The 56,850-nt window shown below is 64.1% G+C and carries 53 protein-coding genes (1 of these 53 only partly in view); 33 read left to right on the forward strand and 20 right to left on the reverse strand.

The genetic code is table 11. The features are described 5' to 3' along the window. Positions 1-57 precede the first annotated feature (57 nt). The 6 genes from JQ624_RS16125 (at position 58) to JQ624_RS16150 (ending at position 9,077) form a co-directional block, all read left to right on the forward strand. A complete protein-coding gene (locus tag JQ624_RS16125; RefSeq protein WP_212419880.1) occupies positions 58-1,674 on the forward strand; it encodes a bifunctional 3-(3-hydroxy-phenyl)propionate/3-hydroxycinnamic acid hydroxylase in 1,617 nt (538 codons plus the stop codon). A 15-nt stretch (positions 1,675-1,689) separates the two neighbouring features. Then, complete coding sequence (locus JQ624_RS16130) at positions 1,690-2,802, forward strand: VOC family protein (RefSeq protein WP_212419881.1); 1,113 nt, start codon at positions 1,690-1,692, stop codon at positions 2,800-2,802. A 47-nt stretch (positions 2,803-2,849) separates the two neighbouring features. Further along, positions 2,850-4,745, forward strand: a complete 1,896-nt coding sequence (locus JQ624_RS16135) for an acyl-CoA synthetase (protein WP_212419882.1) — start codon at positions 2,850-2,852, stop codon at positions 4,743-4,745. A gap of 71 nt (positions 4,746-4,816) precedes the next feature. Beyond that, on the forward strand, positions 4,817-5,842 hold the full coding sequence (locus JQ624_RS16140) for an alcohol dehydrogenase catalytic domain-containing protein (protein ID WP_212419883.1): 1,026 nt from the start codon (positions 4,817-4,819) through the stop codon (positions 5,840-5,842). Positions 5,843-5,978: 136 nt separating this feature from the next. After that, complete coding sequence (locus JQ624_RS38600; protein WP_249129843.1) at positions 5,979-6,287, forward strand: hypothetical protein; 309 nt, start codon at positions 5,979-5,981, stop codon at positions 6,285-6,287. A 3-nt stretch (positions 6,288-6,290) separates the two neighbouring features. Continuing rightward, entirely contained in the window at positions 6,291-9,077 is a 2,787-nt protein-coding gene (locus JQ624_RS16150) for a UPF0182 family protein (protein WP_212419884.1), read from the forward strand. 154 nt (positions 9,078-9,231) lie between these two features. Here the strand turns inward: JQ624_RS16150 and JQ624_RS16155 are convergent, their stop codons facing one another. After that, on the reverse strand, positions 9,232-10,410 hold the full coding sequence (locus tag JQ624_RS16155) for a hypothetical protein (RefSeq protein WP_212419885.1): 1,179 nt from the start codon (positions 10,408-10,410) through the stop codon (positions 9,232-9,234). 637 nt (positions 10,411-11,047) lie between these two features. Here JQ624_RS16155 and JQ624_RS38605 point away from each other — a divergent pair. Together JQ624_RS38605 and JQ624_RS16165 are read left to right on the forward strand one after the other, a co-directional pair. Continuing rightward, positions 11,048-11,203, forward strand: coding sequence for a type II toxin-antitoxin system RelE/ParE family toxin (locus JQ624_RS38605; RefSeq protein WP_249129844.1), 156 nt, complete (start codon positions 11,048-11,050; stop codon positions 11,201-11,203). Beyond that, a complete protein-coding gene (locus JQ624_RS16165) occupies positions 11,200-11,607 on the forward strand; it encodes an addiction module antidote protein (RefSeq protein ID WP_212419886.1) in 408 nt (135 codons plus the stop codon). Before JQ624_RS38605 ends, JQ624_RS16165 begins: the two co-directional genes overlap by 4 nt. Before the next feature lie 26 nt (positions 11,608-11,633). Here the strand turns inward: JQ624_RS16165 and JQ624_RS16170 are convergent, their stop codons facing one another. Together JQ624_RS16170 and JQ624_RS16175 are read right to left on the reverse strand one after the other, a co-directional pair. Continuing rightward, complete coding sequence (locus tag JQ624_RS16170) at positions 11,634-11,900, reverse strand: HGGxSTG domain-containing protein (protein WP_212419887.1); 267 nt, start codon at positions 11,898-11,900, stop codon at positions 11,634-11,636. Further along, positions 11,897-12,559, reverse strand: coding sequence for a hypothetical protein (locus JQ624_RS16175; protein ID WP_212419888.1), 663 nt, complete (start codon positions 12,557-12,559; stop codon positions 11,897-11,899). The genes JQ624_RS16170 and JQ624_RS16175 overlap by 4 nt, the downstream gene beginning before the upstream one ends. Before the next feature lie 398 nt (positions 12,560-12,957). On the opposite strand from JQ624_RS16175, the gene JQ624_RS16180 reads away from it, so the two are divergent. Next, entirely contained in the window at positions 12,958-14,448 is a 1,491-nt protein-coding gene (locus JQ624_RS16180) for an amidohydrolase family protein (RefSeq protein ID WP_212419889.1), read from the forward strand. 2 nt (positions 14,449-14,450) lie between these two features. After that, the gene (locus JQ624_RS16185; RefSeq protein WP_212419890.1) at positions 14,451-15,380 is read left to right on the forward strand and encodes a GTP-binding protein; all 930 of its coding nucleotides are present in this window, start codon (positions 14,451-14,453) and stop codon (positions 15,378-15,380) included. A gap of 82 nt (positions 15,381-15,462) precedes the next feature. On the opposite strand, the gene JQ624_RS16190 is transcribed toward JQ624_RS16185, so the two are convergent. The 4 genes from JQ624_RS16190 to JQ624_RS16205 form a co-directional block, all read right to left on the reverse strand. Further along, complete coding sequence (locus JQ624_RS16190; RefSeq protein ID WP_249129845.1) at positions 15,463-16,437, reverse strand: TRAP transporter substrate-binding protein; 975 nt, start codon at positions 16,435-16,437, stop codon at positions 15,463-15,465. Positions 16,438-16,451: 14 nt separating this feature from the next. Next, a complete protein-coding gene (locus JQ624_RS16195; protein ID WP_212419891.1) occupies positions 16,452-17,759 on the reverse strand; it encodes a TRAP transporter large permease in 1,308 nt (435 codons plus the stop codon). Between the two features lies 1 nt (position 17,760). Beyond that, positions 17,761-18,306: a TRAP transporter small permease gene (locus JQ624_RS16200; protein WP_212419892.1), complete on the reverse strand. Its 546-nt coding sequence runs from the start codon at positions 18,304-18,306 to the stop codon at positions 17,761-17,763. A gap of 208 nt (positions 18,307-18,514) precedes the next feature. Next, on the reverse strand, positions 18,515-19,294 hold the full coding sequence (locus JQ624_RS16205) for a DNA-binding transcriptional regulator (RefSeq protein WP_212419893.1): 780 nt from the start codon (positions 19,292-19,294) through the stop codon (positions 18,515-18,517). A gap of 135 nt (positions 19,295-19,429) precedes the next feature. On the opposite strand from JQ624_RS16205, the gene JQ624_RS16210 reads away from it, so the two are divergent. The 7 genes from JQ624_RS16210 to JQ624_RS16240 are packed head-to-tail and all read left to right on the forward strand — an operon-like array spanning position 19,430 to position 26,546. Next, complete coding sequence (locus JQ624_RS16210; RefSeq protein ID WP_212419894.1) at positions 19,430-20,248, forward strand: aldolase/citrate lyase family protein; 819 nt, start codon at positions 19,430-19,432, stop codon at positions 20,246-20,248. After that, complete coding sequence (locus JQ624_RS16215; protein ID WP_212419895.1) at positions 20,232-21,164, forward strand: hypothetical protein; 933 nt, start codon at positions 20,232-20,234, stop codon at positions 21,162-21,164. Before JQ624_RS16210 ends, JQ624_RS16215 begins: the two co-directional genes overlap by 17 nt. A 24-nt stretch (positions 21,165-21,188) precedes the next feature. Continuing rightward, positions 21,189-22,160 carry a DUF6282 family protein gene (locus JQ624_RS16220; protein WP_249129846.1) on the forward strand — a complete coding sequence of 324 codons (972 nt, stop codon included), beginning with the start codon at positions 21,189-21,191 and terminating at the stop codon, positions 22,158-22,160. A 55-nt stretch (positions 22,161-22,215) separates the two neighbouring features. Continuing rightward, a complete protein-coding gene (locus JQ624_RS16225) occupies positions 22,216-23,295 on the forward strand; it encodes an alpha/beta fold hydrolase (protein WP_212419896.1) in 1,080 nt (359 codons plus the stop codon). A 40-nt stretch (positions 23,296-23,335) separates the two neighbouring features. Further along, positions 23,336-24,304 carry a tripartite tricarboxylate transporter substrate binding protein gene (locus JQ624_RS16230; RefSeq protein ID WP_212419897.1) on the forward strand — a complete coding sequence of 323 codons (969 nt, stop codon included), beginning with the start codon at positions 23,336-23,338 and terminating at the stop codon, positions 24,302-24,304. Between the two features lie 13 nt (positions 24,305-24,317). Further along, positions 24,318-25,079 (forward strand): SDR family NAD(P)-dependent oxidoreductase, encoded by a 762-nt coding sequence (locus JQ624_RS16235; protein WP_212419898.1) that lies wholly within the window; start codon positions 24,318-24,320, stop codon positions 25,077-25,079. Positions 25,080-25,127: 48 nt separating this feature from the next. Beyond that, on the forward strand, positions 25,128-26,546 hold the full coding sequence (locus tag JQ624_RS16240) for an aldehyde dehydrogenase family protein (RefSeq protein ID WP_212419899.1): 1,419 nt from the start codon (positions 25,128-25,130) through the stop codon (positions 26,544-26,546). Positions 26,547-26,559: 13 nt separating this feature from the next. Here the strand turns inward: JQ624_RS16240 and JQ624_RS16245 are convergent, their stop codons facing one another. Then, positions 26,560-27,489 (reverse strand): GlxA family transcriptional regulator, encoded by a 930-nt coding sequence (locus tag JQ624_RS16245; RefSeq protein ID WP_212419900.1) that lies wholly within the window; start codon positions 27,487-27,489, stop codon positions 26,560-26,562. Between the two features lie 113 nt (positions 27,490-27,602). Between JQ624_RS16245 and JQ624_RS16250 the strand changes: the two genes are divergently transcribed. Further along, complete coding sequence (locus JQ624_RS16250; RefSeq protein WP_249129847.1) at positions 27,603-28,409, forward strand: dienelactone hydrolase family protein; 807 nt, start codon at positions 27,603-27,605, stop codon at positions 28,407-28,409. An 18-nt stretch (positions 28,410-28,427) separates the two neighbouring features. Here JQ624_RS16250 and JQ624_RS16255 read toward each other — a convergent pair whose 3' ends face one another. The 7 genes from JQ624_RS16255 to JQ624_RS16285 are packed head-to-tail and all read right to left on the reverse strand — an operon-like array spanning position 28,428 to position 36,224. Beyond that, positions 28,428-28,955 carry a MarR family winged helix-turn-helix transcriptional regulator gene (locus JQ624_RS16255; RefSeq protein ID WP_212419902.1) on the reverse strand — a complete coding sequence of 176 codons (528 nt, stop codon included), beginning with the start codon at positions 28,953-28,955 and terminating at the stop codon, positions 28,428-28,430. A 17-nt stretch (positions 28,956-28,972) separates the two neighbouring features. Further along, positions 28,973-29,701 (reverse strand): SDR family oxidoreductase, encoded by a 729-nt coding sequence (locus JQ624_RS16260; protein ID WP_212419903.1) that lies wholly within the window; start codon positions 29,699-29,701, stop codon positions 28,973-28,975. A 12-nt stretch (positions 29,702-29,713) separates the two neighbouring features. Beyond that, complete coding sequence (locus tag JQ624_RS16265) at positions 29,714-30,226, reverse strand: aromatic-ring-hydroxylating dioxygenase subunit beta (RefSeq protein ID WP_249129848.1); 513 nt, start codon at positions 30,224-30,226, stop codon at positions 29,714-29,716. Between the two features lies 1 nt (position 30,227). Then, positions 30,228-31,541 carry an aromatic ring-hydroxylating dioxygenase subunit alpha gene (locus JQ624_RS16270; protein ID WP_212419904.1) on the reverse strand — a complete coding sequence of 438 codons (1,314 nt, stop codon included), beginning with the start codon at positions 31,539-31,541 and terminating at the stop codon, positions 30,228-30,230. An 11-nt stretch (positions 31,542-31,552) separates the two neighbouring features. Next, positions 31,553-32,518 (reverse strand): PDR/VanB family oxidoreductase, encoded by a 966-nt coding sequence (locus JQ624_RS16275; protein ID WP_212419905.1) that lies wholly within the window; start codon positions 32,516-32,518, stop codon positions 31,553-31,555. A gap of 2 nt (positions 32,519-32,520) precedes the next feature. Beyond that, positions 32,521-34,065 (reverse strand): indolepyruvate oxidoreductase subunit beta family protein, encoded by a 1,545-nt coding sequence (locus tag JQ624_RS16280; RefSeq protein WP_212419906.1) that lies wholly within the window; start codon positions 34,063-34,065, stop codon positions 32,521-32,523. Then, complete coding sequence (locus tag JQ624_RS16285; RefSeq protein ID WP_212419907.1) at positions 34,062-36,224, reverse strand: indolepyruvate ferredoxin oxidoreductase subunit alpha; 2,163 nt, start codon at positions 36,222-36,224, stop codon at positions 34,062-34,064. The genes JQ624_RS16280 and JQ624_RS16285 overlap by 4 nt, the downstream gene beginning before the upstream one ends. Positions 36,225-36,501: 277 nt before the next feature. Between JQ624_RS16285 and JQ624_RS16290 the strand changes: the two genes are divergently transcribed. The 7 genes from JQ624_RS16290 to JQ624_RS16320 all read left to right on the forward strand — a co-directional run bounded on the left by JQ624_RS16290 (position 36,502) and on the right by JQ624_RS16320 (position 43,057). Next, entirely contained in the window at positions 36,502-37,677 is a 1,176-nt protein-coding gene (locus JQ624_RS16290; protein ID WP_212419908.1) for an acyl-CoA dehydrogenase family protein, read from the forward strand. Between the two features lie 41 nt (positions 37,678-37,718). Beyond that, on the forward strand, positions 37,719-38,123 hold the full coding sequence (locus tag JQ624_RS16295; RefSeq protein ID WP_212419909.1) for a RidA family protein: 405 nt from the start codon (positions 37,719-37,721) through the stop codon (positions 38,121-38,123). A 39-nt stretch (positions 38,124-38,162) separates the two neighbouring features. Then, the gene (locus JQ624_RS16300) at positions 38,163-39,290 is read left to right on the forward strand and encodes a cupin domain-containing protein (RefSeq protein ID WP_212419910.1); all 1,128 of its coding nucleotides are present in this window, start codon (positions 38,163-38,165) and stop codon (positions 39,288-39,290) included. Positions 39,291-39,399: 109 nt separating this feature from the next. Then, positions 39,400-40,311: a fumarylacetoacetate hydrolase family protein gene (locus JQ624_RS16305; protein WP_212419911.1), complete on the forward strand. Its 912-nt coding sequence runs from the start codon at positions 39,400-39,402 to the stop codon at positions 40,309-40,311. Positions 40,312-40,320: 9 nt separating this feature from the next. Continuing rightward, complete coding sequence (locus JQ624_RS16310; protein WP_212419912.1) at positions 40,321-40,968, forward strand: flavin reductase family protein; 648 nt, start codon at positions 40,321-40,323, stop codon at positions 40,966-40,968. Between the two features lie 23 nt (positions 40,969-40,991). Continuing rightward, positions 40,992-42,083, forward strand: coding sequence for an NAD/NADP octopine/nopaline dehydrogenase family protein (locus tag JQ624_RS16315; protein WP_212419913.1), 1,092 nt, complete (start codon positions 40,992-40,994; stop codon positions 42,081-42,083). Further along, positions 42,080-43,057: a 3-hydroxybutyryl-CoA dehydrogenase gene (locus JQ624_RS16320; protein WP_212419914.1), complete on the forward strand. Its 978-nt coding sequence runs from the start codon at positions 42,080-42,082 to the stop codon at positions 43,055-43,057. Before JQ624_RS16315 ends, JQ624_RS16320 begins: the two co-directional genes overlap by 4 nt. 21 nt (positions 43,058-43,078) lie before the next feature. Here the strand turns inward: JQ624_RS16320 and JQ624_RS16325 are convergent, their stop codons facing one another. Genes JQ624_RS16325 through JQ624_RS16340 form a run of 4 tightly spaced genes read right to left on the reverse strand, consistent with a single transcriptional unit; the run spans position 43,079 to position 47,785 of the window. Next, on the reverse strand, positions 43,079-43,783 hold the full coding sequence (locus JQ624_RS16325; RefSeq protein ID WP_249129860.1) for an ABC transporter ATP-binding protein: 705 nt from the start codon (positions 43,781-43,783) through the stop codon (positions 43,079-43,081). A 5-nt stretch (positions 43,784-43,788) separates the two neighbouring features. After that, entirely contained in the window at positions 43,789-45,558 is a 1,770-nt protein-coding gene (locus JQ624_RS16330) for an ABC transporter permease subunit (protein WP_212419916.1), read from the reverse strand. Next, positions 45,555-46,598 (reverse strand): branched-chain amino acid ABC transporter permease, encoded by a 1,044-nt coding sequence (locus JQ624_RS16335; protein WP_212419917.1) that lies wholly within the window; start codon positions 46,596-46,598, stop codon positions 45,555-45,557. The genes JQ624_RS16330 and JQ624_RS16335 overlap by 4 nt, the downstream gene beginning before the upstream one ends. Positions 46,599-46,636: 38 nt before the next feature. After that, on the reverse strand, positions 46,637-47,785 hold the full coding sequence (locus JQ624_RS16340; RefSeq protein ID WP_212419918.1) for an ABC transporter substrate-binding protein: 1,149 nt from the start codon (positions 47,783-47,785) through the stop codon (positions 46,637-46,639). A 139-nt stretch (positions 47,786-47,924) separates the two neighbouring features. On the opposite strand from JQ624_RS16340, the gene JQ624_RS16345 reads away from it, so the two are divergent. From JQ624_RS16345 to JQ624_RS16375, 7 genes are all read left to right on the forward strand, one after another. Continuing rightward, a complete protein-coding gene (locus JQ624_RS16345; protein ID WP_212419919.1) occupies positions 47,925-48,749 on the forward strand; it encodes an alpha/beta fold hydrolase in 825 nt (274 codons plus the stop codon). Between the two features lie 494 nt (positions 48,750-49,243). Then, complete coding sequence (locus JQ624_RS16350; protein ID WP_212419920.1) at positions 49,244-50,044, forward strand: aspartate/glutamate racemase family protein; 801 nt, start codon at positions 49,244-49,246, stop codon at positions 50,042-50,044. 9 nt (positions 50,045-50,053) lie between these two features. Continuing rightward, the gene (locus JQ624_RS16355) at positions 50,054-50,482 is read left to right on the forward strand and encodes an organic hydroperoxide resistance protein (protein ID WP_283816925.1); all 429 of its coding nucleotides are present in this window, start codon (positions 50,054-50,056) and stop codon (positions 50,480-50,482) included. 26 nt (positions 50,483-50,508) lie between these two features. Then, positions 50,509-51,687, forward strand: coding sequence for a thiolase family protein (locus JQ624_RS16360; RefSeq protein WP_212419921.1), 1,179 nt, complete (start codon positions 50,509-50,511; stop codon positions 51,685-51,687). Next, positions 51,684-52,925, forward strand: a complete 1,242-nt coding sequence (locus JQ624_RS16365) for an SDR family NAD(P)-dependent oxidoreductase (protein WP_212419922.1) — start codon at positions 51,684-51,686, stop codon at positions 52,923-52,925. The genes JQ624_RS16360 and JQ624_RS16365 overlap by 4 nt, the downstream gene beginning before the upstream one ends. Positions 52,926-52,954: 29 nt before the next feature. After that, positions 52,955-53,740 carry a cyclase family protein gene (locus tag JQ624_RS16370; RefSeq protein WP_212419923.1) on the forward strand — a complete coding sequence of 262 codons (786 nt, stop codon included), beginning with the start codon at positions 52,955-52,957 and terminating at the stop codon, positions 53,738-53,740. 27 nt (positions 53,741-53,767) lie between these two features. Beyond that, a complete protein-coding gene (locus JQ624_RS16375; RefSeq protein WP_212419924.1) occupies positions 53,768-54,925 on the forward strand; it encodes an ABC transporter substrate-binding protein in 1,158 nt (385 codons plus the stop codon). Between the two features lie 23 nt (positions 54,926-54,948). Here the strand turns inward: JQ624_RS16375 and JQ624_RS16380 are convergent, their stop codons facing one another. Continuing rightward, positions 54,949-56,571, reverse strand: coding sequence for an AMP-binding protein (locus tag JQ624_RS16380; protein WP_212419925.1), 1,623 nt, complete (start codon positions 56,569-56,571; stop codon positions 54,949-54,951). 172 nt (positions 56,572-56,743) lie between these two features. Here JQ624_RS16380 and JQ624_RS16385 point away from each other — a divergent pair, with 172 nt between their 5' ends. Continuing rightward, positions 56,744-56,850, forward strand: the beginning of a protein-coding gene (locus JQ624_RS16385; protein ID WP_212419926.1) for an ATP-dependent acyl-CoA ligase. 1,537 nt of this gene lie beyond the right edge of the window; 107 of the gene's 1,644 nt are visible here — the first part of the coding sequence; its start codon is at positions 56,744-56,746; its stop codon lies beyond the right edge, outside the window.

Consider the following 56,850-nt stretch of genomic DNA (forward strand, 5'->3'; position numbering starts at 1 on the left):
GACTATCATGTTCAAAAATATTTGTCGACCCGGTCGACGGTCAGGCGAGGAAGTCTCATGGTTGTGGAAAGCATCGCGGCGCGGGCGCCGCTCCGTGAAGTCGAGGTTGCCGTCGTCGGCGCCGGGCCGGTTGGGCTTATGGTGGCGAACCTGCTCGGCATCGCCGGGGTGCAGGTCGCGGTGCTGGAGGCCAACGAGGGGCTGCTCGGTCTGCCGCGGGCCATCGCCTACGATGCGGAAACCCTCCGCCTCTTCGCACAGATTGGACTGCTCAACGAGATCAAGCCCGGACTCATTCAGAACCCCCATGTCCGCCATCTCAATCCGCGCGGTCGCGTGCTGATGCAGGCGGACCCTCCGGCCTGCGGGCCGTATGGCCACTCGTCGCTGGGCACGTTCTACCAGCCGGAATTTGAGCGGGTTCTGCTCAGGGGGCTGGCGCGGTTCGACAATGTCAGGGTGCTGTTTGGGCACACCGTCACTAATCTGGTGCAGAGTCGCGACGAGGCCGTGCTGTCGATCGCCACCCGCCAGGGCGCGAGCACGCTGCGGGCGAAATTCGTCGCTGGCTGCGACGGCGGCACGAGTCGGGTCCGCGATCTGCTCGGCGCGAGACTCGTCGGCTCCACCTATACGCAGCGCTGGCTGGTGGTCGACGCCATCGTCAAGGGTCACGACGTCAAGCAGATCAGCTTCTACTGCGACCCGGGCCGTCCGCGCGTCGAACTGCCGGCGGTGGGCGATCGCGTGCGCTGGGAATTCATGCAGCTTCCGGGCGAGACCGAGGAGCAGTTGAAGAACGACGGGCGGATCATGGCACTGATCGCCGAGAACACGCGCTATCGCGAGGTTCGGATCGAGCGCAAGGCCGTGTACACCTTCCATGCCCGGGTCGCCGACCGCTGGCGCAACGGCCGCGGATTTCTGGCCGGCGACGCCGCGCACCTGATGCCGCCCTTCGCCGGCCAGGGCATGAACGGCGGCATGAAGGACGCGGCCAATCTGGCCTGGAAGCTTTCGGCCGTGCTCAAGGGACTCGCTGCTGAGACGATCCTCGACAGCTACGAGCCGGAACGCGCGCCGGTGGTGCGCAAGATGGTCGAGGTGTCGCGCCGGCTCGGTGCCGTGATTATGCCGACCAGCCGCGGCGCTGCCGCGCTGCGCGACGGTATCTTCGCCTGCCTAAACATGTCGCGCGCCTTCCGCGACTTCATCGGCCGCGGTGGCGTGGTGCCGCCGCCGGCAATTGGCCGCAGTGCGTTGACCGGGGTGGGGAGCGATGCTGTGATCGGCCAGATGCTGCCGCAGCCCAGCGTCAAGACGCCGGACGGCTCGTTCCCCCTCGATACGTTTCAGGCGTGCCATCAGTGGCTCGTGCTCGGCATCGGCGTCGATCCGGCGGCGCTGCTCTCCGCGCGCGATCTCGCCATCCTCGATAGGCTCGATGCGCGATTCGTCTGCCTGAACGGCCGCCGCGACAAGCCGCGGACGCTCGAATTGCGATGCGACGACTCCGTGTTCGATGCCTGGGCGAAGCGCTACGCGGTTCGCGCGGTGCTCGTGCGGCCCGACCGCTTCATCGCTGACCGGCTCGATCCGCGCGGGCGCGATCTGCCGGTGCTCACCCCGTTTGCGCATGCGTGCGGCGTCACCGCGCCGCCGATCGCAGCCTGAATTCAAGGAGGCCAGATGTCCATCAACCTGTTGCTCAAGAGCGGTCCCGGCAGCGTCGAGTTGCCGCGCAGTTCCTCGCCCGTCGTGAAGGCGAACCAACTCCTGTATGCGCATTTTGAGCGCCCCGATCTCGACGCCGCGGAGCGGTACCTCATCGACTTCGGCCTCGTGCGTGCCGCGCGGACCGAGAAAGAATTGTTGATGCGGGGGACCGGGCCGGCACCGTATATCTACCGCGCCACTCTGGGGAGGAACGCCCGCTTCCTAGGCATCGGCCTTTCGGTCGCGATGGCCGAGAATCTCGATACGCTGGCCCGGAAGTTCGGCGGTCGCGTCGAGCGCGCCGACGGGCCGGGAGGGGGCTCGGTCGTGCACCTGCGCGATCCGGAAGGCGTCGCGGTTCACGTCCACCATGGCTTCACCCCGAGCGAGCCGCTGCCGGTGCGCCCGCAGATCCTTCACAATGCGCCGGGCCAGACCGTTCGCGTCAATGACACCCAGCGGCCGAAGCTCGAGCCGCCGCAGGTCACCAAGCTCGGCCATCTGGTGCTGGAGACGCCCAATTTCAACCGCAGTGTGCGCTGGTACATGGACACGTTTGGGTTCATCCCGTCTGACGTGATGTGCCTAGCTGACGGCACGCCGGTAGGTTCGTTCACACGGCTCGATCGCGGCAACGAGCCGACCGACCACCATACGATCTTCGTCGCCATGGGGATGGAGTCGAACGTCGACCATGTGGCGTTCGAGGTCGTCGATCTCGATGCCGTGGAGATGGGCCAGCAGGTGCTGATGGCGAAACGCTATCGCCACGCCTGGGGAGTGGGCCGTCACCTGCTCGGCAGCCAGATCTTCGACTACTGGCGCGACCCCTGGGGCCAGAAGCACGAGCACTACGCCGACGGCGACCTGTTCGACGCGGCGCAGCCCGCAGGCTACCACCTGATGGACCGCGAGGGTCTCTACCAGTGGGGGCCGGACCTGCCCGACGACTTTATCGACACCCGCATGACACCGGGACGGCTCTGGCGGGTGCTGAAGCTCGCGATCAAGGACAAGGCGCGGGTGAAGGTGTTGGTGGCACTCAAGAACAGCATGGCGGCCAGGGGCCGGCAGTGGCAGCGCTGAATCCGCATCAGCTCATCCCTCTCACGACTGCAGGCGAAAGGCGTCCAATGCCGGTGCGAGATATTGCCGATATTCAGAGAATCGAGGCCGAGCCTCTTGCGACGCGGAGCTTGCCGCGATCAACCTACGAGGTGTTCACGGCGAGTGCACAGCGCTGGCCGGACCGCAAGGCGCTGTCGTTCTTTCCGACTGCGGACGCCTATCAGCGTGCTTCGACCTGGACCTACGCAGAGCTTCTGGCGGAGATCACCCGGGCCGCGAACGCGCTTCACGCCTTCGGCGTCAGCGTGGATCATCCGGTCGCTTATGTGCTGCCGAACCTGCCCGAAACCCACTTCACGATCTGGGGCGGCGAGGCGGCCGGGGTGGTGCTCGCGGTCAATCCGCTGCTCGAGCCTGATCTGATCGTGGAGATCCTTCGCGCGGCCAAGGTGCGGGTGCTGGTGACGCTCGCGCCGTTTCCCGGCGCCGAACTGTGGAGCAAGCTTGCGCCGCACCTTTCGGCGCTCCCGGAGCTTCGTGTGGTCGCGCTGGTCGACGTCATGGATTATCTCGGAGGCAAAGGGAGGACGTCGGTGGCGGCCGCAGCGGCCGGCGTGCCCGACCGCAAATTTGAGATAGTGGATTTCCGCGCGGCGATGCAGGGCCAGCCGGCCGATCGCCTGGTCGCGCCGCGGACGATCACCGAACATTCCGTCTCGTCTTACTTCTGCACCGGTGGCACGACAGGCGCGCCGAAGATAGCGGTGCGCACGCACGGCAACGAGATCTTCGATGCCTGGGCCGCGGCGCAAATGTTCGGCGAGCGCGAGGAGCCGCGGACCTATTTATGCGGCCTGCCGCTGTTTCACGTCAACGCGCAGCTCGCCACCGGCCTGTTGCCGTGGATGCACGGCCATCACGTGCTGCTCGCCTCTCCCGAAGGCTACCGCGGCAAGAACCTGATCGCGCGCTTCTGGGAGATCGCGGCGCACTACCGCATTGCGACATTCTCCGGTGTGCCGACGATCTATGCCGCCCTGCTCGAAGCGCCGATCGGCGACAACGACATCTCCAGCCTCGAATACGCGATCTGCGGCGCGGCGCCCATGCCGGCCAAGCTGATCGAGGCGTTCGAAGCGAAGACCGGTCTCAAGATCGTCGAGGGCTATGGGCTGACCGAGGGCACCTGCGTCTCCTGCCTCAATCCGCCGGAGGGCAAGCGTCGCGCCGGGTCGATCGGCCTGCGCCTGCCATACCAGCAGGTGCGCGTCGTCATCCTCGATGACGCCGGGAGCTTCCTGCGAATGGCGGATGTCGACGAGATCGGTACCATCGCCATCACGGGGCCCAACGTGTTCGCGGGCTATCTCGATCCGCAGCAGAACACAGATCTGTGGATCGATATTGAAGGCACGCGCTGGCTCAATACCGGCGATCTCGGGCGGCAGGATGGTTTGGGCTATTTCTGGCTGGCCGGCCGGCGCAAGGAGCTGATCATCAGGGGCGGGCACAACATCGATCCGAAGCTGATCGAGGATGCGCTGTCCAAACACCCGGCCGTGGCGATGGCGGCCGCCGTCGGCAGCCCCGACGCCTATGTGGGCGAGGTCCCTGTCGCCTATGTGCAGCCCAAGCCCGGCGTTGCCGTCAGCGACCAGGAGCTGATGGATTTCGCCGCTGCCCACGTTCCCGAGCGAGCGGCGATCCCGAAGCACGTGAAGATCATGCCGTCGCTGCCAGTGACCGGGATCGGCAAGATCTTCAAGCCGGCCCTCCAGCAACGTGAGATTGAGGCCGCTGTTCGCGGCGAGGCGCAGAATGTGGGCGCAACCATCGTCGACTTGGCATTCGAACGCAGCCCCCGGCTGGGACAAGTCGTGCGCGTCCGCGCCGACAAAGGGACCGCGGCTCTGCGCGCAGCGCTGGAGCGCTATGCCTTCAAGTTCGAAGTGCAGGACTAGCGCTGCGGCCGGCGTGTTTGGCGAATTGATCGTGCAGTGAGAGTGTCCGGAAACTTCGGGAAGGCGGCAAGATGATAACGAATGCGACAGGTGTCACCCTGGTGTGTCTCGGGCCGAGTAGTGGCTTCGAGGTCCGATCGGTCCTCCGGCGCAGGCCGGCCGCCGGCGAGATCGAGGTCGCCGTCGCTGCGGCATCGGTCAATCCCATCGATGTGCGGCGCGCGCAAGGCTACGGCCGGCGATTGCTGTCGCTTGTCGGGGCAGGTCGGTTTCCGATGGTACTCGGCAATGATTTTGCCGGCACGGTGACGGCGCTCGGCGACAATGTCGACGCCTTCAAGATCGGCGATCGGGTCTACGGCGTGAAGCCGCCATCGACCGAGGGGGCTCACGCGAGCCACGTCCTGGTCAAGGCCGCGCATGTGCTGCCGGCGCGCGCGGGGCAGGACCTCCAGGCCCTCGCGGCACTTCCGTACAGCTTCGTGACCATGTGGCTTGCGGTGCGGGGCGCTGGATTGACCCGGCAGAATGCCGCCGGAAGACGAGTGCTCGTCCATGGCGCGGCCGGTGGCCTCGGGACCTTGGCCCTCCAGATGATGTCCGCATGGGGGGCCAGCGTCACGGCGATCGCGCGGCCGCCCGACTTCGCCGCCTGCCAGGAGGCTGGCGCGCTCGAGGTGGTGGACAGCAGCAGCAAGCCGTTCGCGACGCTGTCACGGACGTTCGACGCCACGCTCAACTTTGCAACCTGGGACGATGATCTGGCGCTCATGGGCGTTCTGCGCGACGGCGCGCTCGGCCATGCCACCGCGGTGCATCCGCTGCTCGCAAATTTCGACGAGCTCGGCTGGGTACGCGGTGTTCTAAAGACGCTCTCCGACAAGCGCCGCCATCGCGCCGCCTTGCCGAAGAATGCACGCTATGCATGGACTGTCTTCAAGCCCGAGACACCCGCCCTGCAAGAGTTGCGCGAACTCGTCGAGCAGCAGCGCGTTGGACTGCCCATCGCCATACAGGAATCTCTGGCCGGAGCCGCCCAGGCCTTCGATCACGTGAAGAAGGGCCGGCGGGGACGCGCGCTGATCCTGCCGGGGTGACGTGCCGACTTGGCGGGCACGACCATGAGTCTAAGCTTTTTGGCGGGCAACAAGGCGATTCGCGTGTTCCGCTCGGTGCTGATTGCCATCTTCATCCTGGCGTAGTCCTGCTCAATTCGGAAGCATGACCTGCGCCTTGACCGCAAAGACGCTCATCCGCCATGATTCAAAGCTTGATCCGTTCCAGTTTGGGCGGCTGACCGGCGCGCTGCTTCTTGTGTCCGATCAGCCAATGATCCCCGAGGGGGTGAAGACCGAAGCGTCGGATCAGGTGGTGACCACATTTGATCACGGCGTCGGGTCTCCGATGAGGCAGCGCTCTTGCCCAATTCTCGGCCGCGCTGGCTACGCGCAGAAGCTGCGAGAAACACGGTCGTCGCCCGCTTTGATCCACAATTCCAGCATGAATCAAGCGGCAAACGTCCTTCATTTCTGCTATTATTAAACCATGACGATCGGGATTACCGGACCCGAACGGAAGGTGCCAAGGCAAAGCGCCGTGGTCGGGCTCATCATTGCGGCTGTCTTCGTTGGGATTTGCCTGATCCTGCTCTCGCTCACGAGCGACTTTCTGGTTGACTGGCTGTGGTTTTCCGCGATCGGTTATCCGCAGGTTTTCTGGACGACGATCAGCGTCAAAGCCGTCGTTCTTTTTGCAGTCTGGACCGGGACTGCGGTCGTCCTTTGGTTGAACGGATGGCTCGCGGTGCGCTTTGCCCGACGGCGGCCTACGCAATCTGTCGCGGCCTTCGTGTGGAATCTTGCGGGCAATGTGCCGCCGCCCGACCTGCTGGCGGTCGTGCGCGATCGGCTGCCATGGTCCCGGGTCATCGCGGGCGGCGCAGGTTTGCTCGCGCTGCTGGTTGCCGCGACGGAAGCGGGCAATTGGGGCACCATCCTGCAGTTTTTCTATCACGTTCCCTACGGCGCCGACGATCCGCTCTTCAACAAGGACATCAGTTTCTATCTCTTCGTGCTGCCGGTCTATGTCCTCGTCAAAAACTGGATGCTGCTCACACTCGTTCTGAGCGCGCTTTTCGCCGCAGCGATCTACTGGGTGCACGGCGACATCGAATACGACGTGCAGCACCGTTCAATGTCCCCGACAGTGATTGCTCACGGCTCGGCGTTGCTTGCTCTCCTCTTCGTCGTGAAGGCCTGGTCGTACGTTCTCGACCGTTATCTGCTGCTCTATGGCGACAATGGCGTCGTCGTTGGCGCCAGTTACACCGATGTGCATGTGGGGCTGCCGGGCCTGTGGCTAATGATCGGGCTGTCGATCATTGCGGCGTTTGCTGCGTTGGCAAACCTCCGGGTGAGGACCTACCGGCTGCCTGCCGCCGCGGTCATGCTTGTCGTCGTCGGCTCTTTCGTGCTGTCCGGCGTGGCTCCCGTGCTGTTCCGGCAGTTCTTCGTCAAACCAAGCGAGTTGGAACTGGAGAAGCCCTATATCCAGCGCAACATCGCGCTCACCCGGCAGGCATACAATCTCGACAAGATTGCAGCCAAGCCCTTTGCCGCCGAACAGAAGCTTACGTTCAAGACGCTCGACGCCAACAAGGCGACGATCGAGAATATCAGGCTGTGGGACTGGCTGCCCTTGTCGGACACCTACGCGCAGCTGCAAGAGATCCGCACTTACTATAAATTCCATGATGTTGACGTTGATCGCTATTGGCTCGATGGCTCCTACCAAAGCGTAATGATCTCGGCCCGCGAACTGCGTCCCTCCTTGCTGCCGCCGAATGCCCAGACGTGGGTCAACCGCCACGTGCTGTTTACTCACGGCACCGGCGCGGTGATGAGCCCGGTCACTCGCAAGAGCAGTGAGGGGCTGCCATTCTTTTATTTGCGCGACATACCTCCTGTTGCGGACGGAGGTCCCCAGATCCGCGAACCGCGCATCTACTACGGCGAAGAGCACGACAGCTACGTCATCGTCAAAGGGAGCACACCTGAGTTCGACTATCCAAAGGGAAAGGACAATGTCTACGCGGCCTATGACGGCACCGGTGGCGTTCCGATCGGATCGATGGTGAGGAGAGGCCTGTTTGCTTATTACTTCAACGACCCGAATCTGCTGCTTTCAAGCTACATCACCGCCGACAGCCGGCTCATGATCCGCCGCAATATCCAGCAACGGGTGGGAACGATTGCTCCCTTCCTCAGGCTCGATCACGATCCTTATCTGGTCATCAGCGATGGGCGGATGTTCTGGATGCAGGACGCCTATACGGTGAGTTCCTATTTCCCCTATGCACAGCCGGCGCAAGAGCTGGACCTCAACTACATTCGCAATTCAGTGAAGGTTATCGTCGATGCCTATAACGGAACCGTCGACTTTTATCTGATCGACACCGGTGACCCGATCGCCGCAACCTTCCAGCGCATCTTTCCGGGCTTGTTCAAGCCGTTCGCTTCTATGCCGGCCGACCTGCAGAGGCACATTCGCTATCCGGAGGACCTGTTCCTGATTCAGGCGCGGCTGTATCAGACTTACCACATGGAGGCGGCTGACGTTTTCTATAATCGCGAGGATCTCTGGCAGTTTCCGCGTCAGCCGGGCGGCGGCGGCGTTGCAACGATGGCCCCCTACTACATCATCATGCGGCTACCCGGCGAGCCGCAGGCCGAGTTCTTCCTCATGCTTCCGATGGTGCCTAGCCGCCGCGACAACATGATCGCGTGGCTCGCCGCGCGCTGCGACGCGCCCGACTACGGCAAGCTGATCGTCTACGAGTTTCCCAAGGAGAAGCTCGTCTATGGACCATTCCAGATCGAAGCGCGGATCAATCAGAGTACCGAGATATCGCAACAAATTACGCTGTGGAATCAGATGGGCTCGCGTGTGATACGCGGTGCGAACTTGCTTGTGATCCCGATCGAGAACTCGATCCTTTATGTAACGCCGCTCTACCTGCGAGCGGAGCACGGACACCTGCCAGAGCTGAAACGCGTGATCGCAGCCTACGGCGAACATGTGGTGATGAAGGAGACGCTCGCCGAAGCCTTGTCAGCGCTATTCATGGAGCCCGGCGCTACGCCGGCAGTTTCAACCACGACAGAGGAGAGGCCCGCCACAGGCCCGGCGGCCAGTCAGGCACGGGAGGCGCTTGATCGCTACAATCAAGCAGTGGAGCGATTGAAGTCCGGAGATTGGAAGGGCTTCGGCACGCAGTTCGATGCGATGCGCGAGCTTCTGGAGGAAATGAACCGACGCTCCACCAGCCACTAATTGAGGGCCGAACCGAAAGGAGCCGTGCCGGCAATTCGGAAAGGCCGTTGCTGACAAAATAGGCGAGGCGCAGCCCGCGATTGCCTGACGATCGTCGCGGGATAAGCAGCCTCACGCATACGCAAAAACGGCAACTGTCCTCTTCATAGGAAAGCTATTGAGCCGCCGTCACTCGCAACGATTTCCCCAGAGCCCGTTTGGGGCTCGATTCCGGATCCGCGATCGGGCGGCGGTAGGTCGCGACGCGGCGCAGCCAGCCGACCTCGAAGACACGGTTGGATGGAAGGTTGCGAACCCTCTGCTGCAGGACGAACTGCGCCGCATCGGCGAATTCGGCGCGCACGGCCTTCGGATCGCTGGTATCACCGTTCATCTTGAGCAGCACCTGCTTGAGACCCCAACCCTGCCGCCGCCCGGTCTCCCTGTCCATGGTGGCTTCGTTCGGGTTGGTGCCCTCGCCCTTGAAGTTGATGTAGTCGATCAGCGGATAAAAATTCTCGGAGGCGCGAATGACGCGCGTGAACTGGATGACGATATGTTCGCGCTCCGTGCCGTCGGGTGTCGTCTTGAGGATCTTCTCCATCGCACCTTGCGCCCGCGCCACCATGAATTGCGTCTGCTCCGCCACGGTGTCGAGCAGAAACTGCCTCAACTCTTTCATCTGCGGTGAGTTGGAGTTTCTCCTAAATTCGGCTCGGCTTGTCCACGGGTTGGCCGGAATTTGCGTCTGGTCCAGCCAAGCGGGCAAATGCACGTTCTTCTTGCGCATGAATTCGAGCAGGGCCGGAAAGCTCTCCTCGAAAGGCAGCCATTTGCCGACAGGAAACCAGATGAAATGACCGATCCCTAGGGAAGCGAATTCCTCGTTCGCATTCCATGACGTGATCGCATCACGTTTTCCGCCTGTTTCATTCAGCCAGATCTTCTGGCCGATCTTCTTCGACAGATCGCCCGGCAAGACGAGCTGTGGTACAGGTAAATCCTTGGCCTCGTGGCTCGATTTCCGTGCTTCCGGCATGCGAACGGCAGCTTCCGGCGCTGGCTTCTGCACCTCAGGCTGTCGCAGGACTGTTTCGGGTTCCGACTTCTGCGTGTGGGATGCTTGCGCGACGCCAGGCCCACCCTGCTCTTTTTCGTTATCAGCGACGCGTGTCGCGGCCGGCGCGGCTATTTCCGCCAATGCCGTTTGCGTCGCCATGCCAGCGACGATGACACACGAGAGCAGCAATGAGCCGCAAGCAAGCACCTTCGCGCTGTACTGTCCGGGTTTCGCTTGCCGTGCCGTTTTCCTGCCGCTACCCGCACGCCAGCGGCCAATGAAATCACCGCCCATGTCCATGTTTCCGAAGGCTAGCCTGACAGGAAGGGTCGTGCGGACGAACAACACGATGCGTGTGGCGAAATCGTGGGGTCATAGCGGCGGCCCGGTGCCGCCACATGGGCGACAATCCTGCGCATCGCGCCGACGATGGGGGGCGAGAAAGCGGTCCCTGAGAACATCCCGAGAATGCTGATGCGCGTTCGACCGACACCTCCCGCACATCGGCGCGCAGTCCGCTGCACGTTGTGCTGGACATTGCATGAAGAGCCGGACTGCCGGCCGGTATTGGAGTGAATGCCCATCGATGACCTGGAGGCGCTAACTTGGTTGCGCTCCCAACCCGAGGGACGCGTGGCTGTTAATGCCGCTAAGAATTACGGTGACAGTGCACGAAACTCTCGCCCGCAGTTGAGTGCACTGTCGCTGTAATCCCCGCAACGTGGGCTAGCCAGCATTGGGCGGTAGTGCGAGCGTGATCGCTCACGCCTGTATTTGGCCATGAGCACGCTCATTCGGTCATCCGTCTTTTCCGATTGGCTGAATAGCTTGAAAGATCAGAAGGCCAAGGCGCGGATACTGCACTGGCTGTCGCAAGCTGCCCCTGGGCAATTTCGGGGATTGCGAGCCGGTAGGCGAAGGCGTCTCGGAAATGCGTATCCACCATGGTCCGGGATTCCGTGTCTATTTCGTGCGTCATGGTGCCGCCGTCTATGTGCTGCTTTGCGGTGGCGACAAGTCCAGCCAGCGCCGCGATATCGCCAGGGCAAAGCGCATGGCGAGGGGGTTGAAGGAGAGCGGGCGATGAAGAAGGCCAAAGCCAAGGAAAGCATCAAGGAAAAAGCCAAGGCAAACGCGAAGGCAAAGGCAAAGGCAAAGGCAAAGGCAAAGGTCACTTACGCGCCATTCGAGGTCGCTGACTATCTCGATAGTGAGGAAGCGATTGCGGAATATCTTTCGCTCGCAGCCCGCGACGAAAACCCCGGCGTATTGCTCAAGGCGCTTGGTGACGTGGCCAAGGCGCGCGGCATGGCGGAGGTCGCGAAGGCGTCCGGTCTCGGCCGCGAAAGCCTCTACAAGACGCTGGCACCGGGTGCCAAGCCGCGTTTCGAAACGATTGCCACCATCATGCGGGTGCTGAATGTGGGGTTTTCAGTCGAAAGCAGGTTGCCAGTGCGAGCGAAGAAGGCTCGCAAGTTGACTGCGGCGTAGGCGGCGAGCGAAGCTGCGAAACCCAATCACCTCATCTTTTCCAGCAGCTTCCGCGCTTCCCCCAACAACGCCTGAATCTGCCTTCGCTCGGCAAGCGCTCCCCTGGTGAACTGGCCGTGCTTGCGCGCGTTCTGATTTGCCCTCGGCGCGCCGGATCCCTGGGCGCCGCCATGCATGCGGCAGCGCTTCTTGCCGTGCACCGCCGGCGAGCGGCACGCGCCGCCGGAACGGGTTTTGGCGCCACAACGCAGGCTCGCCAGCATCGGCCCGGTATTTCTGATGTGGCCGCTCATGCCTGTGCGTCCCGCTTGGCATCAGCGGAATCGCGCCTTCGCCTGGAGCCCGAGCCTTTCGGGGCATTCCGCGCCGCGGATGCCGGGTTCTTGTCGGAAACGATCACGCGCGCATGCTGCGTGACGTTGCCGACAATGGCCTTGCCGCCGTCCCCGACCGACACGTTCTGCACGGTGATGGCAGGCTCGCCATGGCTCCGATGGCGATTCAGCGCCTCGATCTGGGCGGGAAACGTGCGGGCGAGCCTGCCCAATGCGCGGGCGGCACTGTCATGCTGAGCGAGATCGTCCGCATTCGCAAGGTGATGGGCGCATCGCATCGCCATCACATGAACCGAAACCATCTGCGCAACCAGCATGGCCTCGATGGAATCCCGGGGCTTGATGCTCTTCACCATCGAAATCATGAAAGCGAGGTTGACCTCGTCGGGACTCTCGCCGCTCACGCTGGCCTTTACCAATTGCCTGATAATGCCATGCATCGCTTCGCGATCGGTGACCCCCAATGTATCAGCCATGAGCTGTTCGCCGAGCTCTTGATCTGGATGGTCGATGGAGAATCCGTGCGACAGAAGCTTTATTCGCGGGGCTGCGGCAGCTTTGGTCTGGTCAGTTGCCGCGATCGTCGCTGACACAGTGAGGTCCGGAGCGGTGCTCATGTCGGGATTCCTTAGGCCACGCGCGCGCGGGCCAAGCGCGCGGTTCGGCCACGCGCCGGCGATCGTTCGCCGCGGCGATCTCTGCAATTTCAATTGTGGGTGAGGGTTTGAGCCGCAATCGTACCGACGCGCCCGGTATCGCAGGGCGTTTACAAGATTGCGGAATGATGGAGGAATGCCGCTGATTTGCGCGACGAGTCAAATTGTTTTTCGCTGCATTCATGCCGATAGCCGATGCTACTTTGCATGGGGTTGTTTTGATGAATCCGCATCGGCGGAGGTGGTCGTCGGTCCCAAAATCTGTCTCTATTGGAGCCGAGACCGCCCGTGCGTGGGCGCTCCAGGTGCCTGCGGCGCTGCTGCCGGCCTTGCCTAAAGTTCTTGCGTGGAGTGGCGATATGGGTGGCTTGGTGATCAGTGGCGGCCGGGTGGTGGATCCGGCCAGCGGGATGGACGCCATTGGCGATGTGGCGGTAGAGGATGGCCGGATCTCCGCTGTCGGCACCGGGCTCGGCGGCGCCGAACGGGTGATCGACGCGACTGGCCTCGTGGTGGCGCCCGGCTTCATCGACCTGCACGCCCACGGCCAGTCGATCCCGGCCGATCGCATGCAGGCGTTCGACGGGGTGACGACGACGCTCGACCTCGAGGCCGGCGTATTGCCGGTCGCATCCTGGTATCGGCGCCAGGCCGCCAAGGGACGCGTGCTGAACTACGGCGCCGCCGCCAACTGGGCCTTTGCGCGCATCGGCGCGATGACCGGATCCAACACGGAAAGCTCGCTGGAGGCGTTCGGCAATGCCATGCGCGATCGCCGCTGGATCGACAACGTGGCCAGCGACACCGAGGTGGCCGGCATTCTCGACCGCCTCGCGATTGGACTGAACGAGGGCGGCATCGGCATCGGCATCCTCAACGCCTATGCCCCGGGCGCAGGCGTCCAGGAGCTGACCGCGGTGTGTCAACTGGCGGCGGCGCATGATGTGGCGACCTTCACCCACGTCGCCTATATGTCCCGCATCGACCCGGAAAGCGCCGCGGAAGCCTATATCCGCCTGATCGGCTATGCCGGCGCCACCGGCGCGCATATGCACATCTGCCACTTCAACTCTTCCAGCAAGACGGACGTGGAGCGTTGCGCGGTGCTGATCGCCAAGGCGCAGGCACAGGGCCTGCCGATTACGGTGGAGGCCTATCCGTACGGCACCGGTTCGACGGTGCTGGCGGCGGCCTTCTTCAGCGATCCGGAATTCGAGGCGCGCAATGGCCTCGGCTACGATTCGGTGCAGCGGGTGACCGACGGGCGGCGCTTCCGCGACCGCAAGGAACTGCTGGCGGCGCAGGCGGAGGAGCCCTCCACGCTGGTGCTGTGGCATATCCTGGATACCGAGAACAATCCGCACCATCGTGACCTCCTGGACATCTCGGTGCTGTATCCCGGCGGCGCGATCGCCTCCGACGCGATGCCCTGGACGCTGTCGGACGGCAGCGTTTACACCGGCGACGCCTGGCCGCTGCCGGATGACGCCACCTCGCATCCGCGTTCGGCAGGTTGCTTCACCCGTTTCATCCGCGAGTGGGTGCGTGAGCGCAAGACGCTGTCGCTGCTGGAAGGCGTCCGCAAATGCGCCCTGATCCCGGCGGAGATTCTTTCCCGCAGCACGCCCGCCATGCGCGCCAAGGGACGGCTGCAGCCGGGCGCGGATGCCGACATCGTGGTGTTCGATTTCGACACGCTGACCGACCGGGCGACTTTCTCGGCGATGAACCGGCCGTCAGAGGGCGTACGGCATCTGGTGGTCAGCGGCCAGCCGCTGATATCAGACGGCGTGCTGGATGTGGCGGCGAGGCCCGGCCGGCCGGTGCGCCGGCCCGTTACCGAGAGCTGATCGTGCCGGTTCCGATCCTGCTGGTGACCGGCTTCCTCGGGGCGGGCAAGACCACGGTCGTGAATCACCTGCTGGCGCATGCGGAGGGGCGGCGGATCGCCGCCGTGGTGAATGATTTCGGCGCTGTTAACATCGATGCGGAGCTGATCGCGGGCGCCAGCGACGGGGTGGTCAGCCTGAGCAATGGCTGCATCTGTTGTTCGCTGGAAGGCGATCTCTTGCGCACGCTCGCCACCCTGCTGCGGCGTGATCCGCGGCCGGAGTTCATCGTGATCGAAACCAGCGGGATCGCCGATCCTTCCGATATCGTGCGCAACCTGATGGATCCCCTGATCTGGCAGGAGGCGCCGCTGGAAACGGTGCTGTGCGTGGTGGACGCGACGACAAAGGCGGAGACATTGAACGACGCGCTGCTGCGGTCTCAGCTGCGGGCGGCCGACGTGGTGGCGCTGAGCAAGGTAGACCTGGTGGACGCGGCGGGTCGCGCACGGCTGCGCGATGCCGTCCGGGCGCTGCGTCCGGCGGCGGTGGTGGTCGACGCCCTGCATGGCGAAGTCCCCGCAGCACTGCTGTTTCCCGCGGAGGTGGACCGCGTGCCGGCGCCGCGCGAGACGGGGCCGCGACGGCCGGCGGTTGATCGGTTCGAGACGCTGAGCTGGACATCGGAACGGCCAGTGTCGCTCCCAAGGTTGCAGCAAGCGATCGGCCGGCTGGCGCCGAAGCTCGCCCGGGCGAAGGGGTTGTTCGAGACGGTGGAGCAGCCCGGGCGGTTGATGGTGTTTCAGCTCGCCGGCGGGCGCGCGACGCTGGCGCCGGGCGGGGCGCCGGCGGCCGGGGTGCCGCGGGCACGGATCGTCTTCATTGCCGAGATCGGGGTCCTCTCGGCCGCCGAGATCAACGGGATCATGGAAGCGTGCGTCGAAGCCGGGTGAGGTGAGCGGGGCCGATCGCTCGCGAAACTGTAGCGTCCGGCAATCGAATGCCGGACGCGACTGAAACGCGACGACGATCGTCCTACTTCTTGTAGGCGGCGATCACGGCTTCACCGTCGGGGCCGGCCTTCTTGAGCCAATCGGCCGTCAACTGCTCCCCGACTTTCTCAAGGCCCGTCTTCAGCGCCGCAGGCGGCGGCAGCACCTTCATCTTGTTGGCTTGAAGCTGTTCGAGATACCACTTCGCCTTTTCTTCCGCGAGCTTCCAGCCGCGTTTTTCGGCGACCACAGCCGCCTTGAGGATCGCGTCCTGGGTCGGCTTGTCGAGCGCGTCAAAGGCCGCCTTGTTCACGAAGGTCACGTTTTTCGGAATCCAGGCCTGCGTATCATAGAAATGCGTCATGCTTTCCCAGGCCTTGCTGTCGTAGCCGGTCGAGCCCGAGGTCATGAACGCATTCACAACGCCGGTAGCCAGCGCCTGCGGCAGTTCCGCCGCCTGGATGGTGACAGGCTGCGCGCCGACAAGTTCGGCGATGCGCGAGGTGCCGACATTATAGGCGCGCCACTTCAGGCCCTTCATGTCGTCAATGGTGTTGAGGTCCTTCTTGGAATAAATGCCCTGCGGACCCCACGGCACCGCGAACAGGAGCATCAGACCTTGCGATGCGAGTTTCTTTTCGACCGCGGGTTTCGAGGCGAGCCACAGCTTCTTGGCTGCAGGATAACTCGTCGCCACGAACGGGACAACATCGATGCCGAACATCGGATCTTCGTTCTCATGCAGCGAGATCAGAACCTCGCCCGCCTGCGCCTGTCCGGTGGCGACCGCGCGCTTGATTTCCGGCGCCTTGAACAGGGAGGCGGCGGCATGCACGGTGATCTGCAGCTTGCCGCCGGTGGCATCGCCGACGTCCTTGGCGAACGCGATCAGATTCACCGAATGCGGATTGTCCGCCGGATAGGCCGCCGGGAGATTCCATTTGGTCTGCGCCATTGCGGGAACGGCAAGAGCCGCGACGCAGGCGGCCATAGCGCACGTCTTGATAAGCCTGAACATGACAATACCTTTCTCTAGCCAGGGAACGCCATCTGCGGCAGCACCATCACGATAGCAGGAAAGACCGTGATGATGGCAACCGCCAGAACGAGCAAAAAGAAGAACGGCAGGGCCGCCTTGGCGACCGTGTTGGAATCCTTGCCGCTCATGGTCTGCAGGACGAACAGATTGAAGCCGACGGGCGGAGAGACTTCCGCCATCTCCACCACCAGCACCAGGAAAATGCCGAACCAGACGAGATCGAAGCCGGCCTGCTTCACCATCGGAATCACGATGGCGGTGGTCAGCACGATCATGGAAATACCGTCGAGTGCCGTGCCGAGCACGATGTACATGACGGTCAGCGCCGCGATCAGCGCATAGGGACTGAGCTGGAGGCTGTTCACCCAGTTCGCGAGCGCCAGCGGGATGCCGGTATAGGCCATCGACGTGCCCATATAGGAGGCGCCCGCCAGGATCAGCAGGATCATGCAATTGACCCGCGTCGCGCCCATGACGCTCGCCCAGAAGGATTCCCATGTCAGCGAACCCTGCCACCATGCGATCGCGAGCGAGCCCAAGACGCCCCAGGCGGCGCATTCCGTCGCCGTCGCCCAGCCCATCAGCAACGACAGAAAGACGAAAACGATCAGCAGCAGACAGGGAATGAGATTGAGCGACTCTGAAATGCGCCTGCGAAGGCTTATCGGCGGTTCGGCGGGCGGCGTGCGCGTCGGATTGGCGAGCGACCAGATCGCAATGTAGCCGGAATAGAGCACCATCACTAACAGGCCCGGCAAAAATCCGGCGAGGAAAACCTGAATGATGGAGACGTTTGCCTGCACGGCGTAGACCACCATGGTGATCGATGGCGGGATAAGAATGCCGAGCGTGCCCGCACCGGCCAGCGAGCCGAGGCTCAGATCTTCATCATAGCCGCGCTTCTTCAATTCCGGCAGGGCGATCTTGGCAACCGTGGCGCAGGTCGCGGCTGATGATCCCGATACCGAGCCGAACACGCCGCAGGCGAGCACGTTGACATGCATGAGCCGGCCCGGCAGCCAGTTCAGCCAGGGCGCAAATCCACGAAACATTTCCTCCGATAGCCGTGTGCGGAACAGAATTTCGCCCATCCAGATGAAGAGCGGCAAGGCCGCCAGCGACCACGACGCGCTGTTGCCCCACACCGTTGTCGCAAGCACGCTGCCCGCCGGAATACCGCCGCCGGCGAATTGCATGCCGGCCCATCCCGTCGCCATCAAGGCGACGGCGATCCAGACGCCGGCACCGAGCAGCAGCGCAAGAAATCCCAGCAGGATAGCGGCGATGGAGAGGAGCTCCATGTCAAACCCCGCTCTGCATGGCGCGCTCGACGATCTCCTCGGCGCTCTGCGGCTTCGGTAGTTCGTAGCGCGGCGCGAAGCCGCGCAGGACATGGACCAGCTCATCCACAAAAGCGATAAACAGAATCACGAGGCCGCCACTGTAGCCGAGTTGCGGAATCCACAGCGGCACCGCGATCACGCCTTGCGAAATGTCGGAAAACTTAAGCGATTGCCAGGTCATGACCGAAGCGTGCCACGCGAAAAAGCCGATGAAGCCAACGCCGACGAGGAGGGCTGCGATCTCGACATAGTGGCGGATGTTGTCGTTGAGACGGTCGATCAGGAGGCCGACGCGGATCATCTCGCCATGTTTGAACGTGTGCGCGAGCCCGAGGAAGGCGGTTGCCGCCATGCACCAGGAGATGAAATCATCGCCCGCCGGAATATTGATGCCGAGCGGCCGGCCGGCCGACAGCAGCATCATGAGGACAAAAATCGCAATCAGGAAGAGTCCGGCGAGATAGCCGGAGAAGAGGTAGATTCGATCAAGAAACACGCGGATCATACTGCATCCTTCCCCTCACACGCTTATTGCTTGCAAGCAATAGCGGTGCCACTTCCGATAAGCGTCCGCTTCCGGAAAGAGTCTATCGATCCTGGCCGTGGGCGAAAGCGGATCACCGAAATCAGTCCCCAGAAGAAGGAGGCAGGGTTTCGGAATTGTATCGGGCCGTCAAGGCCAAGCTCGCGGCGGATACCGCCAAGCGCAGCTTCTATTGCTGCAGTGACGAGACGCTTGCGGCGATATTGTCGGCCAGGGCTTTCACAAGAGGCACGTAACGCTGGACGACGTCTGCGCGGTCGAGCGCCGACGTGAAATAGGTCATGCCGACGGTGGCTAGCACGCGCCGGTTGACGATGATCGGAAGTGCGATCGTGCCGGACGAGCGCGGCTCGACCATCGGGTCGCGTTCGGCAAAACCTTGCTTGCGGATCGTCGCCAGCAAAGCCAGCGCGCGCTTGCGCTCGGTGGCGAGTTTGTCTTCCGCCTCCTGCGACCGGGTCAGCATGTCGAGCAGCATTGACCGCTCGCTGATGGGGCAGAAGGCCAGGTAGGCGCGCCCCAGCGCCCGCCCGAGCAGGCTGAGATGCGTGTTGAGGGTGCCGTGAAATGGCGAGACCGGGCTGTCGGGAATGGTGCTGAAGCGGATGACGACAGAACTCCTGTCGAGGACGGCGATGGCGATCGGCCAGTGATATTGTCGCGTGAAGGCGAGCGCCCACGGGCGCGCGGCCTCCACCACCAGCGGATCGCCGTGAAAGCCGTTGCTCAGCGATTTGACCCGCGAGGCGACCGCGTAGCCGCCCTGCCGCCGGTCGTTGGCGGCATAGCCCATCGCGCATAACGATTTCATCAGCCGCACCACCGTCGATTTCGGCAGCCCCGTCGCCTTGTGCAGGCGGTCGATCGAGGTGACGCGATGGCGGTTGAGCTCCTCCAGCAGCAGCAGGGTGCGGGAGGCGGCTTCGACGGTGTCGGATTTGAGCGGCATATCTGAATTCCACCTGGTGGAACGCGGCGGAATAGCTATGGCCCACCGCCGCCCGCCCTGCAATGGTTTTCGCCAAGCCACGCCGGAGTCCGTCTTCTGAGGACGGTACCGAACAGATGGCGGGGAGGAACAGCCGTGTCCGGAGACGTCGTCAGGCCTCATTTTTCGTCGTTCCACCGCCGCTTCTCGGCGCGGCAAACCGTCGTCGGCTCGTTCATCAAGACGCCGACGACGCACGCGACCGAGATATTCGGCGCGCTCGGCTATGATTTCGTCGTGATCGACGAGGAGCACGCGCCGATCGATCGAGCGGTGACCGACGTCATGCTGCTCGCCGCGCGCGCCAGCAACCTGGCCGGCATCGTGCGGGTGTCGTCGGACGATCCGGCAAAAATCCTGTCCTGCCTGGACTGCGGCGCCGCCGGCGTGCTGGTGCCCCATGTCGCCACCGTCGAGAAGGCGCGCGCAGTTGCGGCGGCTGCGCGCTATCGCGGTGGAAGGCGCGGCTATTCCGGCTCGGCCCGTGCCGGCGCTTATGGCGGCACGCCGATGTGGACCCTGGTCGATGAACAGGATGCGTCGGTCTGCGCAATCGCGATGATCGAAGATCCTGAAGCGCTGGATCAGATCGACGCCATCGCCGCCGTCGACGGAATCCATGGACTCTTCATCGGCCGTGGCGATCTCACCGTCGCGCTCGGCGCCAAATCGTCGGCGGATGCGTCCGTAAAGGATGCGGTTACCAGGATCATTGCGGCGGCGAAGAAAGCCGCCAAGCCGGTCTGCGTGATGGTCGCGAGCGCCGCGGAAGCCAAGGATTTCGCCGGCCTCGGCGGCAGCGCCTTCATCATCTCGTCGGACCAGGGCCAGATGCGCCGGGCCGCGGCCCAAACCCTCACCGATTTCAAAACGCTCGTGCAGACCACGGATGGCTCACATGTATCACAGCACTGATCCCCGCGCCGCGCTCGCCGCCACTCCGGTCGGCGCAAAACCCGCCGCCACCCATTTCGCAGGCGCCGAATATGCGAAATTCTACGAAATGCCGCCGACTGATGATCAGAACGGTGCGCGCACCTGGTATGCCCGCGGCCAGAACTTCATCATCGCCTATAGCGACGCCGACAAGGGCGCGGTGCTGAGCCGGGCCAACCAACCCGACGAATATGTCGTGCTGCTTCCCGATCCGGGGGCGGGCGCCGAGATCGTGTGGGGCAACGAGCGCGTGGTCGTTGGCGGTCACTCCATCAGTTTCGTGCCGGCCGGCGTAAGCTCCGTTACGCTGCTCGGCGCGGCCAAGGTCGTGCGCATGATGACGACGCGGTCGGAAGATCTCGCGAAGCGCTGTTCCAACGCCGCATCTTACGCGACGCCGCATCCCAACTTGCCGCCGTTCGAGCCGTGGCCGGAGGCAAGCGGTGGGGCGAAGATACGCACCTACAGTCTCGACGTCGCGGCAACGCCCGGCCGGTTCGGCCGGATCTTCCGCTGCTCGACCTTCATGGTAAATTTCCTCGAGCCGAAAAACGGTCCGCGCGACCCGAGCAAGATGTCGCCGCATCACCATGACGATTTCGAGCAATGCTCGCTGGCGCTGGCCGGCACCTTCATTCATCACCTGCGCTGGCCATGGACGACCGACATGGCGCAGTGGCGCGACGACGATCACGAAAGCTGCGGATCGCCCTCGATTGCCGTAATCCCGCCGCCCTCCATTCACACCTCGCAGGCCATGGATCCCAAGCTCAATATTCTCGTCGACATCTTCTGCCCGCCGCGCATGGATTTCTCGGCCAAGCCGGGCTGGGTGCTGAACGAAGACGAATATCCGATGCCCGCGCAAACCCCCGCCGGTAAGTCCGCCGCCTGACGCGTAACCGAAAGGGTTCTGACCATGGCCGACAGACAAATGTCCTATCCGGACACCGTGCCGCTGCCGCCGTTGTCGCGAGCAGCCGAGGTCGCCGAGCTTCTGGTCGGCGCGATCGATCTGCACTGCCATAGCGGTCCGGCGGCCATGCCGCGCATCCTCGATCATCACGAGGAGCTGCTCGATGCGGCGGAAGCGAAATTCCGCGCCGTGCTCTACAAGGATCACTTCTATGCCGGCATGGCGCATGCGATCCTTTTGCAGAAGCTGTTCCCCGAAACCAACGTAAAACTGTTCTCGGGTATCGTGCTGAACAATGCGTCGGGTGGCATCAACCCCCACGCCGTCGACCACGCCATCAAGCTCGGCGCCAGGATCGTCTGGATGCCGACGCTGTCGGCAGCCAACCATATCGAAGCGATGGCGAAGGGAAACTCGACCTTTCCAAAAACCTCGCAGAAGATGCTCGATCCGATTCCGCTTTCGGCGCTCGACGCCAACGGCAAGCTCACGGACGACACGAAGAAGGTCATCGACCTCATTGCGGAGGCAGATATCATCCTGGCCGGCGGGCATCTGCCGGCGAGCGAACTGCACATACTGTTTGACGAGGCGGCGCGGCGCGGCGTCAAGAAGATGATGGTCAATCATCCGACCTACATCGTCGGCTGCAGCGACATGGATATTCGCCAGCTCGTCGCGCGCGGCGTCAAGATGGAACATTCGATCTGCATGTTCATCGAAGGCAAATCCCTGAAGTACAGCCCGGATGATCTCGCGCACCTGATCGAGGTGGCCGGCGTCGACAACACGATCCTGTCGTCCGACCTCGGCCTGCAGGGCTCGCAGCGTCCGGTCGATGGTTTTCGCAGCATCACGCAGATTCTGCTCGATCTGCAAATGACACGGCCTGCGATCAGGAAGCTCATCAGCGACAACGCGGCACGATTCCTGAACCTTCCTGTGAGCCAGTCGGCTGCGCAGGACGCTGCATAACAAACGCGTACAAAGACCGCGAAAAGCGGCGCGCACTATTGGGAGGAGGCCGATCATGAATCGCCGGAGAAGCCATTTGAAGGGCTGGAAGCAGTTGCAGCCGTTTGCAGCGGTATTGTTGCTTGCCGGACTAAGCCATGCGGCCCTCGCGGAAGAGGGGCGCAAACCGTCGAAACCACCGATCATCCTGGAATCGACGGGCGCGTATGAAGTGGGCGGCAAGGTCATCGCCAAGCCCGGCGATCCCAGCCAGACGCTCTCCTGCGACCATGGTTACGTCGAATATTTCATCCCCGCGAAAAGGCGCAGCGTCGGCCTGATCATGTGGCACAGTTCCAGCACGAAGGTGTGGGAAAACCGCTGGGACGGCGGCGAAGGTTACAAGAGCATTTTCCTGCGCAGGGGATATCCGGTTTACCTGTGGGACGGCCCGCGCGTCGGTCGTGCGAACTGGAGCTGCGAGCCGATTACCTACACGCCTGATCATTTCGATCAACGTAACTTTGCCGCCTGGCGTTTCGGCCTGACCTATCTCAACTGGCATCCGGGCCTGCAGTTTCCGACTGCCGACAAGGAAGCCTGGAACCAGGCGACGCGTGCCCGTTACGACGAGTTCGACACGCTTGAGAATGCATTGCTGCAGGCGGAGGCCGGCGGCCAGGCCATCGACAAGATCGGCCCTGTTATTGCCGTCACCAATTCCGCAGGCGGCTGGCGCGCGCTGTTGTCGGCACTGAAGGCAAAGAGCGACAACATGAAGGGCATCGTGGCCTACGAAACCCCGGGCTTCGTCTTCCCGGAAGGCGAGGGGCCCGAGCCCAAGCCGGATGCACCGTACGGTCCCAATTCCGTGCCGCTGGCCGAATTCAAGAAGCTGACGAAGTTTCCGATCCAGATGGTGTTCGGCGACTACACCGACACGCGTCCGATCTGGGCGGCCTCGGTCAAGGTGGCGCGGACCTTCTGCGATATCGTCAATCGTCACGGTGGAGATTGCGAGGTGTTGCTGCTGTCAGATGCGGGTCTGCGCGGCAACACGCACATCGCCTTTGCCGATCTCAACAACGAAGCCGTTGCGGACGAATTGTCAAAATGGCTGCAACGCAAGGGCCTGGACAAGTTTGCTGCAGAATAAGCGCTGGTGCCAACGCGGACTTACACCATTCGGAGGAAACATGCGCCTGCTCTCTTTCGGCCTCCTGGGCCTCGCACTTGCTATTGCGCCGTGTCACCACGCCGTTGCGCAGGAGTGGCCGAACCGCCCGGTCACCCTGGTCGTGCCGTTCCCGGCCGGCGCCGCCGTCGATACCCTTGCGCGCGCCGTTGCGCACGCACTGGGCGAAGATTTTGGCAAGCAGTTCATCGTCGAAAACCGTGCGGGAGCGGGCGGCAATCTCGGCGGGACGGCTGTCGCCAGGGCGGCTGCTGACGGCCATACGTGGCTGTTCGGGACGCCGGCGCCGATCGCGCTCAACAAGTTCATGTACAAGGGCCTGGCTTACGACTCCGAGCGGGATTTCATGCCGGTCGTGCTCGTTGCCAAGTCGCCCCTGATCATTGCGGCGACACCAGACTTTCCGGCGAAGACGCTTCCCGAGCTGATCGCCTATGCCAAACAGAACCCGGGCAAGGTCAATGTCGGCCATCCCGGCAACGGAACGCTCGGACATATTACTTCAGCGCTGATCCAGCAGTTTGCCGGCGTGGAGATGACGCATGTGCCTTATCGCGGCTCGGCGCCGCTGATCACGGACCTGCTGGGGGGACAAGTCAACGTCGCCATGGATTTCATGCCGACCTATCTGCCGCTGGTGGCCGAGCGCAAGATCCGCGCGCTGGCGGTGACGACGAGCCGGCGTGTCGCGCAACTGCCTGATGTGCCGACGGTGCAGGAAGCCGGCTTTAGGGGATTCGAGGCGACCGCGTGGTACGCGATCGTAGCTCCTACCGGTACGCCGCCTGACATCGTGAGCAAGGTGAACCATGCGGTGAATGTCTTCCTGAAAAGCGACAAGGGCAGGACCATCCTCGAGCAAAATTCGCTGCAGGGCGTCGGCGGTTCACCTGATGACCTCAAGGCGTTCATCGACGGCGAACGCGCCAAATGGCGCCCCGTGATCGAAGCCGCAAAGATCACGATGTGAGGTAGCTGCGAGAATGCCTGGTATTGAAATTCCCGCGCTTTCGGTCCCGAAGATCGCGCTCGTGACGGGTGGCAACAGCGGTATCGGCAGGGCAACTGCCGCGCGCCTTGCCGCCATGGGGTCTGCCGTCGTGGTCGGTTACAACAGCCGCCGCGCGCAGGCCGAAGAGGTGGTCGGGGGCTTGCAAGGCAGCCGCCATCTCGCCATGCGCATCGCGATCGACGATCCGGCCTCCATCTCCGAAGCCGCGGTGGCCGTGGACCAGCAGTACGGGCGGCTCGATGTGCTGGTCAATTGCGGAGGCGCCACCACCCCTGTGCCCGCCAATGTTCTCCAGGGCTTGACCGACGATATCTTCGACCGGACCGTTTCGCTCAATCTGCGCGGGCCATTCGCCATGGTTCGCGCCTTCCGGCCTCTGCTGGAGCGCGGCAGTGGCGCGGCCATCGTGAACATTTCGTCGATTGCGGCGCGCACGGGCCTGGGCAGCAGCCTGGCCTATCTGGCAGCAAAGGCGGGCGTCGACGCGCTCACAATCGCGCTGGCGAAAGTGCTTGCGCCGAAAATCCGTGTGTTCTCCGTCTCGCCGGCCGGTGTGGATACGGATTTCGTCGCCGGCCGGACCCGTGAACAGTTGCAGAAGATCGCGGAAAAGCTCCCGCTGGCCCATGTCACCATGCCCGATGATGTCGCAAGGGCGGTGCTTGCCTGCATTGTCAACCTGACCAGTTCGACGGGAATCGTGCTGCCGGTGGACGAGGGCAGGCACCTCTAGAAACACACCGCAAACGGTGGCGCGGCGAAACGTCGGGGACGGGAAACAATGGAAAAATTGAAATTCTACATCGACGGCGCCTGGGTGGATCCAACCACGCCATCAACGCTTGGAATAATCAACCCCGCGACGGAAGAGACGTTCGCTCAGATCAGCCTGGGCTCGCGGTCCGATGTGGACCGGGCCGCCAAGGCAGCGCGCCGCGCTTTCGCGGCATATTCCGTAACCAGCGTCGAGCAGCGTCTGGCGTGGCTTCAGAAGATCATCGAGGGTTTCCGGGCGCGCCTGCCGGAACTGGCGCGGATAATGACCCTGGAGATGGGTGCGCCGATCACGTTTGCGACCCAGCGTCAGGCAACGGTCGCGCTGTTTCATTTCGAAGAAGCCGCGCGCGTGCTTGCGAACTACACGTTCGAGGAGCGGATGGGAAACGGGATCGTCCGCCGCGAACCGATCGGTGTCTGCGGGTTGATCACGCCATGGAACTGGCCGCTGAACCAGGTTGCCTCCAAGGTCGCACCGGCGCTTGCCACCGGCTGCACCGTCGTCCTGAAACCCAGCGAGATCGCGCCGCTCAGCGCGATGTTGTTTGCGGAGATCGTCGACGACGCGGGCCTCCCGGCAGGCGTCTTCAATCTCGTCAATGGCGACGGGCCCACGGTGGGCGAGGCGATCGCCGCTCACCCAGAGATCGACATGGTGTCGTTCACCGGATCGACGGCGGCCGGCGTAAGGGTGGCCAAGCTTGCGGCGGATACGGTCAAGCGCGTCGCGCAGGAACTGGGCGGCAAGTCCGCCAACATCATCCTTGCCGATGCCGACCTCAAAACCGCCGTGACCGAGGGCGTTCACGCCTGTTACACGAACAGCGGCCAGAACTGCCAGTCTCCCACGCGCATGCTGATCCCTCGCGCGCAGCGGGACGCGGCATTCGCAGCCGCGCGCGAGGCCGTCGACACCATTCGCCTGGGCGACCCGCTCGATCCGGCGTCCACCATGGGACCGCTGGTGAGCCAGGTGCAGTTTGAGAAGGTGCAGGAACTCATCCAGTCCGGCATTGACGAAGGGGCGACGCTGGTGGCCGGCGGAACGGGGCGGCCATCCGAACTCAACCGTGGATACTATGTTCGCCCGACCGTGTTCGGCGATGTGACGCCGCACATGAAGATTGCGCGTGAGGAAATCTTCGGTCCCGTGCTGTCCATCATAAGCTATGATACCGAGGACGAGGCGATCGGGATCGCCAACGACACGCCGTTCGGATTGGCGGGTTTTGTGCAGTCCAGCGACCCCGATCGCGCCCGCGCCGTTGCCAACCGCATTCGCGCCGGGCGCGTCTATCTCAACGGTGCGCCTTTCGACCGCAGCCTGCCCTTTGGTGGCTACAAGCAGTCCGGCAATGGGCGCGAGTTCGGGATTTTTGGATTTGAAGAATATCTCGAGGTGAAGGCCATACTGGGCCACTAAGACTGGGAGACGCTCAAGCGACAGGACGGAAATGTCCGGGCGGATGTTTCGTATCGCGGCGGATCAGCCGGCGAAGCGTGGAAGGCTCGGCATAGCCGACCTGCCGCGCGATCTCGTCGACCGACAGTCGCGTGGTCTCAAGCAGCAATCGTGCGGTCTCCAGCCTGATCCGTTGCACGAACTGAATTGGTGAAATGCCGCAGGTCGCCGCAATGCGCCGGGCAAATGTCCGTGGCGCCAGCGCGACGGCTTCCGCCAGCTCCTCGATCGCAAAGTCGCGCGCGATGTTGTCGCGCACCCATTTCTCGGCCTTGGCTATCCTGGGGTCCTGGCTCGCCAGATAGGTAATCGCCATGAATGGCGCCTGGGAGCGCCGCTCATCGAGCAGGAGATAGTTGGCGCAGGCCTTCGCCAGGCTTGGCCCGGCGAACCGGCCGACAACCGCAAGCATCAGGTCCATCTGCGCCATGGCCGCGCCGCCGGTCGCGATCGGCCAATCGGCGACGACCATCTGCTCGGTCAGCAGTTCGACTGCGGGATAGCGCTGCCGAAACAGCGGCGCGAACCACCATGTCGTGGTCGCCCGGCGGCCGTCGAGTAAGCCAGTTTCCGCCAGCAGGAAAGTGCTCGCGCAGGACGCGGCCAGCATGGCTCCGGTCGCGTGCGCTCGCGTCAGCATGTCGACCGCGCGCCGGCACATCGGGCTCTTCAACTTCGTCTCCAGTTCTCCTGCCGACGGCGTTCCAAGACCGGGGACGATGACGAGCTCGATTCCGCGCAGATCGACGCTACTGCGGCGGGATCCGCAACGCACCGTCATAACCTTGAATGGCGGAAGGCCCTTCGCAGCGCCGATCCGGTTGGCGGTCGCCAATACATCGTGGGTGATGGCCGCGCTCGAGGCCATGCATCTCTCGATCTCGAGAACGGCGACTTTGGTCATGTCAAAAAATCCCCGATAAATGTCAATTTTGACACTAGCTCCGAAGCATAGAAATCGCAACGATATCGATAGAGATGCCGGCTGGAGGGATTGCGCCGATGCCGAAACGGTCCATGAAACAGGATGATCCGCTCGAGGATTTCAAGTGCCGCGACATCACGCTCGATGGCGTCAGCAAGGTCGTCTACGTGGCCGGCACAGGGCCCGCCGTCATTGTGATGACGGAGATGCCGGGCATCAGCCCACATGTCGCGCGATTTGCCCGCTGGGTCCGCGATGCCGGCTTCACCGTCTACATGCCATCGCTGTTCGGCCGCGACGGCGCTGTGCCCGGCGCGGAGGAGGGCGCGGCGATCTTTCAGCGCGCTTGCGTGAGCGCCGAGTTTCGCGCTTTGGCTTCAAACGAATCCAGCCCCGTCACAAAATGGCTCCGGTCGCTGGCGCGATTTGCGCATGGCGAGTGCGGCGGCCCCGGCGTCGGCGCCATCGGGATGTGTTTTACAGGAAACTTCGCGCTGACCATGATGCTCGAGCGATCGATGCTGGCGCCGGTGCTCTCGCAGCCGTCGCTGCCGCTGAACAATCCGGCAGGCATTGAAATCGCACCCGACGAAGTCAAAGCCGTCCGCGAGCGGCTCGAGCGGGAAGATCTGACGGTGCTGGCCTATCGCTTCGCCGGCGACAAGTTCTGCATGGCGCAACGCTTCGCGGCCTATAGGGGCGCGCTCGGCGACCGCTTCATCGGGCGGGTGCTTCCCGACAGCGCGGCAAACACCGATCTTGCGCCGTTCTTCGAGCGCCACGTCACGACCCCGCACAGCGTCGTCACCGCGCACCTGATCGACGAGGCCGGTCAGCCGACGATCGCCGCACGCGACGAGATTTTGGCGTTCTTCAGGCACAGGCTGGCGTCTGCGTGAAGCGATCACATTTCGGAATCAGGAGTGCTTGTCGAGGCGGCGCTTGAGCAGGGTCAGATGTTGCAGCAGATCCGACTGTGCGACATGTGACAGTTCGCCGATCAGGGCGATCACCCATTCCTCATGCCGGCGCGCCATCCGGCCGAATTCCTTGGCGCCTTCCTGCGACAGGCTCAAGCGGAAGGTGCGGCGGTCTTCGGAATCGACCTCGCGATGGATGAAGCCATCGGCTTCCAGCTTCTGCACGAGCGCGGTGATCGCGCCGTTTGAGACCATCAGAAGTTCGGAAACTTCGGACATGGTCGCGCCTGCCGGCCTGCGCGCGAGCTGCGCCAGCAGGTCGAAGCGGGCCAGCGTGGTGTTGAACTCCTTGCGCAGCCGGGCGTTCAGGGCCTTCTCGATCCGGGTGGCGCAGGAGAGCAGCCGAAGCCAGATGCGCAATTCCAGATGCGCGCCGTCGGATTCGTGCGCCGGCTCGGCCGGCCGCAACGCTTGCCCGCGCGCGCCTTTTGGGGATCGGGCCTTTCGTTTGACTGTGGCGTCCATGGCTTTGATCTCACCGGCTATATGGAAATCGATCCGATGCTGGCTCCGCCGCAGACATACAGCGTCTGCCCGGTGATGAAGTCGGCATCCGGTGAACTGAAGAAACTAACCGCGCGCGCGACGTCGGCGGATTTGCCGAGGCGGCCGAGCGGAATCGACTGCGCCAGCTTTTTTGCACGTTCGGATTCCGGCGACATCACGCTCTCGAACATTTCGGTATCGCCGATCGGGCCGGGGGCTACGACATTGACGGTAATTCCGAAAGGGGCAAGCTCCAGCGCCCAGGTCCGCGCCATGCCGATGATGCCGGCCTTGGTGGCCGAATAGACCGTGCGGGTGGCGGCTCCCAGCGCGGCACGGGACGACAGCAGCACGATGCGGCCGAAGCCGGCCTGCTTCATGCCCGGCAGTGCCGCCTGCGCCAGCGCAATCGCGGCGCCGAAATGAAGCTGGGCCAATGCGCCGACATCCTCGTCAACGACCTCTTCCAGCGGCTTGGCGCGGATCGCGCCGGCATTGTGCACGACGTGGGTGATCGCAACTTTCGCGGCGATCTCGGCCGCCGCCTGCCGGGTCGCGGTCGCATCGAGCAGGTCGACCTCGCGCGAGGAGAGCTTTGGGTGGCTCCAGTCGGGCTTGCGCCGCGACAGCGAAATCACGTCATAGCCCTCAGCCAGAAGGCCGCGGGCGATCGCCGCGCCAATGCCGGTATTGCCGCCGCTCACGATCGCCGTGTGCTGGACCACGCTCGTTCTCCGTCACATAAAGAGCTGGATGTTGCCGAAGGCAGCATCGCAATTGATCAGGTCGACGCGCTTCAGCTTGATCTTCAGCTTGCCGTCTTCGACGCATAAATGATGCGTGATCCAGGCCGCATAGAGCGCCTGTTCGTCCAGGCGAGTCTCGACATAATGTATCGGAGTCCAGGTGACGTAGCGGTTGGCGGCGGCGTCGCGCGAATCCACCTGTGGTGTCTGCAACACGTGATGGCAGCGGCTCTTCGGCTTCTGGCTGAAGGTACGCGCGCCCTTGAGGCGCTCGACCCGGATCGAGAGCAGCAGCTTGTCCTCGTACATCAGCGAGCAGGTCAGCCGCGGATCGGTTTGATTCCATTCCAGCGGCATCCAGTAGAAGGCGTCGTCGGCGTACATATCGAGCCATTCGTCGAAACGCTGCTCGTCGATCAGCCGCGCCTCGCGAACGACGAAGTCGATCAATTCCTGATCGGTAGGGACCGCATTCTTCAGAGGAGCCTCGGCGACCATGCTCATGTCACATCCCCATCGTCATGAACTTGGTCCACGCCCGGAACTGGTGGCGCATCGGCCACTCGCTGGTTCCGTTGACCGCCACATTGGTCTGCCCGGCCTCGTCGGGGCTGTACAGACGCTGGAGGTTCACCCACTCGTTGCCGTTCGAATGCAGGCCTTCCTGCGCGCGCTCGTACATTTCGAGGTCGTCATGGCCGACGATCGAGGTCGGCGCATTGATCAGCCGGTTGTACATCAGCGTACGCTCCAGCAGCATGTCGGGCGCATCGACGAGCTGGAACGTCCAGGATTCGACCAGCGTCTTGTTGGCCGCGATCGGCTTGAAGTGCCGCAACAGCTGGATCGGCCCCTTGATCATGATGTTCGGGAAATAGACGGTGTTGTGCCGGTTCTCGTCCAGGATTGCCTTGGCGCGTTCCTCGCCATAGGCGGCTTTCATCTTCTCGAAATAGCCGGGCACCGCCGAATAGTCCGAATGGATCGAATGGTGCACGCCGGTGTGGCCGTGGCCGTTGTCCCAGATCCGGATCCCCATGTTCTCGAAGAACTCGTACGGGCTCATGAAGGGGGCGATGATCTCGACCGCCATCGGCTTCTTGGTCCCGGGCGGCGCCTTCTTCCAGACCTCGACCGCGGTCCCCGCGGAGGATTCGTGCGCCACCATCGGATGGCAGGTGTCGGTCTGGTTCTCGACCAGCATCTTCCAATTGCAATTGTGCATGTAGCGTAGCACGCCGCCGGCGACCTTGAGCTGGCCGACCGGCGAACGGTCGATCATGTTGTCGAAGCTCGACAGGCTTTCGCCGAAGAATTCCTCGAAGTCGAGGCCGCCGTCATTGATCTTGGCGAAGACGAAACCGCGATAGTTGCGGACGTGGCGCACCGGCGCCATTCCGGGCGCGGCGTGGCTCTGCTCGAAGCCGGTGTTCTCGTAGCCCTTCTTCAGCGGGATCGCGAGTAGCGAGCCGTCGGTCTTGAAGCTCCAGGCGTGGTAGGGGCAGCGGAAGAATTTTCCGGTGTTGCCGCAGGTCTCGGACGTAATCCGCGTGCCCTTGTGCGGGCAGCGGTTGTGCAACACGTGCACCTTGCCGTCGGTATGGCGCACCAGCAGCACCGGCTGCGTGCCGATCGTGGTGCCGAAATAATCGCCCGCGTTGGGGACCTGGCTATCGTGGCCGACATAGACCCAACTGTTCGGGAACATATGCTCCATCTCGAGTTGGAACACCTCTTCGCTGACATAGACGTCGCGATGAACTTCCTGCTCGCGGACCAGCGCGCGAAGCGCCTCGGCGTTGCCGGCATATCGGGTCATGCGTTCCTCCTTCACAGGTCGAGCACGAGGCGCTTGGTTTTCGCGCGCGAAATGCAGATCTGCATCACCTTGTTCGACGCCTTTTCGCTTTCGCTCAAGATGTAGTCGCGATGATCGGGGATGCCCTCGATGACGGTGGTCTGGCAGATCCCGCAATCGCCGCGCTTGCAGTCATGTATCGGGTCTTCACCGGCATCGAGCAGCACGTCGAGGATGGTCTTGCCGGCCGGAATTTCGTAGACGCGGCCGTTGCTTTTGAGTTCGACCTCGAAGCCGGCGTCGCCGGACTTCTCTTCGGGCGCGGTGAAGATCTCGAAATGCAGCCGTCCCTGCGGCCAGTTCATCCGCTTGGCCAGTGCGATGGCCGCTTCGATCATCGGCAACGGCCCGCAAAGATAGAGCGGCACGTCGGGCGCGAGCCGCGTCATCAGGCCCTCGAGATCGAAGAAGCGGCCGGCCTCGTCGTCGGCGTGGATGGTCGCGCTTGCGCCGGCCAGCCGCTCGATGTCGCCGAGAAAAGCCAGCTCGCTGCGGCTGCGGCCGGCGTAATAAAGCGAGAATGGCCGCATTGCCGCGCTCAATTCGCAGGCCATCGTAAGCAGCGGCGTCACGCCGATGCCGCCCGCGACCAGCGCGACTTCGCCTGTGCCAGATCCGAGGGGAAAATTGTTCGCCGGCGGCGAGATCGTCAGGCGATCGCCGGTCTTGAGACCATGCATGTAGGTCGAGCCGCCGTGGCTCTTGCTTTCCTGCAGCACGGCGATGCGATAGGCGGTCGGATGTTCGGCGGCCGCACGCGGCGAGATCGTCTCGATCAGCGAATAGGAGCGCCGGCCGACATCGGGCAGATGCACGTCGATATGGGCGCCGGCGGCCCAGCCCGGCATCGGGGCGCCGTTGGCGCGCGCCAGCACGAATTCGCGAATGCGCGGCGTGAGCGCCTCGGCCTTCGATACCACGACCTCGAATTGATCCATCCTCAGGCGCCCTCGAACAATGTTTCGACGGTACGCAACGCGCCGTCGAGCTCGGCGCCATCGGCGTCCTTCAGCGCGACCTTGGTCAGCCGCTGCACCCATTCGGCGGCATCGGGCCGGCCGGCCAGGCGCTCCGACGCAAGCATGACCTTGTCGAATTTCGTCTCGCCGCGGGAATGCGTGTCCGAATAGCCGCCGACGAGACGGCGCGTCTCGCACACGGCGGTCGCGAGCGCGACATCGCTTGCTGCGAATTTCAAGACGCGTTGCGCCCATTGGTCGAGATGGCGCATCTCTCGCGAATGCCGCAGCGTGCGGCGGCGGAATCGGCGCAAGCCCGCCACGCAGTACAGCATCAGGAACGCCGACGGTGCGGTCGTCCGCAGTCTGCGTCCACGATCGATGAGCCGGGCGAGCCGTTCGCTGCGCTCGATCTTTTCGCCGAGCCGCGGCGGCAAGAGCCCCGCCATTTCCTCGATCCTTGGATGGAAGAATTCGGTGATCCCGAGGATCTGGTCGTCGCCGGCCCGCGCCTCGCGGCGCACCCGGTCGAATCGCCCCGCACGCGTCTTGAGATCCGCCACGCGGATCACGTCGTCATAGGCCATCGCGACGGCGAGATATTTGGCAAAGGCCTGCATCAGCCCGGTCGCGTCGCGCGGCATCGCTTCCAGCCGGTCGAGATATTCGCGGCCATAGGCTGTGTCCTGATAATCGACCACGCGCTGCAGGCCGGCGGCGACGATTCCATGCAGTTCTGCCGGCAATTGCCGCGCCCGCGCGACAAGCGCGTCGTAATCGGCATGGCCGATCGGTTCGAGACGCGGAAAGCGTTTGGCGAGCGGCGATTTTGCCGCCGGCTTGATCTTGGGATCCTGCGCGAGCGTGGCGGCGGCCCGCTCGCGGCCGGCGGTGAAGGCGCGCAGGCTGGCATCGACACCGACGCCGGCTGAGCGGATCGTGGCTTCAAAATCCTCGGTCGTGAAGGGCAGGGCGCCGGAGCCCGCGAGCGCACCGAACAGCACCGAAGAGACCACGCTGCCGGTGGCATCCGCGATCTCGGCCATGTCGAACGCGATGAAGCGGTTGGCCGCGACGTTCGCGGCCTCGTAGACCTGCGACGCATCGGCGGTGCCGTCACCGGGCGCGGTCTTCTCGATGACGGCCAGGGAGCGGTGCGAGGAGCCGATCAACAACGTACGATCGGGCGAGACCAGCCCGCGCAAAATGGCGCGGCCGGCTTCCATTAGTTCGGCGCCGATCACGATGTCGACCTTGCCGGGCGCCGGCATCAGCGACAGCACAGGGTAACGCTCCGGCTTGCTGGCATCGGGCGCGATCATCTCGATGTAGTAGATCGTCGCACCCGTGCGCTGCGCGACGCCGGGCACTGACGTTGATTGTGCAAACCAGCCGCGCCGCTCTGCCAGCGCCACGATCCAGTCGACCAATACGCCGCCGCCCTGGCCGCCCATCGCAAGCACCGCAACGGTAATGGGCCGCGCCTGACTGAGCGCGATGGAGGAGGGGGCGACCGAGACGTTCATGCCGCCTCCTGTTGGAACATGACCCGCCGTCCCGCCCGCCAGCGCTGCAAGGCGCCGATCATCCGCCGCCAGACGCGGTCGAGCCGCGCTTCGAACGCGTTCGGATTGGAAACGATGTCGGCGCGATAGAAGGAGGGACACAAGACGGCCGCGTCCGCGACCTCGCCGCAATGGCCGCAGCCGACGCAGGTATTGTCGACCGCTGCGACCGGATTGTCCTTTAGGGGATCGCTGGTCGGTTTCACCGACAGCGACGGACAGCCGGACAGGCGGATACAGGCGTGATCGCCCGAACAGACGTCTTCATCGACACCGAAGCGCTCGCGCACGACCCGCTCGCCGCGCTTGGCGGCGGCCGCCACCAGCGGCTTCACGCGCCGCTGCTTGTTCAGCATGCATTCCGACGAGGCGACGATGATCTTCGGACCCTTTTCCTCCGTCGTCAGCGCCTCGCGCAGCGTGTCGCGCATGTGCGAGACGTCGTAGGTGCGGTCGATCTGGCGCACCCATTTGGCGCCGACGCCCTTCACCGCCTCGACGATCGGATGCTTGGTCGAACGCGAACGGTTGTCGGCGCGCGAGGAAGGGATGTCCTGGCCGCCGGTCGCGGCGGCATAATAATTGTCGACCACGACGATCACGCTGTCGTGCTGGTTGAAGACGGCGTTGCCGACGCCGCTGGTCAGCCCGTTATGCCAGAAGCCGCCGTCGCCCATGATCGAGATCGAGCGCTTGCTCGCCGGAACGTTGAAGGCCGAGGCCGACGCCGGGCCGAGCCCGTAGCCCATGGTGGTGGCGCCGATATTGAACGGCGGCAGGATCGAGAACAAATGGCAGCCGATATCGGCGGCGATATGATGTGGGCCGAGTTCCTTTTCCACCAGCTTCATCGCGGAAAAGATCGGCCGCTCCGGACAGCCGGTGCAAAAACCCGGCGGCCGCGGCGGCACCACGTCGGCCAGCGCGCGGATCTTGTCGTCGACCTCGACCCGGTCGATGTTCGGCGCGCGTGCGGCATCCGGCAGCGCGTCGGGGCGCCAGCGGCGGATGAAGGCGCCGATCGCCGCGCCCATGACCTGGGCGGTGTATTCGCCGGCCATCGGGAATAGGTCCTTGCCGTGCAGCTTGGCCGGAATGTCCGCGTTGCGCAGGATCTTGTGCAGCGACTGCTCGATGAATTCGGGCTGGCCCTCCTCGACCATCAGCACCGCCTTCTTAGCCCGGCAGAAGTCGATCACCTCGCGGTCGACGATCGGATAGGTCACGTTCATCACATAGAGCGGCACCCGCGTCTCGCCCCAGATATCGGCAAGGCCAGCCTCGCGCAGCGCCGTGATGACGCCGTTATACATGCCGCCCTGCATGATGATGCCGATATCGTCGATATCGCCGTCAAACGTCTCGTTCATGCCGCGGGCGTGGATGAATTCGACCGCCGCGGGCCAGCGGTGCTCAATCTTCTCCTTCTCGTGCAGGAACGAGGCCGGCGGCAGGACGATGCGGTTGGTGTCGCGCGACGGCGCATCGAGCGCGCGGGCAAGTGGAAAGCTGGGGCGGACATTGTCGCGGGTGGCGAAGCGGCCATGGACATGGCAGGCGCGGATCCGCACCTCCAGCATCACGGGCGTATTCGACGCTTCGGATAGCTCAAAGGAATCGTGCACGGCCTTGACGATGGACGCCACGTTGGGCCGCGGATCGACCAGCCAGAGCTGCGACTTCATCGCAAACGCATGCGAACGCTCCTGCATGATGGAGGAGCCTTCGCCGTAATCCTCGCCGATGATGATGAGCGCGCCGCCGGTCACGCCGCCCGAGGACAGGTTGGCGAGCGCGTCGGACGCGACGTTGACGCCGACCGGCGCCTTGAAGGTGACCGCGCCGCGGATCGGGTACATCACGGAAGCCGAGAGCGTCGCCGCCGCCGTTGCCTCGCTGGCGCTCGATTCGAAATGCACGCCGAGGTCGGAAAGGATATCCTGCGCGTCCGAGAGCACGTCCATCAGATGCGAGATCGGCGCACCCTGGTAGCCGGCGACATAACTGACGCCGCATTCGAGCAGTGCTTTTGTAATGGCGAGGATGCCTTCGCCGCGAAATTCCTGGCCGGCGCCCAGCTTCAGGTCCTCCACCTCGCGTGCGAAAGAGCGTTCTGCCATGCTCGCCTCCTCGGCCTTGCGGGGAACTCCGGACGACCGAATATAATTTTAGACATCAAACAAAAATGATGTCAATCGGACTCGCGGGTTCGCGCATGACAAAACACGCTGCGCGCAGCGACGTGCAGTTTTGCAGCCTGTTTCGTGGGCTTTATGCACAGCCGGCCGGCTCTGGCGCCGGATCGGCTCGCTTGACAGGATATTTTAGCCATGAAACATTATTGGAGCGCGTCGCGCCTGGCGGGCGTACGCTGAAGCGGCCTTGCGGGAGACTGACATGACCCCGGTTTCGCAACTACGCGGGCCGTCTCGCGAACATCTCGCGTGGCCGTTCTTCGATTCCCGCCACGGCGAATACGCTGCGGTGCTCGATGCATTTGCCGCCGGTCTTGGCGATACGCATAGCGGCGACGTCGACGAAACCTGCCGTTCGCTGGTTCGCCGGCTTGGCGCCGCGGGATTGCTGGAGGCATCGGTTGCGGGCGATCGGCCCGATGCGGTGATCGATTCCCGGCTGATTTGTCTGGCCCGCGAGACGCTGGCCTGGCACAGCGGGCTCGCCGATTTCGCCTTTGCAATGCAGGGACTTGGCACCGGGGCGGTGGCGATTGCCGGTTCGCCCGAATTGCGCGCAATGGTGCTGCCGAAGGCGCGGCGTGGCGACTGGGTCGCTGCCTTTGCCCTGTCGGAGAAGGAAGCCGGTTCGGACGTTGCCGCCATGGCCTGCAGTGCCCGGCGCGAGGGCAACCATTACATCCTGGATGGCGAGAAGACCTGGATCTCCAACGGCGGCATCGCCGACGTCTACACGCTGTTTGCGCGAACCGGCGAGGCGCCGGGGGCGCGGGGCATTTCGGCCTTTGTGGTGCTTCCGGACGATCCGGGCTTTTCAATTGCCGACCGCATCGATGTGATGGCGCCGCATCCGTTGGCGACGCTGCGTTTCGAGGGTTGCCGGATTCCGGCGGCGCGGCTGCTGGGCTCGCCGGGCGAAGGGTTCAAGATCGCGATGCGCACGCTCGATATCTTCCGCGCGTCGGTCGCAGCCGCAGCACTTGGTTTTGCCCGTCGCGCGCTGGATGAGGCGACAATGCATGCGCGGACCCGGCGGATGTTCGGCGGCGTGCTGGGCGACCAGCAATTGACGCAGGCTGCCCTCGGCGACATGGCCGCCGGCGTCGATGCCAGCGCGCTCCTCACCTATCGCGCGGCCTGGCGGCGCGACGTGCAGAAAGCTTCCACGACGCGCGAAGCCGCGATGGCGAAGATGGTCGCGACCGAAACCGCGCAAGCAGTGATCGACCGCGCCGTGCAGATGTTCGGCGGCCGCGGCGTGCGCTCCGGCGAAATGGTCGAGCAGCTCTACCGCGAGATACGCGCGCTGCGCATCTATGAAGGCGCGACCGAAGTCCAGAAACTCATTATCGGACGCGACGTCCTGAAGGTGGCCTAGCCGCGCGGGCGTGCAGTCGCATTCTGCTACGGGAGTAGGAAATGTTCGAGTTCTTGCAGCCGCCCGGTTGGGCCAAGCCGAGCGGTTACGCGAACGGCATAGCTGCCCGCGGCAAGATGATCTTCGTCGCAGGCCAGATCGGCTGGAACGAACAATGCAAGTTCGAATCGGATGATCTGGTGGAGCAGACCGGCCAGACCCTGAAAAACGTCGCAGCCGTCTTGCGCGCCGGCGGTGCCGGGCCCGAGCATATCGTGTCGATGACGTGGTTCCTGCTCGACCGCAAGGAATACTCGGCGCGCCTGAAGGAAGTCGGTGTGGCCTATCGCGACGTGATGGGCCGGAACTTTCCGGCCATGACGGCGCTGCAGGTGTCGGGGCTGATCGAGGATCGCGCCAAGGTCGAAATCCAGGCGATCGCGATGATACCTGACCAGATGAACTGACACGCAACGCCGGACACGGCGACAGCACAGGAGGGCGACATGGCAACGAAAGCTCGTGAAAACCACCGGGAAGACGTGGCCGGACGGGCCAATGTCGAGGATACGCCTGAACTGCTCGCCTATTACGACGAACTCGAAAGGCTGGAGGCCGGCGCGCTCTGGACGGTCGCGAACAAGATCGAGCCCTGGCAGCCCAGATCGTCTTCCGTTCCAGTGTTGTGGCGCTATGAGAACCTCCGCGCGCATGTGCTGCGATCGGTTGAACTGGTGTCGCCCGAAAAGGCCGGGCGGCGCGTCATCTATCTGAACAATCCCGGCCGGCGTGAGCACGCCGCCGCAGTCGGCTGGCTCTATTCCGGCCTGCAGGTCATGCATCCGGGCGAGGTCGCGTCGGCCCACGCGCATTCGGCATCCGCGCTTCGCTTCATCATGGAAGGCGAGGGCGCCTACACCATCGTCGATGGCCACAAGATGACGCTCGGCGCCAACGATTTTGTGCTGACGCCGAACGGCACCTGGCACGAACACGGCGTCTCCAGCGACGGCACACCCTGCATCTGGCAGGACGGCCTCGACATTCCCCTGGTCAACGCGCTCGAAGCCAATTTCTATGTAGTCCATCCCGACCTGCAGCAGAGCGTCGGCTATCCCGTCGACGACATGACGCATATCTGGGGCAATCGCGGCCTGCGTCCGGCCGGCGCCGAATGGTCCAAGGGATATTCTCCGCTGCTGAAATATGAGTGGGGTCCGACCTACGAAGCGCTGCAGCGATACGCCAAGGCCACCGATGGTTCGCCTTACGATGGCATTCTCATGAACTATGTAAACCCGGTGACCGGCGGGCCGGTGATGCAGACGATCGGCGCGTCGATGCAGATGCTGCGGCCGGGCGAGAGCACGCGTGCGCATCGTCATACCGGCAGCTTCATCTATCAGGTCGCAAAGGGACGTGGTCGCTCGATCATCGACGGCAAGCGTTTCGACTGGAAGGAGCGCGACATCTTCTGCGTTCCGTCATGGGCCTGGCATGAGCATGTGAACGCCTCCGCCAGCGAGGACGCCTGCCTCTTCACCTTCAACGACCTGCCGGTCATGCACGCGCTCGGGCTCTACCGCGAGGAAGCTTTTGGCGACAATGGCGGCCGGCAGCCCCTCGTATCGTAGAGTGATGGTTCTGATTGCATCAGAACCATCACTCTAGATTCTTGTTTTTGACGCGTTTTCTTCACGCGAACCACTTCGCTCGAAAGCGCTACAGGAGGAGAGAAAAGCAGTGCGTCTCGGTACCTATCGCAGCACGGTTGAGGCTGCTGCCCGTCTTGGCGCGGTTGTCGACGATCTCGTCGTGGACGTCGAGCAAGCAGGCCGGCACGCCGGGGCTTCCCTTCCGTCGTCGATGCTCGATTTCATTGATCTCGGGCCGCCTGCCTTGGCCGCGCTCAAGAAGATATTGAATGAGGGCAAGGACAACTGGCCCGTGGGCGCCGCATTGCCGCTGGCGAATGTCAGGCTGCTGGCGCCGATCCCGCGTCCACGCAAGAACATTTTTGGCATCGGTCTCAATTATGTCGAGCACGTCGCAGAATCGTCGCGGGCGCTGGACACGGCAAAGGATCTGCCCAAGCAGCCCATCATCTTCTCGAAGCCACCGACCAGCGTCATCGGGCCCGACGAAGCCATCCACCACAACAAGGCGATCACGCAGCAGCTCGACTGGGAAGTCGAGCTTGCCGTCGTGATGGGACGAACCGCGCGGCGCGTTTCGGAAGCCGAAGCGCTCGGCTTCGTGTTCGGCTATAGCGTGATGATCGACATCAGCGCCCGCGACAATCGCCGCGCCGGCCAGTGGATCTATTCGAAGGGGCAGGACACCTACGCGCCGTTCGGGCCCTGCATCGTCACGGCGGACGAGATTACCGATCCGCACGCGCTCGATCTCTGGCTGACGGTGAACGGCGTCGAGAAGCAGCGCTCCAACACGCGCCATATGCTGTTCAAGGTGCCGCTCCTGATATCAGACATTTCAGCGGCGATGACGCTGGAGCCGGGAGACATCATCGCGACCGGCACGCCCGAGGGCGTCGGCGCCGGGCGCTCGCCGCAGGAATGGCTGTGGCCGGGCGATGTGGTGGAAGCGGAAGTCACGGGCATCGGCCGGCTGCGCCATCCGGTGGTAGCGATCTGAGGGGCCGGCATGATCTTCGACATGGAGACGCTGGAGGCGCAGAACCGCTACAAAATCCTGACGGCCACGGTAACGCCGCGGCCGATCGCCTGGATCACCACGCTCTCCGCGAGCGGCGTGATCAATGCTGCGCCTTTCAGCTTCTTCAACGTGATGGGGCATGAGCCGCCCACCGTCGCGATCGGGCTTCTGGCGGGCTCGGAGCGCTTCAAGGATACGGCGGCGAACATCCTCGATACCGGAGAATTCGTCGTCAACCTCGTTGGCGAAGCCAACGCCGAGGCCATGAATATCACCTGTATCGACGCGCCACCCGAGATCGACGAGCTGACGCTGGCCGGGCTGACGCCGGCTGCCTCGCAGGCGGTACGTCCGCCGCGCATCACGGAATCCCCGGTATCGTTCGAATGCCGGGTCCTCACTTCGCTCGTAACAGGGCCGCGGCAGACCGCCGTCATCGGCCGCGTGGTCCGCGCCCATGTGGATGATGCGGTGATCCTGGACAAGGAGCGCTGTCACATCGATACGCAGGCGCTGCGCCTGATCGCCCGGATGCACGGAAGCGGCTGGTATGCGCGCTCCACCGACCTGTTCCAGATCGATCGCCCGACCTGGGCGGCGTGGCAGGAAAAGAACGCCAAGGCGAAACCTGCGTAGTGGGATCTGAAGCGGAGGATATCTTGAAAATTGCAGTGTTGGGTGGGGGCAACGGTTCGTTCGCGGCCGCCGGCGATTTCGCCTTGGCCGGTCACGAAGTCCGGCTCTGGCGGCGTAATCCTGGAGATGTCGAGGCGCATCGCGCGCACGGCGGCACGATAACGGTCATCGATCGGTCGGGGCGACGTGAGGCTCGGCTTGCGATGGTTACGTCTTCGATCGCTGAGGCCATCGACGCGGCCGATCTCATTCTGTGTCCGGCACCGGCCTTCGCGCAGGCCGCGATCGCCGAGTTGGCCGCACCGCATTTGCGCGACGGTCAGGTGGTGTTTCTGCCGCCTGGAACGTTCGGCTCCTACATCTTCGCCAGGGCGGCAAAGGACGCGGGCAACCGCGCCGAGCTCGCAACCGCAGAGACTGGGACTTTGCCGTGGCTGGCGCGCAAGCAGGGCCCCTATGCGGTGCGCATCTCCGGCAGGGGTGCGCGGCTGCCGACCGGCGTGTTTCCATTACGCCTCGCCCCGCATGCGTTGGGCGTGATCGACCGCGCGTTTCCGAACGCCATCGAGCCATGCGGCGATGCGCTGTCGGGCGCGCTGATGAATGCCGGTCCGATCATCCATCCGCCGCTGATCACCATGAACGCCGGCCCGATCGAACATTTCGAGAAGTGGGACATCCATAAGGAGGGAACGCAGCCGGCGATACGCCGCGTGACGGACGCGCTCGATGCCGAACGCATCGCCATCCGCGAGGCGCTCGGCTATGGAGGGCCGCATTTTCCGCTCGCCGACCATTATTCGAAGGACGGCGAGCCTTGGATGTATGCGCGCGACGCGCATGACCAACTCACGGATTCCGGCGATTGGTCCGAACGCCTCATTCTCGTCGAGCACCGCTACATGCTGGAGGATTTGCGTCTTGGCCTGTCGTTCCTTACATCGGTGGCGGGCCTCGCAGGCGTGCAGACACCTCTCGTCAAGGCGTTTCTAGCAATCGGCTCCGCGATCACGGGCAGAGATTTCGCCGTGGAGGGTCGGACCTTGTCTTCGCTCGGCCTCGGAGATCTTGACCGGGCTGCCTTGCAAAATCATCTCGCCGAGGGTTTCCGATGAAGCCGGTCATCGGGTGTCTCGGTGCCGGACGAATGGGCCGCGGCATCGCGGTCGTCTTCGCATTCGCTGGCCACCAGGTGATCGTTGTCGACTTCAAGGAACGGGACGCGGCGGCATTTGAGGCGCTTGCGGTTGAGGCCAAAGCTGAAATTCGCTCGACACTCGAGATTCTCTCACGCATCGATCTGCTCCCGGCAGAACTTGTGCCCACAATCGCCGAGCGCATCACGATCGTGTCTCGGCAGGATGCGGGTGCGGCGCTGCCGCGCTGCGATGTCATCTTCGAGGGGATGCCGGAGATTCTCGCATTGAAGCAGGCCGCGCTGGCCGAAGCCTCGCAGCTCGCGGGCGAGGGTCCGATCATCGCCTCGACCACGTCGACGATTTTGGTCGACGATCTCGCGGGATCGATCGAGCATCCCGGCCGCTTCCTCAATGCGCACTGGCTCAATCCGGCCTATCTCGTGCCGCTGATCGAATTGTCTCCCGGGCGGCTTACCGCGCCGGAAGTGACAGTGCGGATGAAGGCGCTGCTCGAAGGCATCGGCAAGGTGCCGGTGGTCTGCGCAGCGCGTCCGGGCTTCATCGTTCCCAGAATTCAGGCGCTGGCGATGAACGAAGCCGCCCGCATGGTGGAGGAGGGGGTCGCTTCGGCCGAAGATATCGACAAGGCCGTCATTTATGGCTTCGGATTCCGCTTCGCGGTGTTGGGCCTGCTCGAATTCATCGACTGGGGCGGAGGCGATATCCTGCATCATGCCAGCCGCTATCTGGTCGAGGCGCTCGGCGACAGCCGTTACGCCGCGCCTGACATCATCGCGGCGAATATGCGCGAAGGACGCATCGGCATGAAGACCGGGCAAGGATTCATGAACTATGAAGGCGTCGACCAGGCCGCCTATCGCGAGCAGCGCCTTGCGGCCTTTGCCGCGGCACTGCGGGCCATGGGGCTCGCCCGCGAACCCGTCGCTTGATGCTTATCGCGCGCCGTCGCGTCAGTGGCCGCCCAGATAGGCTGCGATCAGTTTCGGGTCGTGGATCAGCGTGTCCGCCGGACCGGACTGGATGATCTCGCCGGTTTCCAGCACATAGCCGTAATCCGCGGTCTCGAGCGCAGCGCGGGCGTTCTGCTCGACGAGCAGGACCGAAACGCCGAGGCTCCGCAGCGAAGCGATGGTGCGGAAGATTTCGCGGACGATGAGCGGGGCGAGGCCGAGACTGGGTTCATCGAGGACGAGGAGTTTCGGCTTCGCCATCAGCGCGCGGCCGAGCGCCAGCATCTGCCGTTCGCCGCCCGATAGGGTGCCGGCGGCCTGCTTGCTGCGCTCCTTCAGCCGCGGGAAGCGGTCGAACACGTCGTCGAGGCTTTTGCGCGTCGTCGAGCGGTCGCGCAGGCTGTAGGTGCCGAGCAGCAGATTGTCGGCGACCGACATGTCGGCAAACAGCTCGCGCTTCTCGGGCACGAGGCAGAGGCCGCGTTCGACGCGGCCCTCGACATCGATTCGCGCCAGATCGGCGCCCTGAAAGATCATTCGCCCCGTAGACTTCAGCAGCCCAATCGCCGCCATCAGCAGCGTGGTCTTGCCGGCGCCGTTCGGGCCGATCACGGTCACGATCTGCCCCTGCTCGACAGACAGCGAGACGTTCCGCACCGCCTCGACCTTGCCGTAGGCGACTGACACATTCTCGATCGAGAACATCTGTGTCACGCGACACCTCCGAGATAGGCTTCCTGGACGCGGGCATCGCTGCGGATCGCCGCCGGCTCGCCCTCGCAGAGCTTTGAGCCGAAATCGAGCACGACGATGCGGTCGACCAGCGACATGACGAACTCCATGTCATGTTCGACGAGCAGGATCGTCAGGTGGTCCGCGCGCAGCGAGCGCAGCAGTTCGGCGAGCTTGAGCTTTTCCTGGCGGCGCAGGCCGGCCGCCGGCTCGTCGAGGACGAGCAGCGTCGGATCGGCGGCGAGCGCGCGGGCGATCTCGAGCACGCGCTGATTGCCGAGCGGCAAATTGCCGGCGAGCTCGAACGGCTTGTCGCCTAGCCCGACCCGTTCGAGCTGCCGCAGCGCCTCGTAGCGGGCGCTGGCCTCTTCCGCCTGGTTGAGGTGCAGGGCGCCGGCGAGCAGGCCGGTCTTGGTGCGCGAATAGGTGCCGAGCAGCACGTTGTCGAGCAGCGTCATGCGCGGGCGCAGCTTGACGTGCTGGAAGGTGCGGGAAATCCCGGCCCTGGCGATGTGGAATTGCTGGTCGCGGGTAATCGGGCGGCCCGCGAACGCGATCTCGCCGCTGTTGGCGCGCAGCGCCCCCGTGAGCAGGTTGAACATCGTGGTCTTGCCGGCGCCGTTCGGGCCGATCAGCCCGAGAATTTCGCCGGACCTGACCTCGAAGCTGACATTGTTGACGGCGACGAGACCGCCAAATCGCCGCTGCGCGTCGCTGACCTTAAGAAGGAGCGTGCCGGGCGCCGGCTGCTCGCGGCGCGGCAACTCTGTCGCCGCTTGCGGACGGGACTGCTTGAGCTCCGGTAGAAAACCTGCGAGGAACGGGACGATGCCCTGCCGGGCGCGTTGCAGGAACAGGATGAACAGCGCCGAGAACGCCACGATCTCGAGCTGGCCGGAGGCACCCTTCGCGATCAGCGGCAGGTAGTCCTGCACGGAATTCTTCAGGAGCGTGACGATCGCAGCACCAACCACGCCGCCCAAAATGCTCCCCGAGCCGCCGACCATCGCCATCATCAGATATTCGATGCCCATGCTGGCGTCGAACGGCCCGGGGCTGACGAAACGGCCGAGATGGGCATAGAGCCATCCGGACAGCGCGCCGAGGAACGCGGCGATGACGAACGTCACCAGCTTGATCTGGAACGCGCTGATGCCGAGGCTTTCGACCAGCGTATTGCCGCCGCGGAGCGCGCGCATCGCACGCCCGATGCGGGAGTCGAGCAGGTTGTAGCAGAGGAGGAGGATCGCCACGACGATGGCCCAGATCAGGAAATAGATCTGCCAGCTCTCTACCAAAGCGGCCGGGCCGATCGAGATCGGTGGAATGCCCGAGATGCCGTTATGTTGGCCGAGGCCGTCGATGTTGCCGAACAGGAACGCGATCGCCAGTCCCCAGGCGACCGTGCTCAGCGACAGGAAGTGGCCGCCCAGGCGCAGCGTCACGAAGCCCAGGATCGCGGCGATGCTGCAGGTGAGAACCACGGCCAGTACCAGTCCGAGCCAGGGCGAGTAGCCGTTCACCGCCGTAACCCACGCCGTTGCGTAAGCCGCGACGCCGACAAAGGCCGCCTGACCGAACGACACAATGCCGCCGACCCCGGTCAGCAGCGCCAGGCCGATGGCCGCAAGCGAGTAGATGCCGATGTAGTTCAGCAAGGTGATGCTGAACGGATTGAGCACGAAGGGCGCCGCCACGAGGCAGGCGATCGCCGCGACAATGATGAGACGGATCTGCTGCAGTGTCATTCCTCGACTTCCTCTTCGGAATGCTGCGAGGCGAGCGAACGCCAGAGCAGGACGGGGATCAGCAGCGAGAAGACGATGACGTCCTTCAAGGTGCTGCTCTCGAACGAAGCGAAGCTCTCGATAATGCCGACGCCGAACGCGCCAAGCGCAGCACCTGGATAGCTGGCCATGCCGCCGACGATAGCGCCGACGAAGGCTTTCAGGCCGAGCAGGAATCCGGAATCGTAGAAGATGGTGTTCACAGGCGCGATCAAGATGCCAGAGACTCCCGCCATCAGTGATCCCAAGAGATAGGCGATGGTGCCTGCGCGCGCGGGCCTGATTCCCATCAGCCGGGCGCCGGTCCGGTTCAGGGCAGTCGCGCGCAGCGCCTTGCCGACCAGCGTGAAGTCGAAGAACAGAAACAGCAGGCCGCTGAACACGAGGGCCGCCGCCAGGATCAATATCGTCTGTCCGGAAACGTGAACGCCCGCGATCTCCATCGCCATCGACGTCAGCGGTTCGGTCCGGACGCCTTCAGGACCGAAGAACAGCAAGCCAAGTCCGACCAGCGCGAAATGAAGCGCGACCGAGACCGTCAGCAACAACAGAACCGAGGCGTCCGCGATCGGGCGGAACACGATCCGGTCGAGGAGCGGCGAGATCGGCATGATCAAGAGCAGCGCCAGCACGATCCGGACCGGCATCGGCGGATTGAAACGCATCGTCAGCCAGACGATCCCGACGACAATCAAGGGCAACACGAGATAGCCGAGGACGGCCTTCGGCACCGCGCGAAGCTCGCCGGCGCGCGCCAGCGAGACGACTTCCATCGCGCTGGCCATGCAGGCCAGCACGACAACCAGCCCGACCGTTCCGGGAAGCTGCCTGGCGTCGAGCGCCGCCAGGGTGAGCGCCGTGAAGGCTGCGATGTCGCCGAACGGAATGAAGATCACCCGCGTCACGGTGAAGATCAGCACGGTGCCGATCGCGACCAGGGCGTAGACCGCCCCGGTCGCTATTCCGTCGATCGCAAGAATCGCTGCGATGTCTGCCGTCATGCCGTCGGCCGTCCTTCCGTGTTATGCCTCGGCTTCGCTCAGGGCTGGTAGGTCCAGGCGCCGTTGTTCAGGCGGACGATCACCAGCGCGCGCTCGTCCACGCCGTGGTAGGCGCCGGGCTTGAAGTTGTAGACCGCGTGCACGCCCGAGAGCTCCTTGGTGTTGAGGATCTCGTCGCGCAGGGCCTTGCGGAATTCGACGGTGCCGGGTTTCGCGGTCTTCAGCGCGCGCGCCGCGGCGGAGGTGAAGATCATCCAGCCGTCGAAGGAATAGGCCGAGAACCCGTCCGTGGTCGGGACATTGTTGGCCTTCAGGAAGGCGGCGCGGAAGTCGAGCGCGAGCTTCTTGGCGAAATGGTTGTCGGGAAGCTGTTCGGCCACGATGACCGGACCGGCGGAGACCTGAATGCCTTCCGCGGCCTTGCCGCCGACGCGCACGAAATCGGGATTGACCAGCGCGACCGTGCCGTAGGTCTTGCCCTTAAAGCCACGTTCGCCGAGCGCGAGCAGCGGCAGCGCGCCCTGCGTGCCCGATCCGCCGATCAGCACGGCATCCGGGCGCACGGCGAGAACCTTGAGGATCTGGCCTGTGACCGACGTATCGACACGCGCGTAGCGCTCGTTGGTCAGCACCTTGATGCCGTCCTCGGCTTCCACCGCCTTGGCGCCGTTGTAGACGAGATCGCCCCAGGCATCAGAGAAGCCGATATAGCCGATGTTCTTCATGGCATCGCGCTTCATGCGGTCGGCGACGACCTTGACCAGCAGGGAGGCGGGCTGCGGAACGGAAATGCCCCATTGATCCGCGGGGTTGGGCTGCCCGATCACCGGGGAGACGGCGATCATCGGCACCTTCAGTTCGGTCGCGACCGCCATCATCGCGATGGTCGAAGGCGCCGTTGCGGTGCCGATCAGCAGATCGACCTTCTCTTCTTCAATGAGCTTGCGCGCGTTGCGGGTCGCAGCGGAGGGATCGGAGCCGTCGTCGAGCTGAATCAGCTTGATCTTCTCGCCGTTGACCTCGTTCTTGTATTCCATGGCGGCCTGGATGCCGCGCCCGTACGGGATGCCGATCGAGGAGCCGGGTCCACTGAGCGACGTCACGAATCCGATCGTGATGTCGGCCTGTGCGGTCGAGGCCGCCACGAGGCTGCCGATGAGTGCAGTCAAACTCAACATCTTGCGCATTGCATTCCCCTTGGTTGAAAACAGCCGCGACCTGAGCGAAATGTCAGCATGGATCGAGGTCGGACCAGCACGATCGATGCCGCAGTTGTTGCCGAAAGCCGGCGCGGGCCTGGTCCCCGCATCCGGATGGAGTTGTGAAATGAGCGCCACCAGAGCCGGTTCCAACGTCGAGCGCCGCTTCGTTACGACGCCTCTTGGCCGCATCCACGTCGCGATGGCGGGAACCGGCTTTCCCGTCCTCCTGCTGCATCAGACGCCGCGCTCGTGGAACGAGTACCGCGATGTGCTGCCGCTGCTCGGCCGCGATTTCCGCGCGATCGCGATGGATACGCTCGGCTTCGGGGATTCCGATGCCTCTGCCGGCGAGCCCTCGATTGAACTGTGGGCGCAAGGCGCGTTCGCGCTGCTCGATGCGCTGGAAGAACCGCGCGCCGCGATCGTGGGCCATCATACCGGCGCGGTGATCGCGGTCGAAATGGCCGCTTCGGCCCCTGCGCGCGTGAGCGCGCTGATACTCTCGGCCTGTCCTTTCGTCGATGCGGCGCGCCGCGCCAAACACCACGGCATGCGCGTCATCGACGATGTGGAAGCGCGTACCGACGGCGCCCATCTTACCGAGCTCTGGGCGCGCCGGCAGCCATTCTATCCCGCTGATGATATCGATCTGCTGCAGCGCTTCATGATCGACGCCCTGCGAGCCGGCGAGATGGCGGCGGAAGGCCACCGGGTGGTGAATCGCTATCGGATGGAGGACCGTCTGGGGCAGATCCACTGTCCCACGCTGGTCATTGCTCCGACGGGCGATCCGCACGTTCATCCGGTGGCTCCGAAGGTCGCTGGAGCTATCGAAGGCAGCATCTTGCGCGAGCTCTCAGGAGGCATGGTGCCGCTTCCCGATCAGATGCCGGAGGCTTTCGCCGGCCTCGTCGGCGACTTCATTGCCGCTCAGAGATCCGGAAACTGAAACGCCCCGCTCAACCGCGGCGAATGGGAATTCGCCCGCAGCGCCTGCCGTTCCGAGGTTGATGATCTCAGCCACGAGTGATGAGCCTTTATCAACGCAACTACCAATGCGACGTGCGCCCGCCCAGGCGCCCCGCTGCCTGCCAATTGTTTAAAGCCTAAAGTATTTCTCGACCGAAGGTCAATACGCCAACTTCGTGCCCCGCGGAAAAAGTTTGCGGCGGCGCGTGCGGGCGCGAAGGCTGAATTCGCCTGTGCAAAAGGGTGAGGCGCTACCTGCCTGTCCTTTCGGCACTCGATCTTGTCGCGCGCGGAAAGCATCGGCACGCGGTTCAATTGACGCCAAAATTATTTTGTGGTTGAAATATTTCGGTCGATGGAATGGCGCTGTGCTACGGCGCGCTTTCGCAGCGACCGGCATGTGTGTGTCGTCAGCCCACTCAGGCTGCGGCGGTTCGAGGACCGGCACGCGCGCCCGTGAACAGGATATCTGCTGTGCGCATCTTCTGGCAGAGCTTCGTCGACCAGGCTACGAGCGCGCCCTACATGGCGCGGCTTGCGGCCTATCTGAACGAGATCGCGGCGCCCGGCACCAGCGTTCATGTTGAAGGCATTACGCCTGCCGATCGCGACTTCGGTCGTCTGAGCGAATTCCGTTGCGCGATCCAGGCGGTCGACAATGGGCTTGCGGCGCAGGAGCGCGGCTTCGACGCCTATGTCATGGGCCACTTCCAGGATCCGGGACTATACGAACTGCGCTCGGCGCTCACGATTCCGGTGGTCGGGACCGGCGAGGCGACGCTGCTTGCGGCTTCTCAGCTTGGGCGGCGGCTCGGCCTTGTCACGCTCGATGCCGCTTTCGAGGTCTGGCACTACGAGCAGGCCGATCGCTACGGGCTTTCCGGCCGCGTGGTGCACGTCACCGGGATGGGCTGCCGTCCGGAGGATTTCAACGCGGCGTTCGCGGGCGATGCGGCGGCGAAAGCGCGCATGCTGACCGACTTCGCGGCCTGCGCGCAGCCGCTGGTCGATCGCGGCGCTGATGTTATCATTCCGGCCGGCGTGTTGCCCGGTCTCCTCATTGCGAGCGAGCACGGTTTCAAGATTGGTCATGCGCCCGTGGTCAACTGTGCGGCGGTTGCGCTGAAGAGCGCGGAGATGTGGGTGCAGTTGCAGCGCCTCAACGGCACTGAGCCGAGCCGGGGGCCGAGCTTCGCGCTGGCCAACGACTGCGCCCGCCAGGATTTCCGCGCCACCGTGGCGCGCACGCGACCCGACAAACCAAAGAGCCCTTGAGGACAAGACATGCTGCAGCCTGACAAGATCCTGTATGAAGCCGAAGTGACGGCGACCGGCGGGCGCGACGGCAAGGCCGCGAGCGACGACGGATTGTTGTCGGTGTCGCTGTCGCTGCCGAAATCACTGGGCGGGCCGGGCGGACCGGGAACCAACCCGGAGCAGCTTTTTGCCGCCGGCTATGCCGCGTGTTTCCTCGGCGCGGTGAAACTCGTCGCGCGCACCCGCAAGATCACGCCGTCGGCGGAACCGACCGTCATCGCCAAGGTTGGCATGGGGCCGGTCGCGGTCGGCTACGCGCTCACCGTCGAGCTCAAGGTGCTGCTGCCTGGACTGGAGAAATCCGTCGCCGAGGAAGTCGTTGCCGGCGCGCACGAGCGCTGCCCTTATTCCAACGCAACGCGCGGCAATATCGACGTCAAACTGACCGTGCTCTGAACGGCTCACAGGAACCCGGCAGTCCCATGCAGAACTCCATCCGAACACCTTATGACCGGGTCGTGATGGCGGTTCCGGTGACGATTCCCTATGTGCGCTACTCGATCGAGAGCGCGCAGTGGTGGATCGGCCGCGCGCTGAAGGCGCTGGTGGATGGTGCTGGCATCACGCCGCGCGATATCGACGGGTTCTGTGTTTCGAGTTTTACGGCCGGCCTCGATAGCGGGATCAGCCTTACCCAGCATTTCGGCCTGTGCGTGCGATGGATCGACACCATTCCGCTCGGGGGAGCGAGTGCGATTGCCGCGCTCCGCCGCGCCGCGCGGGCGGTGCAGGCGGGCGACGCCCGCATCGTGGCCTGCGTGGCGGGTGATACCAACCACGTCGATTCCTTTCGCTACACGCTGGAAAATTTCTCGCGCTTCAACCAGGATGCCGTCTATCCCTACGGCGCCGGCGGCGCCAATGCGAGCTTCGCGCTGATCGCGCGCAACTACATGCGCACGTTCGGCGCGCGGCGCGAGGATTTCGGCAAGATCGCAGTTGCCCAACGCAGCAACGCGTTGCGTAACCCCGACGCTTTGATGAAAGCGCCGCTGACCCTCGAGCAATACATGTCGGCGCGGCCGATCGCCGACCCGATTCATCTGTTCGACTGCGTGATGCCGTGCGCCGGCGCGGAGGCTTTCCTGGTGATGAGCGAGGATGTCGCAGCGTCCCTGAAGCGGCCTGCCGCCAAAATTCTCTCAACGATCGAGCGCCACAATGCGTTCGGCGACGATCCCGTTCAGGTGCGGGGCGGATGGGCTGTTGATGTCGACGAGCTCTACGCGATGGCCGGCGTCAAGCCGGATGATCTCGATTTCGTCCAGACCTATGACGACTATCCCGTCATCTCGATGATGCAGTTCGAGGATCTCGGCTTCTGCCGGAAGGGCGAGGGGCCGGACTTCGTGCGGCAGCATGATCTCACGATCGACGGTACTTTCCCGCACAACACCTCCGGCGGCCAGCTCTCGGTCGGGCAGGCCGGCGCGGGCGGCGCCTATCTCGGGGTGGTCGAGGCGCTGCGCCAGGTGCTCGGGCAGGCCGGCCCGACGCAGGTTAGGGATGCGCGCATCGGGTTGGCGTCGGGCTTCGGAATGATCAACTATGATCGCGGCCTCGCTTCGGGTGCGGCGATCCTCGCGGGGCCGGGCTCATGATCGAACCGATCGTAAGACCGCGCCGGAAGAATCCGCTGCTGCGGACACGGCTGCCGACGTCGCCGCCGCACGCGCGAAGCCGCGCGTCGCACGGTTTTACGCGCGCCGCCGCCGAAGGGCGCTTCATGCTGCAGCGCTGTGGCGCGTGCGGGACGTTCTGCTATCCGGCGCGCGATGCCTGCCCCGAGTGTCTTTCCGCCGACCTCGTCTTCGCGGACGCGCCGCGGCGTGGCACGCTGCTGTCCGAAACCACGCTGCACATCCCGGCCGACGTGCATTTCCGCGAGCGCGCGCCATGGCGCATCGGGCTGGTTGCCATGGAATGCGGACCGAGGCTGGTGACGCACCTGCATGCCGATTGCGAAGAGGGGCGGCCGGTCGTGATGTCGTTTCAACTGGACAAAAGCGGGCAGGCGGTAGCCTTCGCGCATCCCGAACGGGAGACCCCGAACATGGCGGACGACAGGCAGTGGCGTGAGATGACGGCCGATCCGAAATTCCGGCGCGTGCTGGTGACGAACGGGCGGAGCATCGTCGGGCAGGAGATGGTGGCCGCGCTGAAGGCGGCGGGCGCGTCGATCGTGTTTGTCGGCATCGCCGAGCCATGGAAGCCGTTCCGCGGCGAGGATGTGTTGCGGGCTCTCGAGGGCGTCGAGATCGTGCCGCTCGATATCGGCGATGAGAAATCGGTTGCCGATCTGGCGGCTGATATCGGCGGCAAGGTCGATATCCTGGTCAACACCGCCGAGCACGTCCGCTCTGGCGGGCTGCTCGATCGCCAGGGCACCAGCGTCGTGCGCGACGAGATCGACCAGAGCTATCTCGGCTTCGTGCATCTGGCGCAGGCGTTCGGCCCGGCGATGCGGATGCGGGGCGCCGATGGCGTCAACAGCGCCGTCGCCTGGGTCAATATCCTGTCGGTCTATGCGCTGGCGAACTGGCCGGTGTTCGGCGCGTATTCGGCGTCGCAGGCCGCTTGTCTCTCATTGTCGCACTGTCTGCGGGCGGAGCTTCGCCCCGGCGGCGTCAAGGTGGTGAATGTGTTTACGGGGCCGCTCGATGTCGAATGGTTCCAGACGGTGCCGCCGCCGAAGGTCGCGCCCCGCGCGGTTGCGACCGCGATCGTGTCGGCGCTCAAGCGCGGGCTTGAAGATGTGTTCGTGGGCGACGTCGCCGAAGACATTCGCCAGCGCCTGGCGGCCAATCCAAAGGCGGTCGAGCGTGAGCTCGGGGCGTAGGCGGGCTTGTTGAAAACGGGAGAAGCGCAATGGACAGCAATGGTCTTATGCAATTTGCCGGCGCGGTTGCATCCGGTGCGGTACGCGTCGTCGATCTGACGTTTACGCTCAGCCCGGACTTCCCGGTCATCGTGCTGCCGCCGGAATTCGGACAGGCCGCGCCCGTGCGCATCCAGCGGATTTCGCATTACGACGCGGCCGGCCCTGCCTGGTACTGGAACAACCTGACCTTCGGCGAGCATACCGGCACGCATTTCGATGCGCCGATCCACTGGTTCACCGGCAAGGACCTGCCGAACAACGCGGTCGACACGCTCCCGGTGCGCGACATGATCGCGCCGGCCTGTGTGATCGATTGTTCGGCGCAAGCCGCAAAGGATGCGGATTTCCTTTTGACGATCCCGGTCGTTGAAGCCTGGGAAAAAAGCCACGGACGGATTCCGGAACGGCACTGGGTGTTGCTGCGCACCGACTGGTCGAAGAAGGGCTGGCGCGACTACGCCAATCTGAAGGACGACGGCGCGCACACGCCCGGGCCGGACGCCGCCGTGATGCGCTGGCTGGTCGAGGAGCGTGGCGTCATCGGCTTCGGCACCGAGACGATCGGGACGGATGCCGGCCAGGCCGGCCATCTCGAGCCGCCCTATCCGGCGCACCATTTCCTGCACGGCAGCGGACGCTACGGCCTGCAATGCCTGTGCAATCTCGACCAGCTGCCGCCGACTGGAGCTGTGATCGTGGCCGCGCCGCTCAAGATCCAGAACGGCTCCGGCAGTCCGCTGCGCGTCCTTGCGCTGGTACCAGGCCAAGGTTGAACCCATTCGTCCACATCGAGTGACATCATGAAAAACAAAAAGACTTTGTTGATCGGCGCAGCCCTCCTGCTCGGCTCCATGGCGCCGGCGCGTGCTGAAATTCTCGTCGGTTTCGTCACCGGCCTGAGCGGGCCGGTGTCCTCTATCGGCGTGCCGAATGCCAAGGGGCTGGCCGCGGGCCAGGCCTATGTCGGCGAGATCGACGGCGAGAAAGTACGCGTCATCCAGCTCGACGACGGCTCGGACCCGGCCGCATCGACGCGCAATGCCCGCAAGCTCGTCGAGCAGGAACGGGTCGACTTCCTGATCGGCACGTCTGGCGCGCCGCAGACGCTGGCGATGGCCACCGCGGCCATCGAGATGAAGGTGCCGATGGTGGCGGTCTCGCCGATCGCGCCGGTGGCGGCCGGAGAGGGCGGGCCGTGGGTGGTGCAAACGCCACAGCCGACGCCGCTTCTGGTTCAGGGCGTCGTCGATCACATGAAGACCCGCAACGTGAAGACGGTGGCATTCATCGGCTTCTCCGACGCTTTTGGCGACCTGATGTACAACTCGCTGCTGCAAGCTGCTGAGAAGGCCGACATCAAGGTGATCGCGAACGAACGCTATGCGCGCTCTGACAACTCGGTCACCGCGCAGGTGCTGCGCGCGATTTCCGCGCGCCCCGATGCGATCATGCTGGGCGGCACCGGAACCCCCGGCGCGCTGCCTGTGATCGCGCTGGCCGAGCGCGGCTACAAGGGTCCGCTCTACGGCAATCACGGCATGATCAGCGCAGACTTCCTGCGGCTCGCCGGCAAGTCGGCCGAGGGCATCATCTGCCCGACCGGGCCGGTGACGGCAGCCGAGCAGCTTCCCGAGAGCAATCCGATCCGCAAGGTCGCGCTCGCATTCCGCGCGGCCTATGAGAAGGCCAATGGCGAGGCGCCGGCCGATGCGTTTTCACCCTATGCGTTCGATGGCTGGCTGGTGTTCATGGACGCCGCCAAACGCGCAAAGGCGACGGGCGCTGTGCCCGGCACGCCGGCTTTCCGCAACGCGCTGCGCGAGTCGCTGTTCACGACCAAGGATGTCGTCGGCGCGCACGGCATCTACACCTATACCCCGGCGGACCGCCACGGCGTCGACAGCCGCGCGCGGATCCTGGTGCAGATCGAAAACGGGAAATACAAGCTGCTGCCGTGACGGCAGCAGCCGGTGTCCGCGGCTCAGACGTGGCGCAGCTTCGCCTTCAGCGCACGCATGTCGATCGCGCGGTTGGCACTAACGGCCGCAGCCGCGAGCGTCTTTATCTCGCCCCGGGCGAGCTTGCGCGTCGACGACAGCGGCAATTCGTCGACGATCGCGACGTAGCCGGGCACCTTGTGATAGGCGAGGCGCTCGGCGCAGGTCTTGACGATCGAGGCCGCGAGGGCGTCTGCGTCGTCGATCTCAGCATTCGGCACGATGAAGGCGAAAACCTCCTCGCCGCGGATGTCGTCGGGAACGGGCGTCACCGCGCAGCCGCCGATGCGGGTGTCCATGTAGAGCGCGCTTTCGACCTCGAGCACGCCGATGTTCTCGCCGCTGCGCCGCACGATGGTCTTTTTGCGATCGAAGAAATACATCAAGCCGTCTTCGTCGGCGAAGACGAGGTCTCCGGTGTGGAACCAGCCGCCTTGCCAGGCCGCCTCGGTGGCTTCCTCGTCCTTCAGATAGCCGCTGAAGAAGCCGGCGCGGGCGTCGTCGCCTTTGGCGCGGACCAGCAATTCGCCGGGTTTCCCAGGCGCGACGTCGGCGCCCTGATCGTCAACGAGGCGATACTCCATGCCTTCCGACGGCCGGCCGACGCAGCGCGCGCCAAAGCCTGCCGGTTCGCGCGCGGTGGTGGTGGCCGCAGCACCACCGGTCTCGGTCATCGCCCAAGCCTCGACGATCGGGATGCGGTAGCGTTCCTCAAAGGTGGCGCGGTGGCGGACATCCACGCCGGGCGCGAAGGCGAAGCGCACGCGATGCTGCCGTTCCACCTCGGTCACCGGCAGTTGCAGCAGAATGGCCGGGATGACGCCGAGACAGTGCACGACGGTTGCGCCGCTGTCGGCCACGCATTGCCACCAGCGGTTGGCGTGAAAGCGGTCGAGCGGCACCACGGCGCCGCCGAGCACCATCATGCCGACCGCGCTGCAGCCGAGCGCGTTCATGTGAAACATCGGCAACGGCGTCAGGTTGATCTCGCGGTCCGGCTCCAGTTCGGCCACGCCGCCCTGTGCGAGATACCAGTCGGCGACCTGAAGGAAGTAGCGGTTGGAAAGCAAGCAGCCCTTTGGCTTGCCGGTGCTGCCTGAGGTGAACAGCAGCGCGCATTCGCCATTGAACTCGGCATCCTGGGCGACGATGTCGGTCTGGCACGGAGGAATGCGGCTGTCGGTATCGATCAGGCGGGCGCGCCCGAGCGCCGCTCCCTTCGTCACCTGCATGCGATCTGATGCCGCCACCAGGAGATCCGCCTGCGACAACTCAAGCTGGAAGGACAGTTCATCGGGGCGGACGTCCGGGTTGATCGGAACGATCGAAACCCCGAGCGCATTGAGCGCGAGCCAATGCAGAAAGAAGACGGGGCGATTTTCGAGCAGCAATGCAACCCGCGCCCCGCGTCCATAGCCGGCGGCTGCGTATTTCGCGCGCAGCCGGTCAACCTCGGTCTTGAACGCCCCGTACTCGATCTTGAAGCCTTCCGGCGCGTAGGGCAGTCCCGCGCTTGCAGGCGCCAGCAGGAATGGCGCGTCCGGCCGCCTTGCGGCCGCGGCCGCGAAAGCATCGGATGGCGATCGATAGGGAGTGTCGAGGCTCATTGCGGACGTCGCTCCTGTTGGTGGGCTGCGGCCACCTCCAGGGACGGCAGCCGGAACCCGCACGCAGCCCTTGCTGCGGCGGCAGCATTCGTGAATACTTTAAACCTAAACTATCTCGCCGGCCAAGTGCGATCTGTTGCAGACCAGCCCGGCAAAGCCTTAGGAGGCGCGTGTGCAGGCAGGTGATAGCGGCGCGGCTAGGCAGCGGTCGGGTGCGCCGATCTGGTCGCAGGCGGTTGAGCGCTTCCCGCCGGCGGACCGGGTTCTCTCGACCATCCT

It is taken from the genome of Bradyrhizobium sp. AUGA SZCCT0283, from assembly GCF_018130385.1.
GTDB lineage: Bacteria > Pseudomonadota > Alphaproteobacteria > Rhizobiales > Xanthobacteraceae > Bradyrhizobium.

Excerpts from the sequence above, each read along its gene's own strand:
- JQ624_RS16125 (WP_212419880.1), top strand. The coding sequence starts at position 58 with ATGGTTGTGGAAAGCATCGCGGCGCGGGCGCCGCTCCGTGAAGTCGAG.
- JQ624_RS16130 (WP_212419881.1), top strand. The coding sequence starts at position 1,690 with ATGTCCATCAACCTGTTGCTCAAGAGCGGTCCCGGCAGCGTCGAGTTG.
- JQ624_RS16135 (WP_212419882.1), top strand. The coding sequence starts at position 2,850 with ATGCCGGTGCGAGATATTGCCGATATTCAGAGAATCGAGGCCGAGCCT.
- JQ624_RS16140 (WP_212419883.1), top strand. The coding sequence starts at position 4,817 with ATGATAACGAATGCGACAGGTGTCACCCTGGTGTGTCTCGGGCCGAGT.
- JQ624_RS16150 (WP_212419884.1), top strand. The coding sequence starts at position 6,291 with ATGACGATCGGGATTACCGGACCCGAACGGAAGGTGCCAAGGCAAAGC.
- JQ624_RS16155 (WP_212419885.1), bottom strand. The coding sequence starts at position 10,410 with ATGGGCGGTGATTTCATTGGCCGCTGGCGTGCGGGTAGCGGCAGGAAA.
- JQ624_RS38605 (WP_249129844.1), top strand. The coding sequence starts at position 11,048 with ATGCGTATCCACCATGGTCCGGGATTCCGTGTCTATTTCGTGCGTCAT.
- JQ624_RS16165 (WP_212419886.1), top strand. The coding sequence starts at position 11,200 with ATGAAGAAGGCCAAAGCCAAGGAAAGCATCAAGGAAAAAGCCAAGGCA.
- JQ624_RS16170 (WP_212419887.1), bottom strand. The coding sequence starts at position 11,900 with ATGAGCGGCCACATCAGAAATACCGGGCCGATGCTGGCGAGCCTGCGT.
- JQ624_RS16175 (WP_212419888.1), bottom strand. The coding sequence starts at position 12,559 with ATGAGCACCGCTCCGGACCTCACTGTGTCAGCGACGATCGCGGCAACT.
- JQ624_RS16180 (WP_212419889.1), top strand. The coding sequence starts at position 12,958 with ATGGGTGGCTTGGTGATCAGTGGCGGCCGGGTGGTGGATCCGGCCAGC.
- JQ624_RS16190 (WP_249129845.1), bottom strand. The coding sequence starts at position 16,437 with ATGTTCAGGCTTATCAAGACGTGCGCTATGGCCGCCTGCGTCGCGGCT.
- JQ624_RS16195 (WP_212419891.1), bottom strand. The coding sequence starts at position 17,759 with ATGGAGCTCCTCTCCATCGCCGCTATCCTGCTGGGATTTCTTGCGCTG.
- JQ624_RS16200 (WP_212419892.1), bottom strand. The coding sequence starts at position 18,306 with ATGATCCGCGTGTTTCTTGATCGAATCTACCTCTTCTCCGGCTATCTC.
- JQ624_RS16205 (WP_212419893.1), bottom strand. The coding sequence starts at position 19,294 with ATGCCGCTCAAATCCGACACCGTCGAAGCCGCCTCCCGCACCCTGCTG.
- JQ624_RS16215 (WP_212419895.1), top strand. The coding sequence starts at position 20,232 with ATGTATCACAGCACTGATCCCCGCGCCGCGCTCGCCGCCACTCCGGTC.
- JQ624_RS16220 (WP_249129846.1), top strand. The coding sequence starts at position 21,189 with ATGGCCGACAGACAAATGTCCTATCCGGACACCGTGCCGCTGCCGCCG.
- JQ624_RS16225 (WP_212419896.1), top strand. The coding sequence starts at position 22,216 with ATGAATCGCCGGAGAAGCCATTTGAAGGGCTGGAAGCAGTTGCAGCCG.
- JQ624_RS16230 (WP_212419897.1), top strand. The coding sequence starts at position 23,336 with ATGCGCCTGCTCTCTTTCGGCCTCCTGGGCCTCGCACTTGCTATTGCG.
- JQ624_RS16235 (WP_212419898.1), top strand. The coding sequence starts at position 24,318 with ATGCCTGGTATTGAAATTCCCGCGCTTTCGGTCCCGAAGATCGCGCTC.
- JQ624_RS16240 (WP_212419899.1), top strand. The coding sequence starts at position 25,128 with ATGGAAAAATTGAAATTCTACATCGACGGCGCCTGGGTGGATCCAACC.
- JQ624_RS16245 (WP_212419900.1), bottom strand. The coding sequence starts at position 27,489 with ATGACCAAAGTCGCCGTTCTCGAGATCGAGAGATGCATGGCCTCGAGC.
- JQ624_RS16250 (WP_249129847.1), top strand. The coding sequence starts at position 27,603 with ATGAAACAGGATGATCCGCTCGAGGATTTCAAGTGCCGCGACATCACG.
- JQ624_RS16255 (WP_212419902.1), bottom strand. The coding sequence starts at position 28,955 with ATGGACGCCACAGTCAAACGAAAGGCCCGATCCCCAAAAGGCGCGCGC.
- JQ624_RS16265 (WP_249129848.1), bottom strand. The coding sequence starts at position 30,226 with ATGAGCATGGTCGCCGAGGCTCCTCTGAAGAATGCGGTCCCTACCGAT.
- JQ624_RS16270 (WP_212419904.1), bottom strand. The coding sequence starts at position 31,541 with ATGACCCGATATGCCGGCAACGCCGAGGCGCTTCGCGCGCTGGTCCGC.
- JQ624_RS16275 (WP_212419905.1), bottom strand. The coding sequence starts at position 32,518 with ATGGATCAATTCGAGGTCGTGGTATCGAAGGCCGAGGCGCTCACGCCG.
- JQ624_RS16280 (WP_212419906.1), bottom strand. The coding sequence starts at position 34,065 with ATGAACGTCTCGGTCGCCCCCTCCTCCATCGCGCTCAGTCAGGCGCGG.
- JQ624_RS16285 (WP_212419907.1), bottom strand. The coding sequence starts at position 36,224 with ATGGCAGAACGCTCTTTCGCACGCGAGGTGGAGGACCTGAAGCTGGGC.
- JQ624_RS16290 (WP_212419908.1), top strand. The coding sequence starts at position 36,502 with ATGACCCCGGTTTCGCAACTACGCGGGCCGTCTCGCGAACATCTCGCG.
- JQ624_RS16295 (WP_212419909.1), top strand. The coding sequence starts at position 37,719 with ATGTTCGAGTTCTTGCAGCCGCCCGGTTGGGCCAAGCCGAGCGGTTAC.
- JQ624_RS16300 (WP_212419910.1), top strand. The coding sequence starts at position 38,163 with ATGGCAACGAAAGCTCGTGAAAACCACCGGGAAGACGTGGCCGGACGG.
- JQ624_RS16310 (WP_212419912.1), top strand. The coding sequence starts at position 40,321 with ATGATCTTCGACATGGAGACGCTGGAGGCGCAGAACCGCTACAAAATC.
- JQ624_RS16320 (WP_212419914.1), top strand. The coding sequence starts at position 42,080 with ATGAAGCCGGTCATCGGGTGTCTCGGTGCCGGACGAATGGGCCGCGGC.
- JQ624_RS16325 (WP_249129860.1), bottom strand. The coding sequence starts at position 43,783 with ATGTTCTCGATCGAGAATGTGTCAGTCGCCTACGGCAAGGTCGAGGCG.
- JQ624_RS16330 (WP_212419916.1), bottom strand. The coding sequence starts at position 45,558 with ATGACACTGCAGCAGATCCGTCTCATCATTGTCGCGGCGATCGCCTGC.
- JQ624_RS16335 (WP_212419917.1), bottom strand. The coding sequence starts at position 46,598 with ATGACGGCAGACATCGCAGCGATTCTTGCGATCGACGGAATAGCGACC.
- JQ624_RS16340 (WP_212419918.1), bottom strand. The coding sequence starts at position 47,785 with ATGCGCAAGATGTTGAGTTTGACTGCACTCATCGGCAGCCTCGTGGCG.
- JQ624_RS16345 (WP_212419919.1), top strand. The coding sequence starts at position 47,925 with ATGAGCGCCACCAGAGCCGGTTCCAACGTCGAGCGCCGCTTCGTTACG.
- JQ624_RS16355 (WP_283816925.1), top strand. The coding sequence starts at position 50,054 with ATGCTGCAGCCTGACAAGATCCTGTATGAAGCCGAAGTGACGGCGACC.
- JQ624_RS16360 (WP_212419921.1), top strand. The coding sequence starts at position 50,509 with ATGCAGAACTCCATCCGAACACCTTATGACCGGGTCGTGATGGCGGTT.
- JQ624_RS16365 (WP_212419922.1), top strand. The coding sequence starts at position 51,684 with ATGATCGAACCGATCGTAAGACCGCGCCGGAAGAATCCGCTGCTGCGG.
- JQ624_RS16370 (WP_212419923.1), top strand. The coding sequence starts at position 52,955 with ATGGACAGCAATGGTCTTATGCAATTTGCCGGCGCGGTTGCATCCGGT.
- JQ624_RS16375 (WP_212419924.1), top strand. The coding sequence starts at position 53,768 with ATGAAAAACAAAAAGACTTTGTTGATCGGCGCAGCCCTCCTGCTCGGC.
- JQ624_RS16380 (WP_212419925.1), bottom strand. The coding sequence starts at position 56,571 with ATGAGCCTCGACACTCCCTATCGATCGCCATCCGATGCTTTCGCGGCC.